This window comes from Stutzerimonas stutzeri (genome assembly GCF_013522825.1).
GTDB classification, from domain to species: Bacteria; Pseudomonadota; Gammaproteobacteria; order Pseudomonadales; family Pseudomonadaceae; genus Stutzerimonas; species Stutzerimonas stutzeri_AK.
Genome location: NZ_JAAMQZ010000031.1, coordinates 1 through 55,805, shown reverse-complemented (window position 1 = coordinate 55,805; position 55,805 = coordinate 1). Strand labels below are relative to the sequence as shown.

The 55,805-nt window shown below is 62.3% G+C and carries 57 protein-coding genes, 1 pseudogene and 1 other annotated feature (1 of these 59 running past the window's edge); of the genes and pseudogenes, 29 read left to right on the top strand and 29 right to left on the bottom strand.

Translation table 11 applies throughout. From position 1 onward, the window contains the following. From bglX to tcdA, 3 genes are all read right to left on the bottom strand, one after another. Window positions 1-686: the start of a beta-glucosidase BglX gene (gene bglX / locus G7020_RS17810; RefSeq protein WP_181086480.1), read on the bottom strand. It extends 1,606 nt beyond the left edge of the window; only the first 686 of its 2,292 coding nucleotides appear in the window; its start codon is at window positions 684-686; the stop codon falls past the left edge of the window. 216 nt (window positions 687-902) lie between these two features. Then, window positions 903-1,442, bottom strand: a complete 540-nt coding sequence (locus G7020_RS17805; RefSeq protein ID WP_181086479.1) for a DUF3087 domain-containing protein — start codon at window positions 1,440-1,442, stop codon at window positions 903-905. 72 nt (window positions 1,443-1,514) lie between these two features. Next, window positions 1,515-2,330 (bottom strand): tRNA cyclic N6-threonylcarbamoyladenosine(37) synthase TcdA, encoded by an 816-nt coding sequence (gene tcdA / locus G7020_RS17800; protein WP_181086478.1) that lies wholly within the window; start codon window positions 2,328-2,330, stop codon window positions 1,515-1,517. 168 nt (window positions 2,331-2,498) lie between these two features. Between tcdA and dapE the strand changes: the two genes are divergently transcribed. Genes dapE through G7020_RS17785 form a run of 3 tightly spaced genes read left to right on the top strand, consistent with a single transcriptional unit; the run spans window position 2,499 to window position 4,841 of the window. Continuing rightward, the gene (gene dapE / locus G7020_RS17795) at window positions 2,499-3,647 is read left to right on the top strand and encodes a succinyl-diaminopimelate desuccinylase (RefSeq protein WP_181086477.1); all 1,149 of its coding nucleotides are present in this window, start codon (window positions 2,499-2,501) and stop codon (window positions 3,645-3,647) included. Then, window positions 3,641-4,447 carry a putative RNA methyltransferase gene (locus G7020_RS17790; RefSeq protein WP_181086476.1) on the top strand — a complete coding sequence of 269 codons (807 nt, stop codon included), beginning with the start codon at window positions 3,641-3,643 and terminating at the stop codon, window positions 4,445-4,447. Before dapE ends, G7020_RS17790 begins: the two co-directional genes overlap by 7 nt. Before the next feature lie 22 nt (window positions 4,448-4,469). Further along, on the top strand, window positions 4,470-4,841 hold the full coding sequence (locus tag G7020_RS17785) for a hypothetical protein (protein WP_181086475.1): 372 nt from the start codon (window positions 4,470-4,472) through the stop codon (window positions 4,839-4,841). 67 nt (window positions 4,842-4,908) lie between these two features. Here the strand turns inward: G7020_RS17785 and G7020_RS17780 are convergent, their stop codons facing one another. Genes G7020_RS17780 through G7020_RS17770 form a run of 3 tightly spaced genes read right to left on the bottom strand, consistent with a single transcriptional unit; the run spans window position 4,909 to window position 8,406 of the window. Then, a complete protein-coding gene (locus tag G7020_RS17780) occupies window positions 4,909-6,744 on the bottom strand; it encodes a GldG family protein (protein ID WP_181086474.1) in 1,836 nt (611 codons plus the stop codon). Window positions 6,745-6,754: 10 nt separating this feature from the next. Continuing rightward, window positions 6,755-7,486: an ABC transporter permease subunit gene (locus G7020_RS17775; RefSeq protein WP_181086473.1), complete on the bottom strand. Its 732-nt coding sequence runs from the start codon at window positions 7,484-7,486 to the stop codon at window positions 6,755-6,757. Beyond that, on the bottom strand, window positions 7,483-8,406 hold the full coding sequence (locus G7020_RS17770) for an ABC transporter ATP-binding protein (protein ID WP_181086472.1): 924 nt from the start codon (window positions 8,404-8,406) through the stop codon (window positions 7,483-7,485). Before G7020_RS17770 ends, G7020_RS17775 begins: the two co-directional genes overlap by 4 nt. Window positions 8,407-8,926: 520 nt before the next feature. Between G7020_RS17770 and G7020_RS17765 the strand changes: the two genes are divergently transcribed. Beyond that, window positions 8,927-9,541 (top strand): LysE family translocator, encoded by a 615-nt coding sequence (locus G7020_RS17765; protein ID WP_181086485.1) that lies wholly within the window; start codon window positions 8,927-8,929, stop codon window positions 9,539-9,541. A 146-nt stretch (window positions 9,542-9,687) separates the two neighbouring features. After that, entirely contained in the window at window positions 9,688-10,719 is a 1,032-nt protein-coding gene (locus G7020_RS17760) for a DUF2157 domain-containing protein (protein WP_181086471.1), read from the top strand. A 145-nt stretch (window positions 10,720-10,864) separates the two neighbouring features. On the opposite strand, the gene G7020_RS17755 is transcribed toward G7020_RS17760, so the two are convergent. Both G7020_RS17755 and G7020_RS17750 read right to left on the bottom strand, forming a co-directional pair. Next, entirely contained in the window at window positions 10,865-12,160 is a 1,296-nt protein-coding gene (locus tag G7020_RS17755; protein ID WP_181086470.1) for a PQQ-dependent sugar dehydrogenase, read from the bottom strand. Further along, window positions 12,157-12,597 carry a DUF2231 domain-containing protein gene (locus G7020_RS17750; RefSeq protein WP_181086469.1) on the bottom strand — a complete coding sequence of 147 codons (441 nt, stop codon included), beginning with the start codon at window positions 12,595-12,597 and terminating at the stop codon, window positions 12,157-12,159. Before G7020_RS17750 ends, G7020_RS17755 begins: the two co-directional genes overlap by 4 nt. A gap of 277 nt (window positions 12,598-12,874) precedes the next feature. Between G7020_RS17750 and G7020_RS17745 the strand changes: the two genes are divergently transcribed. Next, entirely contained in the window at window positions 12,875-13,111 is a 237-nt protein-coding gene (locus tag G7020_RS17745) for a hypothetical protein (RefSeq protein ID WP_181086468.1), read from the top strand. After that, window positions 13,077-13,205, top strand: a complete 129-nt coding sequence (locus G7020_RS24115; RefSeq protein WP_258189383.1) for a hypothetical protein — start codon at window positions 13,077-13,079, stop codon at window positions 13,203-13,205. The genes G7020_RS17745 and G7020_RS24115 overlap by 35 nt, the downstream gene beginning before the upstream one ends. A gap of 119 nt (window positions 13,206-13,324) precedes the next feature. Here G7020_RS24115 and G7020_RS17740 read toward each other — a convergent pair whose 3' ends face one another. Genes G7020_RS17740 through G7020_RS17730 form a run of 3 tightly spaced genes read right to left on the bottom strand, consistent with a single transcriptional unit; the run spans window position 13,325 to window position 17,852 of the window. Beyond that, window positions 13,325-14,479, bottom strand: coding sequence for an L-lactate dehydrogenase (locus G7020_RS17740; RefSeq protein ID WP_181086467.1), 1,155 nt, complete (start codon window positions 14,477-14,479; stop codon window positions 13,325-13,327). A 13-nt stretch (window positions 14,480-14,492) separates the two neighbouring features. Next, the gene (locus G7020_RS17735) at window positions 14,493-16,223 is read right to left on the bottom strand and encodes a thiamine pyrophosphate-binding protein (protein ID WP_181086466.1); all 1,731 of its coding nucleotides are present in this window, start codon (window positions 16,221-16,223) and stop codon (window positions 14,493-14,495) included. Between the two features lie 18 nt (window positions 16,224-16,241). Beyond that, the gene (locus G7020_RS17730) at window positions 16,242-17,852 is read right to left on the bottom strand and encodes an FAD-dependent oxidoreductase (RefSeq protein WP_181086465.1); all 1,611 of its coding nucleotides are present in this window, start codon (window positions 17,850-17,852) and stop codon (window positions 16,242-16,244) included. A 312-nt stretch (window positions 17,853-18,164) separates the two neighbouring features. On the opposite strand from G7020_RS17730, the gene G7020_RS17725 reads away from it, so the two are divergent. The 4 genes from G7020_RS17725 to G7020_RS17710 all read left to right on the top strand — a co-directional run bounded on the left by G7020_RS17725 (window position 18,165) and on the right by G7020_RS17710 (window position 22,848). Then, window positions 18,165-19,169, top strand: coding sequence for an AraC family transcriptional regulator (locus tag G7020_RS17725; protein ID WP_181086464.1), 1,005 nt, complete (start codon window positions 18,165-18,167; stop codon window positions 19,167-19,169). Window positions 19,170-19,222: 53 nt separating this feature from the next. Next, a complete protein-coding gene (locus G7020_RS17720) occupies window positions 19,223-19,909 on the top strand; it encodes a DUF4197 domain-containing protein (protein WP_181086463.1) in 687 nt (228 codons plus the stop codon). 160 nt (window positions 19,910-20,069) lie between these two features. Continuing rightward, window positions 20,070-20,687, top strand: a complete 618-nt coding sequence (gene trhA / locus G7020_RS17715) for a PAQR family membrane homeostasis protein TrhA (RefSeq protein WP_181086462.1) — start codon at window positions 20,070-20,072, stop codon at window positions 20,685-20,687. A 238-nt stretch (window positions 20,688-20,925) separates the two neighbouring features. Further along, window positions 20,926-22,848, top strand: coding sequence for a DNA topoisomerase III (locus G7020_RS17710; protein ID WP_181086461.1), 1,923 nt, complete (start codon window positions 20,926-20,928; stop codon window positions 22,846-22,848). Window positions 22,849-23,123: 275 nt separating this feature from the next. Here the strand turns inward: G7020_RS17710 and metE are convergent, their stop codons facing one another. Then, window positions 23,124-25,424, bottom strand: a complete 2,301-nt coding sequence (metE, locus tag G7020_RS17705; protein WP_181086460.1) for a 5-methyltetrahydropteroyltriglutamate--homocysteine S-methyltransferase — start codon at window positions 25,422-25,424, stop codon at window positions 23,124-23,126. A 165-nt stretch (window positions 25,425-25,589) separates the two neighbouring features. Between metE and G7020_RS17700 the strand changes: the two genes are divergently transcribed. Together G7020_RS17700 and metR are read left to right on the top strand one after the other, a co-directional pair. Next, window positions 25,590-26,180: an exopolysaccharide biosynthesis protein gene (locus G7020_RS17700; protein WP_181086459.1), complete on the top strand. Its 591-nt coding sequence runs from the start codon at window positions 25,590-25,592 to the stop codon at window positions 26,178-26,180. 326 nt (window positions 26,181-26,506) lie between these two features. Further along, a complete protein-coding gene (gene metR / locus G7020_RS17695; protein ID WP_181086458.1) occupies window positions 26,507-27,433 on the top strand; it encodes a transcriptional regulator MetR in 927 nt (308 codons plus the stop codon). A gap of 62 nt (window positions 27,434-27,495) precedes the next feature. On the opposite strand, the gene G7020_RS17690 is transcribed toward metR, so the two are convergent. The 4 genes from G7020_RS17690 to G7020_RS17675 all read right to left on the bottom strand — a co-directional run bounded on the left by G7020_RS17690 (window position 27,496) and on the right by G7020_RS17675 (window position 32,233). Next, entirely contained in the window at window positions 27,496-28,632 is a 1,137-nt protein-coding gene (locus tag G7020_RS17690) for a GNAT family N-acetyltransferase (RefSeq protein WP_181086457.1), read from the bottom strand. A 211-nt stretch (window positions 28,633-28,843) separates the two neighbouring features. Beyond that, window positions 28,844-29,539, bottom strand: a complete 696-nt coding sequence (locus G7020_RS17685) for a DUF2057 family protein (protein WP_181086456.1) — start codon at window positions 29,537-29,539, stop codon at window positions 28,844-28,846. Window positions 29,540-29,697: 158 nt separating this feature from the next. Further along, the gene (locus tag G7020_RS17680; RefSeq protein ID WP_181086455.1) at window positions 29,698-30,756 is read right to left on the bottom strand and encodes a porin; all 1,059 of its coding nucleotides are present in this window, start codon (window positions 30,754-30,756) and stop codon (window positions 29,698-29,700) included. Between the two features lie 355 nt (window positions 30,757-31,111). Next, window positions 31,112-32,233 carry a beta-ketoacyl-ACP synthase III gene (locus tag G7020_RS17675; protein WP_181086454.1) on the bottom strand — a complete coding sequence of 374 codons (1,122 nt, stop codon included), beginning with the start codon at window positions 32,231-32,233 and terminating at the stop codon, window positions 31,112-31,114. Between the two features lie 310 nt (window positions 32,234-32,543). On the opposite strand from G7020_RS17675, the gene G7020_RS17670 reads away from it, so the two are divergent. Further along, entirely contained in the window at window positions 32,544-33,053 is a 510-nt protein-coding gene (locus G7020_RS17670; RefSeq protein WP_181086453.1) for a hypothetical protein, read from the top strand. Window positions 33,054-33,111: 58 nt separating this feature from the next. Here the strand turns inward: G7020_RS17670 and G7020_RS17665 are convergent, their stop codons facing one another. Next, entirely contained in the window at window positions 33,112-33,333 is a 222-nt protein-coding gene (locus tag G7020_RS17665) for a DUF3820 family protein (protein WP_181086452.1), read from the bottom strand. A gap of 154 nt (window positions 33,334-33,487) precedes the next feature. Between G7020_RS17665 and G7020_RS17660 the strand changes: the two genes are divergently transcribed. Next, complete coding sequence (locus G7020_RS17660) at window positions 33,488-34,024, top strand: ankyrin repeat domain-containing protein (protein ID WP_181086451.1); 537 nt, start codon at window positions 33,488-33,490, stop codon at window positions 34,022-34,024. A gap of 125 nt (window positions 34,025-34,149) precedes the next feature. On the opposite strand, the gene G7020_RS17655 is transcribed toward G7020_RS17660, so the two are convergent. Beyond that, entirely contained in the window at window positions 34,150-36,168 is a 2,019-nt protein-coding gene (locus G7020_RS17655) for a methyl-accepting chemotaxis protein (protein ID WP_181086450.1), read from the bottom strand. A gap of 364 nt (window positions 36,169-36,532) precedes the next feature. On the opposite strand from G7020_RS17655, the gene G7020_RS17650 reads away from it, so the two are divergent. Then, a complete protein-coding gene (locus G7020_RS17650) occupies window positions 36,533-36,928 on the top strand; it encodes a hypothetical protein (RefSeq protein WP_181086449.1) in 396 nt (131 codons plus the stop codon). 117 nt (window positions 36,929-37,045) lie between these two features. Beyond that, window positions 37,046-38,314: a DUF445 domain-containing protein gene (locus G7020_RS17645; protein WP_181086448.1), complete on the top strand. Its 1,269-nt coding sequence runs from the start codon at window positions 37,046-37,048 to the stop codon at window positions 38,312-38,314. A 101-nt stretch (window positions 38,315-38,415) separates the two neighbouring features. Here G7020_RS17645 and G7020_RS17640 read toward each other — a convergent pair whose 3' ends face one another. Genes G7020_RS17640 through G7020_RS17630 form a run of 3 tightly spaced genes read right to left on the bottom strand, consistent with a single transcriptional unit; the run spans window position 38,416 to window position 40,806 of the window. Beyond that, entirely contained in the window at window positions 38,416-39,120 is a 705-nt protein-coding gene (locus tag G7020_RS17640; protein ID WP_181086447.1) for an ATP-binding cassette domain-containing protein, read from the bottom strand. Further along, window positions 39,113-39,874 carry an ABC transporter permease subunit gene (locus G7020_RS17635; RefSeq protein ID WP_181086446.1) on the bottom strand — a complete coding sequence of 254 codons (762 nt, stop codon included), beginning with the start codon at window positions 39,872-39,874 and terminating at the stop codon, window positions 39,113-39,115. The genes G7020_RS17640 and G7020_RS17635 overlap by 8 nt, the downstream gene beginning before the upstream one ends. Beyond that, window positions 39,871-40,806 (bottom strand): ABC transporter substrate-binding protein, encoded by a 936-nt coding sequence (locus tag G7020_RS17630; protein WP_181086445.1) that lies wholly within the window; start codon window positions 40,804-40,806, stop codon window positions 39,871-39,873. The genes G7020_RS17635 and G7020_RS17630 overlap by 4 nt, the downstream gene beginning before the upstream one ends. A 220-nt stretch (window positions 40,807-41,026) precedes the next feature. Between G7020_RS17630 and G7020_RS17625 the strand changes: the two genes are divergently transcribed. After that, window positions 41,027-41,722, top strand: coding sequence for an MOSC domain-containing protein (locus tag G7020_RS17625; protein ID WP_181086444.1), 696 nt, complete (start codon window positions 41,027-41,029; stop codon window positions 41,720-41,722). Window positions 41,723-41,950: 228 nt separating this feature from the next. Here the strand turns inward: G7020_RS17625 and G7020_RS17620 are convergent, their stop codons facing one another. Continuing rightward, window positions 41,951-42,376, bottom strand: a complete 426-nt coding sequence (locus G7020_RS17620; RefSeq protein ID WP_181086443.1) for a 3-isopropylmalate dehydratase — start codon at window positions 42,374-42,376, stop codon at window positions 41,951-41,953. Between the two features lie 104 nt (window positions 42,377-42,480). Between G7020_RS17620 and G7020_RS17615 the strand changes: the two genes are divergently transcribed. Further along, window positions 42,481-43,335, top strand: a complete 855-nt coding sequence (locus tag G7020_RS17615; RefSeq protein WP_181086442.1) for an AraC family transcriptional regulator — start codon at window positions 42,481-42,483, stop codon at window positions 43,333-43,335. Here the strand turns inward: G7020_RS17615 and G7020_RS17610 are convergent. From G7020_RS17610 to G7020_RS17595, 4 genes are all read right to left on the bottom strand, one after another. Then, window positions 43,321-43,908 carry a LysE family translocator gene (locus tag G7020_RS17610; RefSeq protein ID WP_181086441.1) on the bottom strand — a complete coding sequence of 196 codons (588 nt, stop codon included), beginning with the start codon at window positions 43,906-43,908 and terminating at the stop codon, window positions 43,321-43,323. The genes G7020_RS17615 and G7020_RS17610 overlap by 15 nt on opposite strands. A gap of 129 nt (window positions 43,909-44,037) precedes the next feature. Continuing rightward, the gene (locus G7020_RS17605; protein ID WP_181086440.1) at window positions 44,038-44,235 is read right to left on the bottom strand and encodes a hypothetical protein; all 198 of its coding nucleotides are present in this window, start codon (window positions 44,233-44,235) and stop codon (window positions 44,038-44,040) included. 143 nt (window positions 44,236-44,378) lie between these two features. Continuing rightward, window positions 44,379-44,822: an HIT family protein gene (locus G7020_RS17600; RefSeq protein ID WP_181086439.1), complete on the bottom strand. Its 444-nt coding sequence runs from the start codon at window positions 44,820-44,822 to the stop codon at window positions 44,379-44,381. A gap of 124 nt (window positions 44,823-44,946) precedes the next feature. Beyond that, window positions 44,947-46,314 carry a GntP family permease gene (locus tag G7020_RS17595; protein ID WP_181086438.1) on the bottom strand — a complete coding sequence of 456 codons (1,368 nt, stop codon included), beginning with the start codon at window positions 46,312-46,314 and terminating at the stop codon, window positions 44,947-44,949. A 298-nt stretch (window positions 46,315-46,612) separates the two neighbouring features. Here G7020_RS17595 and G7020_RS17590 point away from each other — a divergent pair, with 298 nt between their 5' ends. Both G7020_RS17590 and G7020_RS17585 read left to right on the top strand, forming a co-directional pair. Continuing rightward, entirely contained in the window at window positions 46,613-47,035 is a 423-nt protein-coding gene (locus G7020_RS17590) for a VOC family protein (RefSeq protein WP_181086437.1), read from the top strand. Between the two features lie 131 nt (window positions 47,036-47,166). After that, a complete protein-coding gene (locus G7020_RS17585) occupies window positions 47,167-48,132 on the top strand; it encodes a ribonuclease Z (protein WP_181086436.1) in 966 nt (321 codons plus the stop codon). Window positions 48,133-48,136: 4 nt separating this feature from the next. Here the strand turns inward: G7020_RS17585 and G7020_RS17580 are convergent, their stop codons facing one another. Both G7020_RS17580 and G7020_RS17575 read right to left on the bottom strand, forming a co-directional pair. After that, window positions 48,137-48,724 (bottom strand): glutathione S-transferase family protein, encoded by a 588-nt coding sequence (locus G7020_RS17580; RefSeq protein WP_181086435.1) that lies wholly within the window; start codon window positions 48,722-48,724, stop codon window positions 48,137-48,139. Next, a complete protein-coding gene (locus G7020_RS17575; protein ID WP_181086434.1) occupies window positions 48,721-49,149 on the bottom strand; it encodes a VOC family protein in 429 nt (142 codons plus the stop codon). Before G7020_RS17575 ends, G7020_RS17580 begins: the two co-directional genes overlap by 4 nt. Before the next feature lie 111 nt (window positions 49,150-49,260). Between G7020_RS17575 and G7020_RS17570 the strand changes: the two genes are divergently transcribed. The 8 genes and pseudogenes from G7020_RS17570 to G7020_RS17535 form a co-directional block, all read left to right on the top strand. Continuing rightward, window positions 49,261-50,169, top strand: a complete 909-nt coding sequence (locus tag G7020_RS17570; protein WP_181086433.1) for a LysR family transcriptional regulator — start codon at window positions 49,261-49,263, stop codon at window positions 50,167-50,169. 313 nt (window positions 50,170-50,482) lie between these two features. Continuing rightward, window positions 50,483-50,941 carry a hypothetical protein gene (locus G7020_RS17565; protein WP_181086432.1) on the top strand — a complete coding sequence of 153 codons (459 nt, stop codon included), beginning with the start codon at window positions 50,483-50,485 and terminating at the stop codon, window positions 50,939-50,941. 105 nt (window positions 50,942-51,046) lie between these two features. Next, window positions 51,047-51,793: an SAM-dependent methyltransferase gene (locus tag G7020_RS17560; RefSeq protein WP_181086431.1), complete on the top strand. Its 747-nt coding sequence runs from the start codon at window positions 51,047-51,049 to the stop codon at window positions 51,791-51,793. 199 nt (window positions 51,794-51,992) lie between these two features. Beyond that, complete coding sequence (locus G7020_RS17555; protein WP_219852740.1) at window positions 51,993-52,268, top strand: hypothetical protein; 276 nt, start codon at window positions 51,993-51,995, stop codon at window positions 52,266-52,268. Between the two features lie 93 nt (window positions 52,269-52,361). Further along, the gene (locus G7020_RS17550; RefSeq protein WP_181086429.1) at window positions 52,362-53,132 is read left to right on the top strand and encodes a hypothetical protein; all 771 of its coding nucleotides are present in this window, start codon (window positions 52,362-52,364) and stop codon (window positions 53,130-53,132) included. Between the two features lie 110 nt (window positions 53,133-53,242). Next, on the top strand, window positions 53,243-53,797 hold the full coding sequence (locus G7020_RS17545) for a hypothetical protein (protein ID WP_181086428.1): 555 nt from the start codon (window positions 53,243-53,245) through the stop codon (window positions 53,795-53,797). 85 nt (window positions 53,798-53,882) lie between these two features. After that, window positions 53,883-54,368, top strand: a complete 486-nt coding sequence (locus tag G7020_RS17540) for a DUF2321 domain-containing protein (RefSeq protein ID WP_076342760.1) — start codon at window positions 53,883-53,885, stop codon at window positions 54,366-54,368. A 201-nt stretch (window positions 54,369-54,569) separates the two neighbouring features. Continuing rightward, window positions 54,570-55,042 (top strand): annotated as a pseudogene (locus tag G7020_RS17535) (transposase); the annotation flags it as partial. After that, window positions 54,848-54,964, top strand: a sequence feature (AL1L pseudoknot). (Overlaps the previous pseudogene by 117 nt.) 44 nt (window positions 55,043-55,086) lie before the next feature. On the opposite strand, the gene tnpC reads toward G7020_RS17535, so the two are convergent. Further along, window positions 55,087-55,805 (bottom strand): IS66 family transposase (gene tnpC / locus G7020_RS17530; RefSeq protein WP_181086427.1); only part of this gene is annotated, 719 nt, incomplete at its 5' end.

Below are 55,805 nucleotides of genomic sequence, written 5' to 3'. Positions count from 1 at the left end.
TGATGCATGCGCAGCGGGCTCATGTCCACCACGTTGTAATCACGCCCGCCCTCGACTGCACCATACAGAGCGAAATGCTTGACGCTGGCCATCAGGCTGTCGGGATTGCGCAGCGACTCACCCTGATAGGCCCTGACCATGGTGCGGGCGATTTCGGATACGAGATAGGGATCTTCGCCGAAACCCTCTGAAGTCCGCCCCCAGCGTGGGTCGTGGGCGATGTCGACCATGGGTGCGAAGGTCATGTCCAGCCCGTCAGCGCTCGCCTCGATGGCTGAAGCACGCCCGGCTTTGGTCACCGCCTGCATGTCCCAGGTCGAAGCCAGACCAAGACCGATGGGGAAGGTCGTGCGATGCCCATGCACCACGTCGTAGGCAAAGAAGATCGGAATCTTCAATCGACTGCGCAACGCGGCGTCCTGCAAAGGACGATTGTCCTGCCGGGTAACCGAATTGAAGGTGCCGCCGATGTTTCCCGCAGCCAGTTCCTCGGCAAGGCGCTCCCTGGGCATGTCCGCACCGATGCTGATCAAACGCAGCTGGCCGACTTTTTCCTGCAGCGTCATCCGCTGCAAAAGCTGATCGATGAACGCCGGTTTGTCGTCCAGTCCAGCGGGATCGCTGACGGCCAATGTCGGGAACATGATCGAAACGGCGATCAGGCCAAGCAGACACAGCTTTTTCATTATTGATTTCCTGCTGACACGTCTTGTCGAGCACACCGCAGTTGGACCGCCGGATCGCTGGGTAGTGGCATTGCTGAATCATTCGCACCGAAATGCGCCCCGGAAGCAGAAGGAGGCCTCCGGGTGAATGGAATCTGAACGGGTTAACCGGCTACGCTTCGATACGCGCAGCGCCAAAAGATCATCGAGATTTCGAAGCGGCGATTATCACCGTGTTCATTTCGCGGCGTCGATCTTTTTCACAGCCTCGATCCAGGCAGGTTCGAGACGCGGCTGATCGGGGTCCAGGCCCTGCGCCTGCATGCTTTCCCGGTGACGTTCGATCTCGGCCTTCACGTCGAGCAGCGAACTGCTGTTGGCATCCAGCTGATGCATCTGGGTCAGGCCCAGATGGTAGAAGCGCAACAGCTTGATCGCCGACTCATCGCCGATGACCACACCCGCTTTCACGTGATGCATCACGTTAGTCACATTCATCAGGCTGCGCTTGAGGCGCCAGCCGTACACCGCCGAAGCCATCCACGGCTGTGGCCAGTAGACCAACCGCACCAGCGCAATGGTCAGCAGCAAACCCGCCACGACACCGGCGATATTCAGCCGCAGATTATCCCCGCCCGGCTGCCCGAATACGGTCACGGCCACTGTGGAAAGGCCCATCGCAAGCACCACGAAGGTCACCGCGACCACCAGGGTGCTGCGTCTTGTCTGCTGCCGGTAGGCGTCGGGACTCAGTGGCTTGATTTCGAATGCGGACATCGGGGTTCCTTCGAGGGCGGAAATTGCGTTGGCGCATTATCCATGCGCAACGCTCAAGAGACAGGGTCAAGCTCAGGACTTTTCGCGAGCTGCACGCTCCACTGGCCGCCGTGCGCCCGCCACCAGCTTGTCCACCGCACGCGCCGCCGCGACCATACCGAAGCTGGCGGTGACCATCATCGCCGCACCGAAACCGCCGGCGCAGTCGAGCTTCACCCCTTCGCCGACGAAGCTCTTGCTCTGGCAGACGCCGCCATCAGGCTTGGGATAACGCAGCTGCTCGGTGGAAAACACGCAGGGCACGCTGTAGGTGCGGCCCGGCGTGCGCGAGAAGTTGTACTCGCGGCGCAGCAGGGAGCGCACCTTGGCCGCCAGCGGGTCGTTGAAGGTCTTGTTCAGGTCGGTGACCTGGATCTGCGTCGGGTCCACCTGCCCGCCGGCGCCGCCGGTGGCGATGATCTGGATCTTGCGCCGCTTGCACCAGGCGATCAGCGCGGCCTTGGCCGGCACGCTGTCGATGCAGTCGATGACGCAATCCATCTGCTCGGTGATGTATTCGGCCATGGTTTCCCGGGTGACGAAATCGGCTACCGCATGCACCACGCAGGCCGGGTTGATGGCGCGGATGCGCGCCGCCATCTCGTCCACCTTGGGCTTGCCCACCGCGCCCTCCAGCGCATGGAGCTGGCGGTTGGTGTTGGTGATGCAGACATCGTCCAGATCGAACAGGCTGATCTCGCCGACACCGCTGCGCGCCAGCGCCTCGGCCGCCCAGGAACCGACCCCACCGATGCCGACCACGGCGACATGCGCCGCCGCCAGCCGTTCGAGCCCGGCCCGGCCATACAGACGGGCAATGCCGCCGAAACGCTGATCTTCGCTAGACATACCGCCCCCTGAAAAACGTCCGCCGATTATAGAACCTGCTCCTGGCAAGGTTCACCTGCCCGACCACACAGCAAACGACCTCAACGAAGAAAACCAGGCGCTTTTCGGCGCTCCTGGCGGCCTTTTTTAATTTACTATGGCGCCCTTTACCGCCCTACCGGAGCCCCGATGACCGCCCCTGCCCTGTCGCCGACCCTGGAACTCGCCTGCGAGTTGATCAATCGCCCATCGGTGACCCCGCTGGACGAGGGCTGCCAGCAGTTGATGAGCGAACGTCTCGCCGCCTGCGGCTTCGCCATCGAGCCGATGCACATCGAGGACGTAGAGAATTTCTGGGCGATTCGGGGCGAGGAAGGCCCGGTGCTGTGCTTCGCCGGCCACACCGACGTGGTGCCCACCGGCCCTGTGCAGGCCTGGCAGAATCCCCCCTTCGCGGCACGCATCGACGAGCACGGCATGCTCCACGGGCGCGGCGCGGCGGACATGAAGGGCAGTCTGGCATCGATGATCATCGCGGTGGAGCGCTTTACCGCCGACCATCCACAGCACAAGGGACAGATCGCCTTTCTCATCACCAGCGACGAAGAAGGCCCAGCGCACCACGGCACCAAGGCGGTGGTCGAGCGCCTGCGCGAGCGCGGGCAGCGGCTGGACTGGTGCATCGTCGGCGAGCCTTCGAGCACGGCGCTGGTGGGCGACGTGGTGAAGAACGGCCGGCGCGGCTCGCTCGGTGGCACCCTCACAGTACGCGGCCAGCAGGGCCACGTGGCCTATCCGCACCTGGCGAAGAACCCGATTCACCTGGCGGCGCCGGCGCTGGCCGAACTGGCCGCCGAGCACTGGGACGACGGCAACGTCTTCTTCCCGCCGACCAGCTTCCAGATTTCCAACCTCAACTCCGGCACCGGCGCCACCAACGTCATCCCCGGTACGCTGGAGGCGGTGTTCAACTTCCGTTTCTCCACCGAGTCCACGGTGGAAGGCTTGCAGCAGCGCACCGCGACCATCCTCGACAAGCATGGCCTCGACTGGCACGTCGACTGGGCCTTGTCCGGTCTGCCGTTCCTGACCGAGCCGGGCGAACTGCTCGACGGCGTCGCCGCGGCCATCCGCAGCGTGACCGGGCGCGAAACCACGCCCTCCACCAGCGGTGGAACATCCGACGGGCGCTTCATCGCCACCCTCGGCACCCAGGTGGTGGAACTCGGCCCGGTCAACGCCACGATTCATCAGGTCGACGAACACATCCTCGCCAGCGACCTCGATCTGCTGACCGAAATCTACTACCAGACCCTGGTCAATCTGCTCGCATGCTGACCTGCCCCATCTGCCAGGCACCGCTGCAAACGGTGGACAATGGCGTCGCCTGCCCGGCCAACCACCGCTTCGACCGTGCGCGCCAGGGCTACCTCAATCTGCTGCCGGTGCAGCACAAGAACAGCCGCGACCCCGGTGATAACCAGGCGATGGTCGAGGCACGCCGGCGTTTTCTCGACGGCGGGCACTATGCGCCACTGGCCGAGCGCCTGGCACAGCTGGCCGCTGAACGTGAGCCCGCGCGCTGGCTGGATATCGGCTGCGGCGAGGGCTACTACACCGCGCAGCTCGCCCAGGCACTGCCGGATGCCGAGGGCTATGCGCTGGATATCTCCCGCGAGGCGGTCAAACGCGCCTGCAAGCGCGCGCCGCAGCTCGAATGGCTGGTGGCAAGCATGGCCCGCGTGCCGCTGGCCGACGCCAGCTGCGACCTGCTGGCCAGCGTCTTCAGCCCGCTGGACTGGAACGAAGCCCGGCGCCTGCTCGCACCCGGCGGCGGCCTTCTGCGCATGGGGCCGACCCGCGAACATCTGTGGGAGCTGCGCGCCCGGCTGTATGACGAAGTACGGGATTACGACGACGAAAAGCACCTGTCGCTGATTCCCGAAGGCATGCACCTGGCCCACAGCGAAACCCTCGGCTACGAGCTGCAACTCGACGATCCCCAGGCCCGCGCCGACCTGCTCGCCATGACGCCCCACGGCTGGCGCGCCAGTGCCGAACGCCGCGCCGCGGTCATCGACGCGCCACTGCGCGTGCGCGTTGCGATACGCTATGACTGGATTCAGCGCGATCAGTAACTCCTTCACACAAGGCACCGCCATGCGCCAACCGGATATCGAGATCTACCTCAGGGACGCCAGCCAGCAGGCCGTCACCGATTGGCTCACCCAGGCCATCGGCCCCTGCTCGCCCTGGCAGCAGAAGGGCAAGACCTTCAAGTGCCAGGCCGGCAAGATTCCAGTGATCTGGCTGCCGAAAGCCGTCGGCAAATGGCACAGCCTGCTGCTGGAAAGCGACGCCACGCCATGGGAAGACGACATCGCCTGCGCCCGCGCCGCCTTCGCCGCGCTTGGCGTGGAAATCCGCTGCGCGCCCGGCGGCTGGCAGGAAGAGGAAGCCGAGGAAGACGCCGACCGCTGGATCAGCATCAGCGAACGTGGCGAAGAGCAAATCCTCTGGCGCACGGACTGACACCCGTAGGGCCGAATACATTCGGCCCTACGCGTTTTTCAGGACTTTCAGGTTCGTTCAGAAACGCTCACGTCGCCCTGCGCCTGCGCCAGAACCACAACCCCAGCGCACCCAGCGTCAGCAACAGCGGCACCAGCGCGATATTGAGGAATTTCAGGGTGCGCCCCAACGCTTCGATATCGGCATTGAGCTGGTAACGCACCTCACGCAACTCCTTGCGAATCCGCAGCTTCTCCTGCATGTAACCCTGCAGCGCGGCCTGCTGTTCGAGCGTCAACTCCAGGGCCTGCTCGGGATCGAGGCTCTGCAGTTCGGCCAGTTGCGCCTCGGTCTCGGCCAGGCGGTTCTGCAGCACTTCTTCCGTCTCGCGGAAACGGTTCTCGGCCTGGCGCTGCAGATCCTCCACCACCACGAACGGACGGGCCGAACGGCCACGCGAACGGACGCTGATCAGCGCATCGCTACCGGACAGGTTGTCCAGCGCATTGACCACGAAGCTGCCGTTGTCCGCCCAGGGCTGCGGGAAGCGCTGGCCGAAGAAGTCCTGCACCTGCACCCACATGCGGTCGCTCAGCAGGTCGGTGTCGGCCACGACGATGACGTTGATGCTGTCGCTTTCCTGCAAACCATCCTTGCGGCCTTCGATGCCGTTCGGATAGGCCGATTGCGCCGGCCCCTGAATGCGCGCCGCCAGCGTGTAGCGCTCGCCGGTGGGCTCCAGGCCACGCAGCAACTCCTCGGGATTCTGCAACGTATCCAGGCGTGCGGCCTCGACCGGCATGGCATAAGCCGAACTCTGCATCAGTGGCGTGAAGCGCGTGCTGGCGCCCTCCAGGGGTTCGAGGTAACCGGCGGTGGCCACGGTCAGGTTTTCCAGCGAAGCCGTGGTGACATCGTCGGCATCCAGCGCCTGCTGCGGCAGGCTCAACCAGCCGGGATGACGCACCGCCCTGCGCTCTGGGCCTACACCCACGGACATCGCGTAGGAAGCATCCGCCACCACCTGGCCGGCGGGCATGCGCAGCCCCCAGGCCTCGAACAGCGGTTCCAGCTCTGAAGCCTTTTCCTCGGCGAAACCGCCCGACCCCATCACCGAGCCCGGATCGGCTTCGCTGTACGGATCGACGAACGCCAGCAGCTTGCCGCCGCGCATCACGAACTGGTCGACCGCATACAGCGTCTGCTCCGGCAACTGCTTGGGATGCACCAGCATCAGCACCGACACGTTGGCCGGGATCAGGTCGATATCGTGCTTGAGGCTCTCGATATGGAACAGCTGGCGAATGTTTTCCAGCACCATCCACGGCGGCATCGCCTGCTGGGTGCGCATGTCGAAGCCGCCGTTGATCTGCAGCCCGGACAGCACCCCGACCACCGGCAGCTGCGCCGACGCCAAGCTCTGCACCAGGCGGCTGATTTCGTATTCGAGGAATTCCTCCTGATCCAGCGGGAAGAACGGAATGGTCTGGGTATGACCCTCGGCATTGGTGCCGGCGAGGCCGAAATAGACCTTGTCGCCGCCGCGATCCAGCGGCACCGCCTGCAGGCCGAGTTCGGCGGCGCGGTCCTCTTCCTCGGAGAATGGCTGCGGGTCGATCACCTGCAGCTTGAGCTTGCCGCCCGCCGCCCGCGCGTAGGCCCGCAACAGTTCCTCGACCCGCCGCGCGTAGTTGCGCAGCGCCACCAGGTCCCGGACAGCCGCATCGGAATAGAAGAACTGCAACTCGATGGGTGTCTCCAGCTCGTCGAGAATGGTCTCGGTGCCCTCGGAAATGGTGTAGAGCTTCTGCTCGGTCAGGTCCAGCCGGGCATTGGTGAACGCAAGGCCGGAGAAGATGTTGAAGGCCAGGAACGCCAGGGCGATCAGCAGCAGCCCGGCCCCCGAATAAATCACTCGTTTCATGTGGGCTCCCTTATGCCGCTTTCTTCAGATCGACGACCACGGCGGTGGCCGCCAGCCAGGCGACGATCAGCGTGACGAAATACAGCAGGTCGCGCAGGTCGATCACGCCCTTGCTGAGCGCGTCGAAACGGATCAGGAAACTCAGCGAAGCCACCGCATCCACCAGCCATTGCGGCGCCCAGGCGAAGGCGTCGAGCACCATCGGCAGGCCGCTGACGATGAACAGGAAGCACACGCTGACCGCCAGGATGAAGGCGATTACCTGGTTCCTGGCCAGCGCCGACATGCACGAGCCGATGGCCAGGAAGGCGCCGGCCAGCAGCCAGCTGCCGAAATAACCGGCGAGGATCGCGCCATTGTCCGGCTCGCCCAGGTAGTTGACGGTGATCACCATCGGGAAGGTCAGCAGCAAGGCGATACCGGCGAACACCCAGGCGGCGAGGAACTTGCCCGTCACCGCCTCGAAACGGGTGATCGGCAGCGTCATCAGCAACTCGATGGAGCCGGATTTGCGTTCCTCCGCCCACAAGCGCATGGCGATGGCCGGAATCAGGAACAGGTACAGCCAGGTATGGAAGCTGAAGAACGGCACCAGATCCGCCTGGCCGCGCTCGTAGAAGCCACCCAAGTAGAAGGTGAATACCCCCGAGAGCACCAAGAAGATCAGGATGAACACATAGGCCAGCGGCGTGGCGAAGTAACTGCCCAGCTCGCGTTTGAAAATCACCGGCAACTGGCTCATAGCGCCTCCCCTCGCGTCAGGTTGCGGAACACTTCATCCAGCCGACCGCGCTCCACGTCCAGCTCCTTCACCGCCCAGCCACGCTGGGCGATCAGGGCATTGACCTGCGGAAAGATCACCCGCCCCGGCTGCGCCAGCACGGTCAGGCTGCCCTCGGTTGGATTGACCTCGACCCCCGCCACGCCCGGCAAGGCCGCCAGCGCGACATCGTCCAGCAGCTCGTCGCTGATCAGTGTCACCGCCTGGTGATACTTCGAGCGGCTTTCCAGCTCCAGCGGCGTACCGTCGGCCACCAGCCGGCCATTGGCGATGATCAGCGCACGGCTGCAGACCGCCGTGACCTCTTCGAGAATATGGGTGGAAATGATCACGATCTTGTCCTGTGCCAGACCCTGGATCAGCTCGCGCACCTGATGCTTCTGGTTGGGGTCCAGGCCATCGGTGGGCTCGTCGAGCACCAGCACCTGCGGATCGTGCAGTATCGCCTGGGCCAGCCCGACCCGGCGCTTGAACCCCTTGGACAGCGTCTCGATGGACTGCCCCAGCACCTTCTCCAGCTCCACCTGAGCCGCGGCGGTCGCCACCCGCTGCTTCTTCTGCGAGCCGCGATAACCGCGCACCTCGGCAATGAATTCGAGAAAACCGCGCACCGTCATATCGCCATAACAGGGCGCGCCCTCGGGCAGATAACCGATCTGCCGCTGAGCCTGCAGCCGCTGGGTCTGGATATCGCAACCGAAGATGCTCGCCGTACCGGACGTCGGCGCGAGAAAACCGGTGAGCATCTTCATCGTGGTGGACTTGCCGGCGCCGTTGGGGCCGAGAAAACCCAGCACCTCGCCAGGCTGGACGCTGAACGACAAAGCGTCGACCGCCGTGTGCCGGTCAAATCGTTTGGTCAGATTCTTTAACTCGATCATTGGCCTCTCATCCATGGAACAAGACCGGTGCACCACGCATGCACCCGGCTGCAAAAAATGCCGGCGGCACTATATGAAGACGGATGCGGCGAATGCAACGGCCTGGGCGGATGGAAAATTGACTGAAGATTACGTGACGGGCGAGAGACGGCAAGCCGGTTGTCAGCAGCTCCTTGATAAAGGGAACAGCAAATTCGGCAATGCCTGGTTCTGCATAAATGCCGAAACCTTACACGTCACCGCAAGAACGCAAGAAAGGCCCCTCTCGTATGCACCCGGGAATAACTGTAGTAACGAAGGCAGATAAAGGTCTTGCCCATTCGCAATAGACGTGCTCCGTATGGATGAAGTAGTGTTTGGGCGCAATTCGCTCACGCATCCGATCGAGCAGACGAAGGCTTTCCAACCCTGCTGCATACCCCCCAAACAGATCTCCCCTGACCTGGAAAGCACCAGTCCCGACAAGGAGCAGAGCTATGACAAGGAAGGTTATCCACCAATCCGGCCGGAGCTTTGCCAAATGATTAGCCTTGAGTTCCTTGTTACTTCGCTCATTGTGGTGCTCATTCCGGGCACGGGCGTCGTCTACACTGTGTCGACAGGGCTCGTTCAAGGTCGCAAGGCAAGCGTCTTCGCCTCGCTTGGCTGCACGGTCGGAATCATCCCCCACCTCATGGCTACGGTTCTTGGCCTTGCCGCTGTCATGCACACGAGCGCCGTTGCATTTCAAATACTCAAATATGCCGGCGTCGCCTACTTACTCTATATTGCCTACGCGACCTGGCGTGACAAATCCGCTTTTGCAGTCGATGAAAGCCTGTCCAGAAGCTCGGCATCCGGCTTGATCACCAAGGCGTTTCTGCTGAATATTCTTAACCCGAAACTGACCATCTTCTTCCTCGCCTTCCTACCGCAATTCATCCCACCCAATACGAACGAACCGCTCTTGCAGCTTCTTCTATTGAGCGCCATTTTCATGGCAATGACTTTTCTCGTATTCGTCATTTACGGCCTTCTTGCGCACCTCTTTCGCAAGGCCGTTATCGAGTCGAAACGGGTTCAAGCCTGGCTTCGTCGTGGCTTTGCCGCTACCTTTGCGGGCCTTGGGGCAAACCTCGCATTTACGGAAAAATGATGGCCCTCATCTCGCCGGCTCTGTCGCGGCAAGCCGCGCAGGGCCAGTGAATTCAGACGCTAGAAACTCTAGCAGTACTGAATTCTGCTTTCAGAGAGGGACAGTCCACGATTTATTTCGCTCTTAACCAAACGCCCGGAATTTTCATGAAACTGAGCCGCAGCCTCCTCACAGAAGCAACGGAAAAGGGACTGCTCAGCGAGCAGCAGGCGGATAGGCTTTGGGCGTTTCTGGATGAGCGTGGGAAAGACACGCCGAGCTTCCGCTTCACACACATTCTTTACTACCTCGGTGGCTTGATCGCCATCGGCGCAATGAGTTTGTTTCTGACGCTGGGCTGGGAGCACTTCGGTGGGTGGGGAATATTCTTCATCGCACTGGCCTATGCCGGTGCAGGGCTCTGGCTCACGGAGCTCTTGCTTGACCGCAGCCACCTGCCCATTCCCGCAGGCATCACGGCAGCCTTTGTCGTGGCCCTTACGCCACTGGCGATCTATGGCCTGCAGGTCGCATTGGGCTGGTGGGCTGACGGAAAGGTTATGCATGAATACCACAGGCATATCGACTGGCGCTGGATATTCATGGAACTCGCCACGCTTGCCAGCGGCGTGGTCATGCTGTGGCGCTACCGTTTGCCATTCCTGCTCATGCCCATTGCGGCAACGCTCTGGTACATGAGCATGGACCTGACACCCCTTCTATTCGACGAAACGCATGTGACATGGGAACTACGAAAACTCGTATCGCTGTGGTTCGGTCTGCTCATCGCGTTGCTGGCTTTCTGGGTGGACATCCGCACCCGGAATGAAAAGGACTATGCGTTCTGGCTTTATCTATTCGGTGCCCTTGCATTCTGGTGCGGCTTGACCACGCTGCATTCAGACAGCGAACTGAGCAAATTCATCTATCTTTGCATCAATCTTGGAATGATTGTTGTGGGCGCCATGCTTTCACGCAGGGTCTTCACCATATTGGGCGCTCTGGGTGCTGCAGGCTATCTTGGCTATCTGGCCTACGATGTGTTCAAGGACAGTTTGATTTTTTCCTTCGCTCTGACGTTTATTGGCCTCGGGGTAATTTACTCAGGAATACTCTGGCAGCGTCACGAAAAGGCAATCAGCGGAAAGCTGCACAAGCTGCTTCCATTATCAATAAGAGAGTTGACTGAAAGACGTTAACGCCTTCTCTAAGCCTTTCGAAGACATATGCGCAAGAACCAGGAGCAAGTTCCATCAGGCCTGTTCGAGATCAGGCATGACATGCAGCAGATCAATCAGTGGCTATATTGCAGCTGACGACCGTAATGGTCGTCAGCTGTTCCGATCACTGAGTCCGACTTACCCGCCACACAATATTGGCCAGATCATCGGCAACGATCAGCGCACCGCGTGGGTCGACGGTTACGCCGACCGGGCGCCCGCGTGTCTTGCCATCGTCCGTGCGGAAGCCGGTGACGAACTCGACCGGCGGGCCGGAGGGGCTGCCGTTTTCGAAGGGAACGAAGATGACCTTGTAGCCCACCGGATTCTTGCGGTTCCAGCTGCCGTGTTCGCCGATAAATACGCCATCCGCAAATTCCTCACCCATGACTTCGCTGGAGAAGTCCAGGCCGAGGGCCGCGACGTGGGAGCCCAGGGCGTAGTCCGGCGTGATGGCCGCGGCGACCTTGTCCGGGTCCTGCGGCCTCACGCGGTCATCGACGTTCTTGCCCCAGTAGCTGTAAGGCCAGCCGTAGAAGCCGCCTTCCTGCACCGAGGTCAGGTAATCCGGCACCAGATCCTCACCTATCTCGTCCCGTTCGTTCACCACGGCCCAGAGTTGTCCTGAACCAGGCTGGATCGACAGTGCAGTGGGATTGCGCAGACCGGTTGCGTAGGGTTTGTAGGCGCCCGTCTCGGCATCGATCTGCCAGACCAGCGCGCGGTCCACTTCGGCTTCCATTCCGCGTTCGGTAATGTTGCTGTTGGAACCAATGCCTACGTAGAGAAAGCGTCCGTCGGGGCTGATGGTCAGTGCCTTGGTCCAGTGGTGATTGATGGCAGACGGCAGGTCGGTGACCTTGGTTGGCGGGCCGCCGGCTTCGGTCTGGCCGTCCTGGTAGTCGAAGCGCACCAGCGCATCCTGGTTGGCCACGTACAGGTTGCCCTCATGGAAGGCCAACCCGTAGGGGGCATTGAGGTCTTCGGCGAAGACGGTCTGGAGTTCGTAGGTACCGTCGCCATCGGCGTCGCGCAGCAGGGTCAGGCGATTACCGCTTTCGACCGAGGTATTGCCCCGCGCCTTGATATAGCCGGCGATCACATCCTTTGGTTTGAGATTCGCTGCATTGCCGCCACGCCCTTCCGCCACGAGGATATCGCCATTGGGCAGCACCAGGGTCTGGCGCGGGATCTTCAGGTCGGTTGCGATGGCCGTGACGGTGAAGTTCTCCGGCACTGTCGGAGTCTGGTCGCCCCATGGCACCGGTTCGGCAATCTTCATGCTGGGCAGCATGCCCCGTTCGGGTTCGGGAAGTTTGGGCTCTGGACCATACAGCTGGGCGCTGTCCCGTTCTTCGCCACCACATGCACTCAGAAGCAACGCCAGGGTCAGGGCCGTCAGCGGGCTGAGGTAGTTCATTCGGCACCTCCCGAACGCAGGTTGGTAAGACCGATACAGGTCGCCACGCAGGCCAGCAGGGTAACGATCACCGACAGAACCAGGCCGGCGGGCATGGTGGCCCAGGCATCCTTGGCGTGTTCAAGGGCGTTGATGAAGCCCAGCACCCAGGTCGCCAGTAACAGTAGAAAGTAGAGCAGTGGCCGCCCTGCCTTATGCTTGGCACGGATCAGGTTGACCAGTGCGAACAGTAACGCCAGGCCGCAGAAAACCAGACCACCGGCAATCAGCCAGGAGGAAAAGTTGCTCCACTGGATCTGATAACTGCGCAAGTAGGCGATATCGCTCAACAGAGCCCCGAGAAACAGGGGAACAGTCCCAGCAAGCAGGGTCGCATGCAACGGGTTCGGTGTCCTTCGGTAGATTCTTCGGTGAGTGCGGTGGGTGGTGGCGGTCACGGCTGGCTCCTCATCGCGGGGCGACCTGGCCTGCATTGCGGATGCGCTGGCCCGCCAGGCTCGCTCTGAACTGTGCATAGAAAAGGATCGTGCCGCCGGCGTATAAGTTCACTTCGATCTGCCGGTACAGGCAACGACCTGGCGGGTATCAAGTCCTTCATTGCACGCTCCGAAAGCAATTCACCGGCCTTCCGCACGTGGCTTGCCTTAAATAAAAATGTATATACAATGTGAATCTCTTTCGAACCGAGATTCACTTTTTGCGCGAGTATCCGCCATGTCCGAGAAACCGAAGAAAGTGAAGCTCAACAAGAAAGACAGCCAATTGCTGATCCGTATCAGCAGCACTGAACGCGAGCAGTTCGTGCAGTTATGCGAACAACTGGATACCAGTGCCGCTCGCGAAATAAGGCAGTTCATCCGTGGGTTCATCAAGAAGCACAAACCCACCGATCGGCCTACCAGCAAGGAGACATTCAATGTCCAAGAAAGCAGAAGCCAAGAAGTCCACTAAATCCCTCAAGCAGAAGATCAAGGCGCGCGAAGCCAAGGTCGAAAAGCACGAGAAGAAAATCAAGTCGCTGAAAAAAGCACTGAAGAAAGCTTGAATCCAGGCTCAGGCCGCCCGCTCCGGCGGCCTGTCGCTCAACTCAGCCAGCGCCAAATAGCGCTGGCTGAGTCGTTTTAGAAACCCTCAATCTGACACCTTCTTCAACAGGTCCTGGCCTCAGTCCAGCATGCCGCGTTCGATCTGCTCCAGGCTCTTCACGCCACAGAGCGCCATGGCCACCGCCAGTTCGCACTGCAGGCCGGCCAGCAACTGCGCGACAGCCGCCTCGCCACCAGCGGCCAAAGCCCAGGCCCAGGGACGACCGATCATCACGCCCTGGGCGCCGAGGGCGAGCGCCTTGAGGATGTCGGTGCCGCTGCGAATGCCGCCATCGAGCAGGATCGGCAGGCGCCCGTCGAGCGCCTCGGCCACCGCCGGCAACTGCCTGATGCTGGAAGCTACCCCATCGAGCTGGCGCCCGCCGTGGTTGGAGAGGACGACGCCATCGGCACCGCAATCGAGCGCCTGCAGGGCGTCGTCCGGCTCCAGAATGCCCTTGAGCACCAGCCTGCCCGGCCACTGCTGGCGCAGCCAGCGGATATCGTCCCAGGTCACGCAGGGGTCGAATTGCGCATCCAGCCAGGCCTTGAAGGCGCGCAGGTCGTTGGGGTCGGCGACCTGGTCGGTGAGGCTGCCGAAATGGTGTGGCTTGCCGCGAACGCCCACGTCCAGCAGCCAGCCCGGTCGCCGCGCCAGCTGGCTGGCCTTGGCGAGCCTGCCGCGCCAGCCGGGGTCGAGCATGCCGTTGCGGATGTCGCGTCGGCGAATCCCCGCGACCGGCAGATCGACGGTGAACAGCAGGGTGTCGCAGCCGTTGGCCAGCGCCTGTTGCAGCAGGCCCTGCACCGCTTCGCGGTCGCGCAGCATATAGAGCTGGAACCAGGCATTCTTCCCGCTTGCCGCCTGCACCTCGGCCAGCGAGCAGATGCCCACGGTGGACAGGCTGAACGGCACGCCAGCCACAGCCGCCGCCCGCGCGGCCTGGGCCTCGCCACGGCGCGCGTAGAGCCCGGCCATGCCCAGCGGCGCCAGCGCCAGGGGCATGCTCGCCGCCTGACCGATCAGCTCGCAGCGGGTATCGGGATTTTCCACGTCGCAAAGCACCCGCTGACGCAGGTGCACGCGCTGGAAGTCCCGGCAGTTGGCGGCCAGGGTGTGTTCGTCGCCTGCGCCACCGTCGATGTAGTCGAACAGGAAACGCGGCAACCGGCGTTCGGCCAGGCGCCGGTAGTCGTCGCAGCTGGCGGCCAGGCAATGCGTAGCACGGCTCATGACGTCGCCCTCCTCAACCGGTCACCCGGCGCCACAGCGCCCGGCCCACCACCCGTACCTTGTCGCGCGGCGTGAAGCGCTTGAGGGTGGCCTTGACCACGCCTTCGGTGAAGCGCGTGCGCTTGCTGTAGTCGATGCGCACATCCACCAGTACCGGCCTGCCCTCGCCGACCAGCGCCATCGCACGGGCGACGCCGTCCACGCATTGATCGTTGTTCTCGATGGCGACGAAGGCGGCGCCGGTGGCCTCGGCCAGCGCGGCGAGGTTGAGCGGCTGCAGCACGGTGCAGGTCTTGCGGTTGTAGGGAATTTCCTGGGCCTGGGCGATCTGCGACAACTCGCCGTCGTTGAACACGAGCAACGCCACGCCCAGCCCCAGGCTGCTGGCAGTGACCAGTTCCAGCCCGGTCATGCGCAACGCGCCGTCACCCACCACGCCCACCACCTGCCGACCGGGATTGGCCAGCTTGGCGCCGATGATCCCCGGCACGCAGTAGCCCATGGCGTTGAAATCGCTGGGCGAGATGAAACCGCGCGGGCCGTGGATGGGCATCAGCTCGGCCAGCAGGAAGGTGTGGTTGCCATCGTCGGCCACCACGATGGCCTCGTCGTTCAGCTGTGCACGCAGGGCCTGGCAGAACGCAGCCGGGTTCACCCGTCCACGGCTGTCGTGCTGCAGCCATTCCTTCAGATAAGCGGCCTTGTCGACAGCGATGCGCGCCGGCAGCGGGCTGGCCGGCGCCTCGCTGCGCAGCGCCCGGACCTCGGCCAGCAACGCCGGGATCAGTTGCTCCGCAGCCCCGGCCAGGGCGATCCGCGCGGGGTAGTTGGCGCCGAACACCTGCGGGTTGATGTCCAGGTGAATCAGGTTCTCCGGCACCGGCATGCTGTAGCTGCCGGTGGGGATTTCCGCGAAGCGCGTGCCCACCGCCAGCAGGCAGTCGCAATCACCGAAGGCATTGGCGGCAGCCGGCACCGCATAGTCGCCGAAGCCCATGCCCACATGCAGCGGATGCGTGGCGGGAAAGGCGCTGAGGCCTTGCAGCGTGGTGCACACCGGCGCGCCCAGCAGTTCGGCCAACTGGATCAGTTCCGCCTGCGCCCCCACCGCGCCCCAGCCGAGGAACAGGCCGGGCTGGCGTGCCTCGACCAGCAACCGCGCGGCTTCGCGCAGCTGCGCCGGATCATGACTGGCCGCCAGCGGATCGGCGACGAAGGGCGGCATTTCCGCCACTTCGCCGAGGAAGTTGCCGATGTTGTAGGGCAGCTCGACGAACACCGGCCCCGGCTCGCCACCGGTGGCGATGCGGTAGGCCTCGTACAGCGTGGGAATCACCTCGGCGTGGCTGAGGATGCGGAAACTGGCTTTGGTGATCGGCGCCAGCAGGGCGTGCTGATCGATATCGTGCAACTGGTAGCGGCGGCCGCTTTCACTGTGGATGCCGCCGGAAATGATCAGCATCGGAATGCCGTCCAGCCCTGCCTCGCCGATGCCACTGGCCGCGTGGGTGACGCCTGCTGCCGGAACGATCACCAGGGTGCCGATGCTTGATCCGGTGCGGCTGAAGGCATCGGCCATGAAGGCCGCGCCGCATTCGTGGGTCACCAGCACCGGCTGGATGCTGTCCGAGGCGTTCAGTTCGTCGTACAGCTCGGTGTTGTGTACCCCGGGGATACCGAAGGTGTGGCTGACACCCAGTTGTTCCAGGGCGAAACGTGCCAATGCGGCGCCGGTTTTCTTCATGGCTCTATGTCCTTGTTCTCATGTGTTCGTGGCATGGCCTGCGATGGCCTGCGCGGCGCGGCGGCCATTGAGGATGCAGTTGGAGAGAAAGGTGCCTTCCAGCGAGCGAATACCGCTGATGCCACCCCCGCCGAAGCCCGCCGCCTCCCCTGCCGCATACAGGCCGGGAACTGGCTCGCCCTGGGCATCCAGCACCCGCGAATACAGGTCGGTGAGCATGCCGCCCATGCTCTTGCGGCTGATCAGACGGGTGCGGATGGCGATCAGCGGGCCGCCACCGGAATCCATGATCGGTTGCACGCGGCAGGTGCGCAGCCGGTCGCCACGCCATTGCCGCAGCTGCTGCAGGCGGCGCAGCTGCTCGTCGTTGTACAGCGCCGGGCCGTGGCGGATGCCGGCGTCGTAGTGCTGCACCGTGGCCACCAGCAGGTTTGGGTCGAGCCGGCCATCGCCGGCCAGGGCGGTCATCTTTCCGGCCAGCTGCGGCAGGTTCTCGGCGGCCAGCACGTCGGGGCAGCGCTCGATCAGCCAGCGCACCAGCTCGCGGTTACCGGTAACCAGCTGCCACAGCAGCCGCAGCAGCTTGCGGTCGCGAAAATGCGGATTGCTGTCGGTGCCGGAGATGGCCATCTCCTTGATCGCGATGCGCCAGTTCAGCAACTGCCAGCCGTACTGGCCGGGCAACTGACCGATGCGCTTGCACTGGTCGTGGGTATCGAAGCCTCCTACTAGAGGCTGCGGACCGATACGCCGGCCTGTGGCGTCGAGCCAGAGCGCCGAGCGCGAGGGAATCAGGCTCAGGCCATGTTGCGGATACTGCGGCTCGGGATGGGCGATGCCGGCGGCGTAGTTCCACATTCGTCCGAGCTTGACCACCTGCCCACCCGCAGCCCGTACCTGGGCATGCAGCTCGCCGTCGGCGCGCGGGTCGGTGCCGTTGAGGATGTTCTCGGGAAAGGGTCCGTAGAGCGGGTCCCAGTGCTGACGCACCTTGGCCAGGTCGCCGTTGATACCGCCGCTGCACACCACCACGTGCTCGGCCTCGATACGGAAGTCGCCCTCGGGGCCGCGCCCATGGCAGCCCACCACGGCGCCGTCGCGTGTTTCCAGCCCCAGCACCCGATGTTCGAACAGGCAATTCAACCTGTCGTGCTCGAACATCTGCCGAGCCAGTGTCTGGGCGATCCCGCGCCCGCAGCCCCAGGCCACGTGGTAGCGCGGCAGCGAGTTGCCATCGCCGAAATTGCCGCGCTCAACCCATTGCACCGCCGGGAAGAAGCTCACGTCGCGCTGGCGCAGCCAGTCGTAGATATCCGCCTTGTTGCGCTCGGCATAGTGCTCGGCCCAGCGCCGTCCCCAATGATCGTCGGGCTCGAAGGCGGCCACGCGCAGCCAGTCTTCGAGCAGCAGCTGCGGCGAATCCTGCACCTTGTTGCGCCGCTGCTCGGGCGTGCCGCACAGCAGCATGCCGCCGAAGGCATCGTTGGCCTGGCCGCCGCAATGGCTGCGCGGCGCGGCATCGAGCAGCAACACCTCGCGGCCCTGGTCGAGCAGTTCCAGCGCGGTGCTGATCCCTGCCAGCCCGGCACCGATCACCAGGGTTTCACAACGATGAAGCGCAGCACTCATAGGGCCTCCTGGCAAACGCAGCGACAGCCTTGAGACTAGGCCGGCAGACGCCACTTGGCCTGACATTTCACGAAGACCAAGTTGACATATTGCGAATATGCGGCAGATTACGGCGTGCTGATACAGCCAAATTGCCGCCCACGCTCGTGCGGAATGAGGAGAAGGCGTGGCGACTGGTGCAACGCTCCCACGCAGGGAGCATGGGAGCGATCCAGATAACATTTGGCCGATGGTGGCTGAGCGTACCGACACAGCGCTTCCATGCTGGAGCACGGGAGCGCTCGAATAGCAAAGACTCGTCCAGGACTCTGCATGACCCAGATTGCCCGCAGCGCCGTGTTTATCGGCTTCGACAGCCTCTGTCGCCGTCATGGCCTCAACCCCCACGAGCTGCTGCGCCGTTGCGAGCTGGACCCGCTGGTGCTGCGCCGTCCCGATCTCTACGTGCCCTACGCGCGCTTTGCCCAGGCGCTCAACCTGGCCGCCACCGAAGGCCCGGCGCCGAGCTTCGGCCTGCAACTGAGCGAATACCACGACTATCTGGTGTTCGGCCCGTTCGGCCTGCTGTTGGCCCAGGCGGACAGCTTCGCCGAGGTGCTCAAGCTCACCCAGCAATACGTGCACCTGCATGCCCAGGGCATCTCGCTGCATCTGCAAACGCAAGGCGAGCAGCTGCGGGTCGAGTACCGCCTGCAGTTGCAGGAGCCGGTGGATCTGCGTCAGCTGCGCGAGCTGGGCCTTGGTGTTACCCAGCGCACCATGGCCGGGCTGTTCGCGGCTGAATGGCAACCGCGCCGGTTACTGATCAGCCACGCGGCGCTGGGCGAACCGCAGGAATATGCGCGGCTGTTTTCCTGCCCGGTGCTGTTCGAGCAGCCTTGCAGCGGCTTCGTCACCGACGCCGACATCTTCACCCTGCGCCCGGTAGAACAGCGCAGCCAGCTCAAATCGCACCTGATCGAACAGTTTCGCCATAACTCGCAGCTGCCGACGGACCACGTCGAGCGCACGCGCTATATCCTGCAATCGATCCTTTCCACCGGCGAGGCCCGACTGGAGGTGGTCGCCAGCCTGCTCGGCCAGCATCCGCGCAGCCTGCAACTGGCGCTGCAACGCCAGGGTCACAGCTTTCGCAGCCTGCTCGATAACGTTCGCTACGACGAGGCGCGCCAGCAGCTGCGGCTTTCCGCGCAATCCATCACCGATCTGGCGCTGCACCTGGGCTACGCCGACGAGACGGCCTTCTCCCGTGCCTTCAAGCGCTGGAGCGGGATGGCACCGCAACAATGGCGCAAGGCGCATTTCGACGTCACATAGCGCGCCCGAGAGACCTGCTAAGCTCGCCCCTATCACAACCAGAGGAATCACCCATGCGTCGCATCACCACCCTTATCGCCGGCCTGCTGCTGTCCAGCGGGGCATTCGCGCTTTCGCTGTCCGACCTGAGCCAGGGCGATGCCAGCGCGGGGCTCAAGGATGCCTTGAGTCAGGGCGCCAAGGTCGCCGTGCAGCAACTGGGCAAGCCCGGTGGTTTCAGCAATGACCCCGATGTGCGCATCGAACTGCCGGGCAACCTCGGCAAGGCCTCGCGGATGCTGAAGATGCTGGGCATGGGCTCGCAGGTCGAGGCCCTGGAAGACAGCATGAACCAGGCCGCCGAAGCCGCCGTGCCCCAGGCCCAGGCGCTGCTGCTCGATGCCGTGAAGAAGATGACCGTGGCCGACGCCAAGGCGATCCTGGCCGGCGGCGACGACTCGGCCACCCAGTACTTGGACAAGACCAGCCGCGATCAGATCCGCGACAAGTTCATGCCCATCATCAAGCAGGCCACCGACCAGGTCGGCGTCGCCCAGCAGTACAACGCACTCGCCGCCAAGGCATCCGGCCTCGGCGCGGTCGATGCCAAGTACGGCACCATCGAAGGCTACGTCGCCGAGCAGGCGCTCGACGGGCTGTTCACCGTCATCGCCGAGCAGGAAGCGAGCATCCGCCAGAACCCGACCCAGGCGGCCACCAGCCTGGCCAAGAAGGTGTTTGGCGTACTGAGCGGCAACTAGCAGGCCGTTGAAAAACTACCTGCGTTGGTAATACTGCGTTAAAAACAGGCTCGGAATGCTCATTTAGAACACCTAAACTCCGCTTCCTCACCTGTTTTTGCCTTGTCTTACCTGCCTCGCCTACGTTTCTCAACGGCCTGCTAATCGACACGGAACACCGATGTATCACGGGGAAAAGCTCAACGCCTGGACGCACCTGGCCGGCGGCGTGCTGGCGGTGATCGGCAGCGTCTGGCTGCTGATCCTGGCGGCCATGAGCGGCGACGTGGCGAGGATCGTCAGCGTGGCGATCTACGGTTTCACCCTGGTGCTGCTGTACAGCGCCTCGACGCTCTATCACAGCCTGCGCGGCCGGGCGAAGGTGATCATGCGCAAGCTCGATCACCTGTCGATCTACCTGCTGATCGCTGGCAGCTACACGCCCTTCTGCCTGGTTACCCTGCGTGGCAGCTGGGGCTGGTGGTTGTTCGGCATCGTCTGGGGCCTGGCCGTCATCGGCATGCTGCAGGAGATCAAGCCACGCTCGGAAGCGCGCGTGCTGTCGGTCGTCATCTACGCGGTGATGGGCTGGATCGTGCTGGTGGCGGTCAAGCCGCTGCTCGCAGCGCTCGGCGGCGTCGGCTTCAGCTGGCTGGTCGCGGGCGGCGTGCTCTATACGGTGGGCATTCTCTTCTTTGCCTACGACCAGCGCTTTCGCCACTGGCACGGCATCTGGCACCTGTTCGTGATGGCCGGCAGCCTGCTGCATTTCGTGGCGATTGCGGGATACGTAGTCTAGCTCCCTCCAGCCAAGGGCCGGTCGGCCGAATGAATTCGGCCCTACATTGATGCGGCTTCCGCGGCCCGTAGGGCCGAACTTGTTCGGCCATAAGGCCATGCCAGTCATCTCTCTACCAAAGGCCCAATGAATGAGCCCTAAACATGCCTCAAACTGTACATCCATACAGATAAAGATTGCCCAAAACCGCTACGCTGCGCATGCTATGCCCCATTGCGAAAATGGATAGATGACGGCAATGCGGCTGTTTCTCTGCGAAAAACCCTCCCAGGCCAAGGACATCGCCAAGGTGCTCGGCGCCAACCGGCGTGGCGACGGCTGCTGGCTCGGTGCAGGCATCACGGTGACCTGGTGCATCGGCCACCTGCTGGAAACCGCCCCGCCGGATGCCTATGACGCCCGCTACAAACGCTGGGTGCTGGGCGACCTGCCGATCGTGCCCGAACGCTGGAAGATGCTGGTCAAACCGAAGACCGCCAGCCAGTTCAAGGCGGTCAAGCGTTTGCTTCTCGAAGCCAGCGAGCTGGTGATCGCCACCGACGCCGACCGCGAAGGCGAGATGATCGCCCGCGAGCTGGTGGAGCACTGCCGTTATCGCGGCCCCATCCAGCGCCTCTGGCTCTCGGCGCTGGATGACGCCTCGATCCGCAAGGCCCTGGCCGCACTCAAGCCCGGCGCAGAAACCTTCAGCCTCTACCACTCGGCGCTGGGCCGCTCGCGCGCCGACTGGCTGATCGGCATGAACATGAGCCGGCTATTCACCCTGCTCGGACGGCAGTCCGGCTACCAGGGCGTGCTGCCGGTGGGCCGCGTGCAGACGCCGACGCTGCGCCTGGTGGTGGATCGCGACCGCAGCATCGCCGACTTCGTGCCGGTGCCCTACTGGGCCATCGAGGTCGCGCTGCAGGCCGGCGATGTATCCTTCACCGCGCAATGGCGCGCAGCCGAGGATCGCTGCGACGACCAGGGGCGCTGCCTCGACCCGGAACATGCGCGCCAGGCAGCCGCCGCCATCGGCAATGCCGCCCAGGCACAGGTGGTGAAGCTGCGCACCGAACGCATGCGCGAGGCGCCGCCGCTGCCCTTCGACCTCGGCACCCTGCAGGAAATCTGCTCGAAGAAACTCGGCCTCGGCGCCCAGGAAACCCTGGATATCGCCCAGGCGCTCTACGAAACCCACAAGTTGATCACCTACCCGCGCAGCGACTGCGGCTACCTGCCGCTGAGCCAGCACGGCGAGGCGCCGGCGATCATCGCCGCCCTGGGTCGCAGCGATCCGGCGCTGTCCGAACTGCTCACACATGTGCAGCCGCAACGCCGCTCGCGTGCCTGGAACGATGCCAAGGTCAGCGCTCACCACGGCATCATCCCCACCGCCGCCGCGACCGATCTGTCACGCCTGGTAGGCAAGCAGCGCGCGGTCTATACGCTGATTCGCGCCCGCTACCTGGCGCAGTTCCTGCCCAACCACGAATACGACCGCACCCAGGCGGACTTCGACTGCGCCGGGCAGGCGCTGCGGGCGATGGGCAAGGTGATCGTCGAACCCGGCTGGCGCCGCGCGCTGCCCGAAGCCCTGACACCCGCAAAGGGCCGTGAGCCGACCCCGGCCCAGGCACTGCCGGCGGTGAGCGAGGGCCAGCACTGCAACGTCATGGGCGTAAACCTCAAGGATCTCTGGACCCAGCCGCCCAAGCCCTTCACCGAAGGCGATCTGATCAAGGCGATGAAGAACGTCGCCAAACTGGTGGACGACCCGCGCCTGAAGCAGAAACTCAAGGACACCACTGGCATCGGCACCGAAGCGACACGGGCCGGCATCATCCAGGGGCTGCTGGATCGCGGCTACCTGAGCAAACAGGGCAAGGCGCTGTCGGCCAGCCCGGCGGCCTTCAGCCTGATCGACGCCGTGCCACGGGCGATTGCCGACCCCGGCACCACGGCGATCTGGGAACAGGCGCTGGACATGGTGCAGAGTGGCGAGATGAGCCTGGAGGAATTCGTCGCCAAGCAGTCCGCCTGGATGAGCAAGCAGATCGAGCGCTGCCGCGACCAGCGCCTGACCATCAGCGGCCCGCCGAACCCTCCCGGTAAAGGCGCGCCCTGGAAAAAGAAGAAGAAGCCCAAGGCCATGCCCAGGAAGGCGATCAGGCGCACTTGAGATGTATCCCCTTCAGCTCCACACAGCCTGTCTGCATCAGCATGGAGCGTTGGCGAAACCAGCGCCCCTCTGTGGGAGCGACCGGACGGCGTTCCGCTTCAGCCGCGCATTCGCGGACAAGTCCCCTCCCACAGGATCGGCATGCACATGGCCTTCGTGGGAGGGGCCTTGGCCGCGAATGGAGCCATGCCGATGTTCGGAAAGTGCTTCGCGGACACGTCCGCCGCCACAACAGCAGAGTGCTCCACCCGCACGCAACGGAACAGAACCCGCCCTCAGGCCACCCTGGCCTGCTGCCTGGCACGCAATTGCCGAGCTGCCGCCACCATGTTCACCAGCGCCGCCTCGGTTTCCACCCAACCTCGTGTCTTCAGGCCGCAGTCCGGGTTGACCCAGAGGCGTTCTGCCGGAATCCGCGCGCAGGCTTGCTCCAGCAGCCGCACCATCTCGGCGGTATCCGGCACCCGTGGCGAGTGGATGTCATAGACGCCCGGCCCGATATCGTTGGGGTATTCGAAGGCGCGGAAGGCCTCCAGCAGCTCCATCTGCGAGCGCGAGGTCTCGATGGTGATGACATCGGCATCCATCGCCGCGATCGACTCGATCACGTCGTTGAACTCGCTGTAGCACATATGCGTATGGATCTGCGTTTCGTCACGCACGCCGCTTGCGCACAGGCGGAAGGCCTCCACCGCCCAGTCCAGATAGCCTTGCCACTGGGCACGACGCAACGGCAGGCCCTCGCGGAAGGCCGCCTCGTCGATCTGGATGATCCGGATACCCGCCGCCTCCAGATCGCAGACCTCGTCGCGAATCGCCAGTGCAAGCTGCCGTGCCTGCTGCTCGCGGCTGATATCTTCGCGGCCAAAGGACCACATCAGCATGGTCACGGGGCCGGTCAGCATGCCCTTCATGATCTTTTCGGTCTGCTGTTGCGCGTAGCGAATCCACTCCACCGTCATCGGCGCCGGTCGACTCAGATCACCGTAGATCACCGCCGGTTTGACGCAGCGTGAGCCATAACTCTGCACCCAGCCGAAGCGGGTGAAGGCGTAGCCGTCCAGTTGCTCGGTAAAATATTCGACCATGTCGTTACGCTCGGCCTCGCCATGCACCAGCACATCCAGGCCCAGCTGTTCCTGCACCGCTACCGCGTGACGAATCTCGGTCTGCATCGCCTCGGTGTAGTCGGCCAGCCCCAGCCTGCCCTGCCTGAATGCCTGACGAGCCAAGCGAATGGCCGGGGTTTGCGGGAAGGAGCCGATGGTGGTGGTGGGAAATGCCGGCAGATCCAACTGCGCACGCTGTTTCTCGATGCGCTCGGCAAACCCGGACGGACGCTGGGCATGCCGTGGCTTGATCGCCGCCAGGCGCGCCTGCACCTCGGGCTTGTGGATGCGCGGCGACTGCGCCCGGCTGGCCTGCACCGCTCGGCTGTCCCGCAGGGCCGCCTGCACCTGGGCATCCTCGGGGGCATTCACCGCACGCGCGAGAACCGCCACCTCGGTGCATTTCTGTACGGCGAAGGCCAGCCAGCTCTTGAGTTCGGCATCCAGCTGGTCCTCCCGCGCCAGGTCCACCGGGGCATGCAGCAGCGAACAGGATGGCGCGATCCACAGCCGGTCGCCCAGGCGCTGAGCCGCATGGCGTACCACGTCCAGCGCCTTGTCCAGGTCACAGCGCCAGACGTTGCGCCCGTTGACCAGGCCCAGAGAGAGGATCTTGTAGGCCGGCAACCAGTCCAGGATCAGCGGGTACTGTTCCGGCGCGCGCACCAGATCGATATGCAAACCATCCACCGGCAACGAGGCGGCCAGTGCCAGGTTGTCTTCTAGGCCGCCGAAATAGGTGGCGACCAGTTTTTTCAGCGGTGCGCGCTGCAGCTGGTTGTAGGCCCGCTCGAAGGCATTCTTCCAGTCCTGCGGCAGGTCGAGCACCAGAATGGGCTCGTCGATCTGTACCCACTCGACGCCCAACGCGGCCAGCCTGTCCAGCACTTCGCCGTAGACCGGCAGCAACCTGTCGAGTAATTCCAGCCTGTCGAACGCCGCGCCCCTGGCCTTGCCCTGCCAGAGATAGGTCAGCGGGCCGATCAGCACCGGCTTGACCGAATGCCCCAGCGCCAGGGCTTCCTCGACCTCCTCGAACAGCTGCGTCCAGGACAGGCTGAACGCCTGATCGGAGGTGAATTCCGGGACCAGATAGTGATAGTTGGTATCGAACCACTTGGTCATCTCCTGCGCCTGCCCGGCTGCGCAGCAACTCCTGGCCACACCGCGCGCCATGGCGAACAGCGTATCCAGCGTCGGCTGGCCGTCGGCAGGTAGGAAACGATCCGGCACCACGCCGAACATCAGCGAATGCGTCAGCACCTGGTCATACCAGGCAAAATCCCCCACCGGCAGCAACTCGATACCGGCGTCGGCCTGCAGTTGCCAATGAGCGGCACGCAGTTCGCGGCCCACAGTGCGCAGTCCGGTTTCGCTCAAGTCGCCTTTCCAGTACGCCTCAAGGGCTTTTTTCAGTTCGCGGTCCGCGCCGATACGCGGGAAGCCCAGGGAATGAGCAACAGCCATGACGATTCTCCAATCCATCTCGATTTCGATGGCGGGAGTGTGAGCGCCCCACAACAATGAAACAAACTCAACTTATTTGTTTTGTTGAGTAGAAATATTCATGTTGTGACATTTGCGTTCCCGCGCTTTCAAAAAAGGGGCATTCCTCCTTGCCACGAAGCCAACATGAATCGGCCAGAAGAACCGAAAGATCTCGGAACACTGCTTGAGTTACTGGAGCAGGCCGGCGAAGCCGACCAGCCCGTCAGCATCGACTGCATGCTGCAGGCCACCGGCCAGCGCAGTTTCGGCGCGCTGCTGCTGGTGCCGGGCCTGCTGGTGTTTTCACCGCTGTCCGGCATTCCCGGCCTGCCGAGCATCTTTGCCGTGATGGTCACGCTGATCGCCGTACAGTTGCTTGTCGGTCGGCGGCACATCTGGCTGCCCCAATGGCTGCTGCGGCGCACGGCTTCGCGCAGCAAATACGATCGCGCCCTGGCCTTTCTCAAGCGGCCCGCCGGTTTCATCGACCGCCTGCTGCGGCGGCGCCTGACCTTCCTCACCGAAGGGATTGCCGTGCGCTTCAATGCCCTGTTGTGCCTGCTGATCGCCGCAACCATGCCGCCGCTGGAGCTGATCCCCTTCGGCAATACCACCGCCGGCGCGGCCCTGAGCATCCTCGGCCTGGGGATGATGGCGCGCGACGGGGTGCTGGTGCTGGTTGCCATCGGCTTCTTCGCCTGCCTGGCCTATTTCGTCAGCCGCCTGTGGCTGTAGGGCACCTTTAAAAACTACCTGCGTTGCCATCGCTGCGTTGAAAACAGGCTCGTGCGCGAGTCCGATCAAAATGCTCATTTACAAACGTAAACTGCGCTTGATTCGCTTCGCTCACCCTGCGGGCCAGCCTGCGGCTGTTACTTCGCTGCGCTACATTTCTCGCCTCTTTTCGCCTTGCGCTGGCTGCCTCGCCTACGTTTTTAAAGGCACCCTACAACGTCTCGACACTATTAGCGATCTGAGACAGACTCCCTTATCGTAATGAGCGGCGCTCAAGTCACTCTCATTCATCCGTCATCATTCGCACAGTGCAGGAAGCCCCCGGCATGCTGGAAATTCGTCATCTGAAGACCCTTCACGCCTTGCGCGAAACGGACAGCCTGGTGGAAGCCGCCGAGCGCCTGCACCTGACCCAGTCGGCACTCTCGCACCAGTTCAAGGAACTGGAAGAACGCCTGGGCCTGCAACTCTTCGTGCGCAAGACCCGCCCCGTGCGCTTCACCAGTGCCGGCTTGCGCCTGTTGCAGCTGTCCGACAGCCTGCTGCCGCAACTGCGCAGCGCCGAACGCGATCTGGCGCGGCTGGCCGGCGGAACCGCTGGCAGGCTGCACATGGCCATCGAATGCCACAGCTGTTTCCAGTGGCTGATGCCGACCATCGACCAGTTCCGCGATGCCTGGCCGGAAGTGGAACTGGACCTGGCCTCGGGCTTCTCCTTCGCCCCGCTGCCGGCGCTGGCGCGGGGCGATCTGGATCTGGTGGTGACCTCCGACCCGCTGGAGCTGCCGGGCATCACCTATGTCCCGCTGTTCACCTACGAGGCGCTGCTGGCGGTGGCCAACCAGCACCCGCTGGCCAGCCGCCCCTATGTGCGCGCCGAGGACCTGGCCAGCGAAACCCTGATCACCTACCCGGTGGAGCGGGATCGGCTGGACATCTTCACGCGCTTTCTCGAACCGGCGGATGTCGAGCCGGCACAGGTGCGCACTTCGGAACTGACGGTGATGATGATGCAGTTGGTGGCGTCCGGGCGTGGCGTCTGCTGCGTGCCCAACTGGGCGCTGCACGAGTACAGCGCGCGCGGTTACGTCAGCGCCCGGCGCCTGGGTGAAAAAGGCCTGTTCGCCACACTGTTCGCCGGCATCCGCGCCGACATGCTGGACTCGCCCTTCATGCGCGACTTCCTGCTGACCGCCAAGGACACCTCCTTCGCCACCCTGGAGGGTGTCAGCGCGGCACCGAAGGGGAAATAGCGACCCCTGAGGGGTCGGATTACGCCTTCGGATCGTCGGATTACGCCTTCGGCTAATTCGACCTACGACTGTGCAGCTTCCTGTCGATATGGCAGCGCGTCGCGTGCCGCTTCGGCATAACGCAGAACGCCCTGACGCTCCTGCTGGAGAAAGTCGCTCACCGCCGCGCGCAGCCCCGGATGCGCCAGGTAATGCCAGGAACGGGTGATCACCGGCTCGAAACCACGGATAAGCTTGTGTTCACCCTGCGCCCCGGCATCGAAACGAGACAGGCTGCCGGCAATGGCCTGATCGATGCCCTGATAGAAGCAGGTCTCGAAATGCAATCGGTCGAATTCGGCGAGGCAACCCCAGTAGCGGCCATAGAGCCCTTGCGCGTCGACCAGGCTGAAGGCCATGGCCACCGGACGCCCGCCCTGCCTGGCCAGCACCACGCGAATGGCCTCGGGCATGCGCTCGGCGAGCAGGCTGAAGAAGCTGCGCGTGAGATAAGGCGCCCGCCCGCGCACATGGTAGGTATTGGCGTAGCAGGTGTAGACGAAATCCCACTCTGCCTCGCTGAGCTGATGCCCTTCGCGCCACTCGAACTCGATGCCCTGCCCCGCCACCTGCTCACGCTCCTTGCGCAACTGCTTGCGCTTGCGCGAAGTGAGCCTGTCGAGAAAATCCTGAAAATCGCGATAGCCACGGTTGTGCCAGTGGAACTGGCAGCCGATACGCTCCAGCCAGCCGTCCCTGCCGCGCAATGACGCATCGGCATCCGGCTCGGTGAAGTTGATGTGCAAGCTCGACTGCCCTTGCTCAGCCAATCCAGCGGTGAGCAGATCCAACAACCGTGCGGCGGATTCGCGATTGCCCAGCAGCCGCGCGCCCGTCACCGGCGAGAACGGCACGGCGCAGAGCAGCTTGGGGTAATACGCGATACCCGCGCGATGGCAGGCATCGGCCCAGGCCCAGTCGAAGACGTACTCGCCATAGGAATGGCTTTTGCGATACAGCGGCAGCGCCGCCTGCGGTGTGCCGGAGGCATCGAGCAGCAAGCGATGCTGCGGCTGCCAGCCACTGCCGTCACCCACGCTACCGCTGTCTTCAAGGCTGGAGAGAAATGCGTGGCGCAGAAATGGCTGGGGATTGGGCAGCAAAGAGTCCCACTTCTGCGGCTCGATCTCGGCAAGACGGGAAAGTATCTGGATAGGCATGGCGAGCAGTCTGGCCCGTCGCGCGCAGGAAAAAAAGCGCTTCAGGGCGCCGCAAATATCGTAGGGCCGAATTCATTCGGCCAGCGTGGCTCCAATGGCCGAACAAGTTCGGCCCTACAATCGGAAGCAGTCTGGCTCCTGCATGACGAGATTCAGCTTTCCCGCCAAAACAGCAGAAGCCCCACAACGCTGACAAATGACGAGAATGCGCTTACTGCTGCGCCCACTTCAGAAAGGCCGCACGGCTTTCCGGGGTCAGCAGGTTCCACATCTGCTGCAAGGTGATAAGGGTGGCGTCGCTGTGCGGCAGGGTAGCCGTCGCAGCGGATGTCTGGCGCAGTGTCACCGCCTGAGCAGCGGGCTCGGTTGCGGCACCCAGCGGCGCGACGCTGGTGGCCTCCGGAGCGACTTCACTGGACCCCAGCATCGCGCTGAGCATCGAGGTATTGCGGTTACCGGCCTGCGCCTCATGACGCTCGCCGGTGCGGGTGTTCAACGCCCAGGCAGGAAAGTCAGTTTCAAACGCCTTGGCCTCGGCCAGGTTCTGCGGACGATCGAACTCCAGGCGCCATGCTTCACCGGCCTGCCCCTCGAAGTTGAAGATGGCCGTGCGACCGCGCACCACTTCATGACTGATGCCGCCATCGATATCGAAACCGTTCTTGTAGAAGGCGTGCACCTGATAAGCGCCCGGCTGCAGGTGCAGTCGCTTGTCCGAGGCACCAAACAGGGAGTTGGCAGCCGAATAGGGCTGACCGTTGATGCTGCGGATTTCCAGCTCGCTGGGGACCACCAGCGTCAATACCTGGCTCTCGGGCAATGGCGCACCGGAATACAGCTGAACGTGGGGTTGCTGGGCACAGGCGGCCAACAGACACGCCATGGCGATAACGAACAAACTGCGCATGAAAACTCCTAGTGCAAAGTTTCGCCAACTATTGGCGAGAGGGTCAGATGACAATCTGGAAACGATAATAAGACTGAATAGTTTCACTTAAATGACAAACCGGGCTGTCCTTCAAGGAGCAGCCCGGTTTGTTTTAACTGTTTCCGCGCGAAGTGGAATCAGAAGTCGTAGCGCAGACCTACGGAGAAACCGGAGGCTTCTTCGCCCAGTGCATTGGCAGAGCTGTTTGCCGAACGGGCTTCTTTCCAGGGCACCACATTGGCCTGGGAGTCGTTATCGGCAACTGCATAGTTGGCATAGACACGAACGGCCTTGTCCAGTTTATGCTCGACACCAACTACCCACATATCGGCATCGTAGTTATCGGCGTCGGAGTCACGAGTCATCCACATGGCCTTGAGTGCCGTGTTGGAAGCGATTTTGAACTCGCCACCCAGACCGTAAGTATCGGACGTCAGCTGATCGCGCTTGAGGCTGGTGGTGGTGTCAGTGCCGTCGTAATCGAGCGTCTGATAGAAGCCCACAAGTTTGAAGGCATCGGTGATTTTGTAGGCTGCGGCAGCGCGAATGCCATCACGCTCGCCACGAGCAGCATCTTCGTCCACCTTCTCGTATGCCAGGGAAGCTTCCAGCGGGCCGCCTGCATAGTTCAGCGACAGGCTGACGGAATCACTGTCGTGATCTTCTTCAGCCCAGGTGCCTTCGTGCATCGAGTAGGCCAGCTTGGCATTGAAGCCGCCCATGTCCGGCGTGGTGTACTGGATGGTGTTGTCGTAACGCTCGTCAAAGCGACCATCGCCGACGCGCGTCAGGTTGCGCATGTCACCGAGCTGGTCACCGAACAGGTTGGCCGGACCACGTGCGACCTTGAAGGGGCTGTCGAAACGACCCACCTGCACCGCACCGAAGTTGCCGCCCAAGCCGACAAAAGTGTCGCGAGTGGCGAAGTCCACGCTACTGCTATCGGTGCTGCCGGAAGTGAAGTTGATCTGCTGCTCAATCTGAAAGAAGGCTTTCAGATTAGGGTTGATCTGATGATCACCCTTGAAACCCAGGCGCGAAGAGTTGCTCGACAGGTTGGTTTCGGAATAGTCGGCGCCATCATCCAGGTAATCCACCGAAACGTGTGCACGGCCATAGAAAGACACATCGGCCATTGCTACAGCCGGCACCGCCATCGCAGCACCAACAGCAATCGCAATCAACTTCTTCTTCATCGGAAAAGCTCCTTCGTTTTATGAAACGTCGTCCTGCGAATGACATGACGTCGTCTGTTTCGACGGAGGCGATTATGGGAAGCCGATATGACAGAAGGTTGTCTGCAATATGACAGTTCAAAGTTGAGGGAACTTTTCTGAAAAAGGCCATTGCTGGCCCGTAATTAACGAAGAATCGTCGGATTACGCCTTCGGCTAATCCGACCTACAACGTCTGTAGGTCGGTCACGCTTCACCGACCCTACAAACGGAAGCCAGGCAGCCGATGAGCGAAAGCCGTGCCTGTTCGTGGCTGTGCGGGTGCCTCGCAACGTCGGATTACGCCTTCGGCTAATCCGACCTACGCATGCACAGATCAGCGCTTGCGCAGGATCACGCTGCCGATGGAATAGCCCGCGCCGAAGGAGCTGAGCACGCCGAGGCTGCCAGCCGGCAGGTCGTCCTGGTGCTTGTGGAAGGCAATCACCGAGCCGGCGGAGCTGGTGTTGGCGTAGGTATCGAGGATCACCGGCGCCTCTTCGGGCGTGGCGTCGCGACCCAGCAGCTTGCGCACGATCAGGTGGTTCATGTTGAGGTTGGCCTGGTGCAGCCAGAAGCGCTTGACCGCCTCGACCTCGATGCCGTTCTGCTGCAGGTGTTCGCCGATCAGTTCGGCCACCATGGGGCAGACTTCCTTGAAGACCTTGCGACCTTCCTGGACGAACAGCTTGTCCGGGTCGCCCATGTGCTCTTCGGCGGTGCGGTTGAGGAAGCCGAAGTTGTTGCGGATGTTGTTGGAGAACTCGGTCACCAGCCTGGTGCTGACGATGTCCCACTGATGCGCCGAGGTCGCCAGGTCGGCACGCTCGATGATCACGGCGGTACAGGCATCGCCGAAGATGAAGTGGCTGTCGCGGTCGCGGAAGTTCATGTGCCCGGTGCAGATTTCCGGGTTGACCATCAGCACCGCCCGCGCCTGCCCCAGCTGCACCGCGTTGGCGGCATTCTGGATGCCGAAGGTGGCCGAGGAACAGGCCACGTTCATGTCGAAACCGAAGCCCTTGATACCCAGCGCGGCCTGCACTTCGATGGCAACCGCCGGATAGGCGCGCTGCAGGTTGGAACAGGCGACGATCACCCCGTCGATATCGGCTGCGGTCTTGCCTGCGCGGGCCAGCGCTTCTTCGGCGGCCTTCACCGACATCTCGCAAAGGATCGACCACTGATCGTTGCTGCGCTCGGGAATGCGCGGAACCATGCGCTCGGGATCGAGAATACCGGCCTTGTCGGTGACATAACGGCTCTTGATGCCCGACGCCTTCTCGATGAAGGCCGAACTGGATTCGGGCATCGGCTGCACCTCGCCGGCCTCGATGGCGGCGGCGTGCTCGGCGTTGAAGCGGTGCGCGCAGGTATTGAATGACTCCACCAGCTCGTCGTTGGAAATGCTGTGGGCAGGGGTATAAAGGCCAGTACCGCTGATGACGACGTTATGCACTGCCGTTCCTCTCGAATGGGGGGCTTGATCTGAATGTGCGCACCCGCAGGCGTTGCGAAAACCTCGCGAAAACCCCTGGAATCGGCGCATGCGTTGTCGGCTATTGTGCATGAAAAGCTGAAAGAATTCGTAACGTTGCGCCTATTTCCGGGGCAGGAATCGAGTCTTTCGCCCTCTTTTATGCGTGACCGACCGGTCTGAACGTGAAGCGTACAAAGCACTGCGTCCATCATCTGAAAGATAGCGCCCTTTGACGGTCCCGCCACCCGCCCTGAGGTATTCTTGCCCGCCCACCACGCAGGAACCCTTCATGAAAGACTCGCTCGCCGAATTGATCACGCTCATCAGCTCGGGCTGCATGGGCGAAGCGGACATCGCCCGCATCGCCGACGAGGCCGCCCAGGCCTATGCCGACCCCGCCGGCTTTCTCCAGGCCAACCCGGACGTCAACTACGACGAGGATTTCCCCATCCCGCTGGGCGAGTGGGTGGTGGTCGGCAGCCTGCCGGATACCGTGCTGTTCCAGGCCGACGATTACCAGGCGCTGTTCGCGCAAATCGTCGCCTCGTTCGGTGCGAGCGTCAGTTTCGTGCTGCAACCCAAGCAACTGGCGAAAGTCGAGCCGTCGAAGGCGATCAACCGCATCCAGACCCAGCTCGGCGCCCTCTACCCCGAGAAAGGCGGCTATGTGCTGGTGGATTTCAGCGAGCCGCTGGACGACGAACTGCAGGCAGTGCTGGTCTACCGCTGCGATGTCGAACGAGTGATGGCGCTGGCGGTGGAAGTCGGCATCTACGCCGCTCCGACCAAAGCCTCGTAGGGCCGAATTCATTCGGCCTTGGGGAATCGACCCCATCACTGGTCGAATGAATTCGACCCTACGGGTTGTCGCGCCGCCTGAGCGGGTCGAGCAGCGGCGACAGGCCGTTGTGGTCGATCTCCTGCATCAGCGCCAGCAACTGGCCGATTTCCCCCGGCGGAAACCCCACCCGGGCGAACCAGTTGAGGTAGTGGCCCGGCAGATCGGCGATCAGCCGCCCCTTGTACTTGCCGTAGGGCATCGTCCGGGTTACCAGCAGCTCCAGATCTTCGGGTTTCATGACGGCGGTCGGTTGCGAGACAGGTGGCGAATACTGCCACACTATTCAGCGCACCTATCGCCCGGATAGAAACAGCCATGCGGGCAGACGAGCGTCACTTTGGCACAATGCCCGCATCGTCCGACGCCGGACCACCGACAGTTGCGAGGAAAGCATGACGGACCAACCCAAGCCCACCCCTGAACTGGACGATGCCGCCCTGGCCTTCGCCGAACAGGTGTTCGACAGCGCCCGCAGCGGTGATGCCGAACGTCTCGGCGACCTCCTCGGTCGGGGTCTGCCCGCCAATATTCGCAACCACAACGGTGACAGCCTGCTGATGCTGGCCAGTTACCACGGCCACTTCGACGCCACCCGCGTCCTGCTGGAGCGAGGCGCCGATCCGCAACTGCGCAACAACAAGGGCCAGACACCACTGGCCGGCGCGGCGTTCAAGGGTGATCTGGAGATGGTGAAACTGCTGATCGAATGCGGCGCCGATGTCGAAGGCGCCTCGCCCGATGGCAAGACAGCGCTGATGATGGCCGCCATGTTCAACCGCACCGAGATCGTCGAATACCTGATCGAACAGGGCGCCGACCCGCACGCCGCCGACGTCAATGGCGCCACGCCCCTGGCCGCTGCCGCCATGATGGGCGCGACCGACACCCAGGCCCTGCTGAGCAAGCTCGGCAACTCCGGTTCTTTGTAGGCCGAGTTGACCGGCGTAATCCTGCGGTTACAAAAGCTTCGCGGCTGAAGCCACTCCCACAGGTTCGGCACGCCACCGGCCTACTGTGGGAGCGGCTTCAGCCGCGAACGGCCCCGGTTCGCGACCTATGCCTTGAAACGGCTGACGTTATGCAGCAGCGTGTCGGCCAGTTCCCCCAGGCGATTGGCCGTCTGATGGTTGCCGCCCACCGCACTGCCGTTCTCCTCGGCCATGCGCGCGATCATGCCGACCTGCTTGGCAATCTCGGCGGAAGCCACGCTCTGTTCGCTCAGCGCATGGGAAATTTCCGCCACCGTCGACAGCACCTGATTAGCTGCCTCGCGAATGCCGCCCATGGCCTCACCGGCATGCCGGGCACGCTGGACGCCTTCATGCACGCGCGCCACGCCCTGCTCCATGCCCGCCACCGCCCCCTGGGTACCGTGCTGGATCGATTCGACCATCTCGGCGATTTCCTTGGTCGAATTGGCCGTGCGTTCGGCCAGCTTGCGCACCTCGTCGGCCACCACGGCGAAGCCGCGTCCCTGCTCGCCGGCACGGGCTGCTTCGATGGCCGCATTGAGCGCCAGCAGGTTGGTCTGGGCGGCAATGTCGCCAATCACGCCGACAATCGCCGAAACCTGCCCAGAGCGCTCGCCCAGCTCCTCGACGGTACGCGCCGAACGCTCGACCGAGCGCGCGATCTCGCTGATCTCGGCGACCACCGAGGCCACGATTTCACCGCCCTGACGCGACAGCTCACCGGAGTGTTTGGCCAGGCTGTCCGCCTCGCCGGCACTGTGGGCGATATGTTCGATACCGACCGTCATCTGTTCGACCGCGGCAGCCATGCTTGCCGCCGCATCGCTCTGGCATTGCGAAGCCACATGGATCTGCCCCGAGGACGCGACCAGATTGCGCGCCGAGTCGGCGACATGGTCGGAGTTGTCCTTGATGCTGCCGATCAGCCCGCGCATCGCCTCGGCCATTTCATTGAAACTGCCGGCGACGAAACGCAACTCGTCGCGGGCAGCAAGATCGATATGCGCGGTCAGATCACCCGAGGCGAGCCGCTGGCTGCCCTGGCGCAGGCTGCGAATGCTGTTCATCACGGAAAGATAGGCGCCCACCGACAGATAGCCAATCACCGCCAGCACGGCGACCAGCGCGGCGATATTCAAATACAGCACCTGCCGCGCATGGTCGATGCGCTGGTTCAGCAAGGCGTCCAGCGTAGGCAACAGCACCTCGTACATCTGGGTATAGCCAATGCTGATGGCCTCAGTCGTCATCTCGAAGAACTGGGCGGACGAAGTGCTGTGCAGATCATCGTGCTGGGTGATCCGATCCACCACATCGCTGACCTCGCGGTACTTGACGCCCAAGGCCTCGAACGCCCGCTGCAGATCGCCCGAGAGTTCGGGCCGTAGCGCGATCACCTTGTCGAGATTTTCGCGCATGTTAGCCATGGCGGCCTTGATCTCCTCGGCGAGAACGATGATCGCGATGCGCCGCTCGTCATCCATCTCGCCCTGCGCCAACACGCCCGCGCCCCGCGCACGCAGACGACCGAAGCGCTCCAGCGCGAACGGCAGGTCGCTGACCGCCGAAGTCATCAGATAGAAGGTCTCGGCCTCCGGATCGAAGGTCAGCGTATAGGCATCCGACAGCGAGCGCTGAAAGCGCAGCAACTCTGCGACCAGCGCCGTGTGGGCATTGAAGTTCTCGGCCTGGGAGCCGTTCAGGCCATCGCGCTTGATGGCGTTCCAGGCGCTGGTGATTGCCCGCCACTGCGGCAGCTCGCGCTTGTCCGCCGCCAGCGCGCGGTCCAGTTCGTTCATCGCCGCGTCGACACTGCGTTCGCGCTCGCTGCGCCGCACGGCAATATCCTGATTGCCACCGAGCAGCATCGAGGACAGCCCGCGATGCTGCTGTGCATATTCCACCGTTTTCGACAGGTGACGCGCCAGCGACGAAGCGACCAGCTCGTTTTGCGAACGCTCGATGGTCGTATTCAACTGCCCGGCCAGCGTCATAATCAGGCTGGTGAAGGCCACCAGGGCCAACAGGCCGAGCAGACCGAACTTGACCGGATAGGACAGACGGTTCATCAGTCCTTCGGCTGGTGAAAAGATAATTTTCATGAGGTGTATTCCAGGCGATTCGTGACGTTCACACGAAGCCGTTTCGGTATTGCGCACAGGAGTGCCGGAACACCACGTACTTCAGTGTGGACCCGCATCAGGGGTTTCCGCGTGCATGCAGAATCGACCAGGGTCAGAGGCACGTCCCTGACCATAATCAAGCAATGCGCCATTACTGAGCCATCACGATGGAAAGGGCCATAGGCGCCTGCGACCTGACAGCGCAGGCCTTCGGGTCTTGTCCAGGGACTGGTTTGTGCTGCGGCGGGCTCGGCAATGTCGAAACCAATGCATCTTGTCGATTGCAGGTGCTCGCCGACTCCACCACACTGCCGCCATTCCCATCTTTGACCGGAGTTTCTCCATGCCTGTACAGCCATCCCTTTCACGCGACGACATCCTGGCCCACCCGGACGCGCTGAGCTGCACCATCTACCGCGCCCACGAAACCGACCCGGACGGCGAAGAACAGGACATGGGCGATGCACGCATCGTCATCACCGGTGCTTTCGAGCCGCCAGTCGAGTGGGACGCCAGGGAGCGTGACGACTACTTCGACGGCATGCCGCCGGAAGCCTTCTTCACCGCCCTGTTCACCAGCGAAGCCGGTGCCGGCTCCAGCGATCACTTCACTGTCGAAGCGGACGACTACGCCGCCGTAACCGGCAAGGACGGCAGCGTGGCCATGTATTACGTCTGCGAGCGAACGGAAGATGGCAGCTACGTGCTGCTGCGCGAGGAAGACGAGGACGACGAGTAAGCGGCGACAAGCAAGAACTTCGCGGCTGAAGCCGCTCCCACAATGTACGCAGCGGCTTTCGTGGGAGCGGCTTCAGTCGCGAATGGCTGCAAGCCACCTGTCATCTAGAGGAATCGCATGAGCCCTCTGCAAACCCCCAAAGCGGCATCACCGGTTGCGCGCATGAAGCGGGTCGCTGGGTGCCTGCTGCTGCTCGCCGCGCTGCTCTATGTACTGGCCACCGCCATGGAGCCGCGACACCCGGCCTGGGGCTATCTGGCCTCCTTCGCCGAAGCGGCCATGGTCGGCGCCATTGCCGACTGGTTCGCCGTCACCGCGCTGTTCCGCCGCCCGCTGGGCCTGCCGATTCCACATACGGCGATCATTCCGCGCAGCAAGGTGCGCATCGGTCAGAGCCTGTCGACCTTCATCACCACGCATTTTCTCGCCACGCCGCTGGTGCTGAGCAAACTGCAGGCACTGGACCTCGGCGGACGCCTGGCCAACTGGCTGCGTCACCCGGACAATGCCGAAGCGGTCGGGCGGCAGCTCACCGGCATGGCGCGCTTCGGTGTCGATTCGCTGCAGGACGAGCGCGTGCGCAGTTTCGTCCAGGCCAGGCTGACCGCCCGCGTGCGCAAGGTCGACCTGGCGCCGGTGTGCGGCCAGATACTGGAAATGCTGACCCGCCAGGGCAGGCACCAGGCCATGCTCGACGAGGGTCTGATCAAGCTCGATGCCCTGCTGCAGGACGAGGACACTCGAGCGCTGGTCGCCGACGCCATCACCGCCGAAGTCCGCACCCTGCGCTATCTGGGCCTGGGCAAGGCCGTAGGCGGCTGGTCGGCGAACAAGTTCGTCGATGGCATTTCGGCGGTTATCGCCGAGGTCGCAGGCGATCCGCAGCATCCCTTGCGCGAGCGCTTCGACGAGCACGTGGGCGAATACATCGAGCGCCTCAGGCATGACCCGGCCTATCGCCTGGAAATCGAACGCATCGTTGCCCAACTACTCGAACATCCGGCCACCAGCGCGTACATCCAGACACTCTGGGAAGAATTGACCGACTGGCTGCAAGCAGACCTGGACAGCCCCGATTCACGTATCGGTCGGCGCATCGTCAGGCTGACCCAGGGCCTCGGCGAGGCCTTGGCGACCGACACGGCGATGCGCGGCTGGATCAACGAACGCCTGCTGACCGCGGCACCGGCCATGCTCGAACGCTACCGGGGGCAGATCGGCGCCTACATCGCGCAGCGGGTGGAAAACTGGGAAAGCCGGGAACTGGTCGAGCAGATGGAACAGAGCGTCGGCAAGGACCTGCAATACATCCGCATCAACGGCACCCTGGTCGGCGGCCTGGTCGGGCTGGCGCTGCACGCGCTGACCCAGCTGGCCACCGGCTGACAACTTCACGATCCGGCCCTCCGGACGAATCAGCCCGCCGGTTCGACCGTAGGGCCGAATTCATTCGGCCACCTCAACACCAGGGTCGAACAAGTTCGATCCTACGGCGCAGAAGGCGAATCCGGCTGCTTTTTCGTGTGAGCGGACTCGTGAATGGCCAGACGCAACCGCTCGCTGATCACACTGGCGCTGGCATCGCCGCCCAATGGCTGATCGCATTGCAACTGCGCCGGTGCGCCGGCCAGATACCACAGGCGATTGGCCAGATCGTCGGCATCGCGGGCGTCGTGGGTCACGCAGATCATCGCCATGCGCGGCTGGGCATCGAGCAGCCGCGCGATCAGGCTGCGCAATTCGCTGGCGCGATCCGGGTCCAGCGATGCGAAGGGTTCGTCCAGCAACAGCAGTTGCGGCTTTATCGCCAGGCAGCGCGCCAGTGCCGCCCGCCGGGCCATGCCCAGCGAAAGCTGGTCCGGGAGGCGATCAGCGGCTCCGGCGAGGCCCACTTCGCCGAGCAATCGCTCGATCTCGTCAGGCGCCGCGCCGACCAGGGCCAGGTTCTGCCGCAGCGTGCGCCAGGGCAGCAGACGATGTTCCTGAAACAGGTAGCCGATACGCAGCCCGACTTGTGCATGAATCATCGGACTCAGCCGTGGATCGAGCCCGGCGATGGCGTTGAGCAGTGTGGTCTTGCCTGCGCCCGAAGGTCCCAGCAGGCAGATGCGGTCGCCTTCGGCCACCGTTGCCGCGACTCTGCCAATCACCGAATGACCGGCTGTCGAGCCATCCAGAGACAGTTCAAGCATGCGGCGTACCCACCTCTCGCCAATACGAAGCGCGCCGTTCCAGCGGTTGCAGCAGCACCAGCTCGATCAGTTGCACCACCGCGATAAAGGCCAGGCTGTAGGCCAGAATGCTCGCCACATCGAACACCTGAAAGGCCATGTGCAGCTGGAAGCCGATACCGTCCGAACGTCCCAGCAGTTCAACCACCAGGACGATCTTCCAGATCAGCGCCAGCCCGCCACGGGTGGCGGCCATCAGGTAGGGAAACAGCTGCGGCAGCCAGACATCCGCCAGCCGCTGTCGGCGGCTGAAGCCGTACACCCGCGCCATCTGCTCCAGCTTCGGGTCGAGGCTGCGCGCACCTTCACGCAGGGTCACCGCGACGTTCGGCACCTTATTGATCACCACCGCCAGCACCGCCGCCGCTTCCACCAGGCCGAACCAGACGTAGAGCAGGATGATGGTCACCAGCGCCGGCAGGTTAAGGAACAGCACCAGCAGCGGGTCGAGCAGCGCATTGGTCAGTCGCGAGCGGCCCATCCAGACGCCGATCAGCGCACCCAGCAGCATCGCCAGCACAAAGCTGAAAATCACCCGGCGCAGGGTCACGCCCAGATGATGGGGCAGCTCGCCGCTTTGCAGCGCCAGCCAGAAGGTATTCAGCACCGCCACCGGCGTCGGCAGCAGCGGGGTCTGTGCGACGAAGGCAACGACAGCCCACAGCGTCACGGCCAGCGGCAACGCTATCCAGCAGGCCCAGCGGGTGGGGATCACTGCCCTACCCGGAACAGTTCAGGCGGCATCAGCTTCTGCGGATCGGCACCGGTGAGCCTGAGCAACTGGTGCAGCTGGGCGATGCGCGCCTCATCCAGCGGCAGCGGAATGCCGTCGATGAAACTGTCACGCAACGCCTCGAACACACCGTCATCCTCGGCGCGCATCAGCGGGCGGATGGCCTGCCAGTGCGCGGGGGCCTCGGCCAGTTGCGCCTTGGTCTGGCGCAATGCGCGGTCGAAGCGCGCCAGCAAATTTTCGTGCTGCGCGGCCCAGCTTTCGGCAAACAGATAGCCAAGCACCGGCAGTTGCTGTTCCAGCTCCAGCGACGCCAACAGGTCTTCCAGAGCGAAAGCCGTGCGCACACCGCCTTCGCCGCGCATGCGCGCCGAGAACTGCCAGAAGGTCAGCAGCGCATCCGCCTGCCCCCGGCGCAGCGCCTGGCTCAGCAGCGGCGGCGCGGCGTACTGTACGCGCGCCTCGCCCGCCAGGTCGACTCCCTGACGGGTAGCAACCCGCTGCAACAGCAGCCAGCCAAGACCGTCAGGCCCGCCGGCAACACCGATGCGTTTGCCACGCAGGTCCGCCAGCGTGTGGATATTGCTGTTCTCGGTGACCAGAACTTCACCGATCTGCGAAGAGAACGGCACATAACGATAAGCCGTCCCCGCCTCATAGCGCGCCTGCGCCCAGAGCAGGTCGCTCACCGCGCCATCGACGCTGCCGCTGGAAACCGCCAGGCGCGAGGCCGGCAGATCCGCCACCAGCCGCACCTTCAGCTCGAAGCCGTTGGCCCGGTCGATGGCGTGGCGCTTGAGATGGTCCAGCTCCCAGTGCGCAGTGCCGAACTGCAGCACGCTCAGCGTCAGGACCGGCAAGGCCGTTTGCTCTTCAGCAGCGGCAGACGCCGCAATGAAAAACGGCGAACACATCAGTAGCGATAGCGCGACACCGCGCCGAAAAGTGTCCGGAAGACGTGCGCAGAAACGGGCGAGGAGTGGCAATAAAGGCATCATGCCGGCAGATTACGAAGCACCCGAGCCAGCACGAATAATACTTTGGTGCCTCTTCACTGCTGCGATGGTCGCGCCAGGGCAGCTACCGATAGATAAGGCATAATTCGCCCCTGACCCCATCACACGGCGAATCGCTATGCAACTGGCACGCATCGACCTGCTGCTCACCGGCAAGGCCGTCCCCTTCACCCGCCCCGGCAGTCACAGCGCCATTGCCAAGCAGCCGCTCGCAGGCCCCGTGCAGGCCGGCCCCGAAGGCTTGGCAGGCGACGAACAGGGCGACCGCAAGGTGCATGGCGGCATCCACAAAGCCGTGCATCATTATCCCTACGAGCATTACCGTCGCTGGCAGGAACAGCTCGGCACCCTGCCGCTGCTGGCGCAACCCGGCGCCTTCGGCGAGAACATCAGCACCCGGGACCTGAGCGAGGCGGACCTGTGTCTGGGCGATGTGCTGCGCTGCGGCGATGTGCTGCTGGAAGTCGCCCAGACACGGCAGCCCTGCTGGAAGCTCAACGACCGCTTCGGCATCCTCGACATGGCCCTGCGCGTGCAGCGAAGCGGCATGACCGGCTGGTATTACCGGGTACTGGAACCCGGCGTGCTCGAAGCCGGACAGATCCTCAACCTCGAACACCGCCCTTTCCCGCGCTGGCCGCTGAGCCGAATACTGGAAGTGCTTTACCAGCGCACCCTGGATCGGACCGCCCTGCTCGAACTCAGCGAACTGCCGCTGGTGCCCTCCTGGCAAAAACTGGTCGAGCGGCGGCTGAGCCAGCACAGTGTGGAAGACTGGAACAAACGCCTGTATGGAGCTGATACCGAAGGCTGACCGGACATGGCTGTTCGCAGGCGTGGCCTGCTCCTACAGGCACGCCCATGGCATCGGTAAACCGTAAGCGGGCCATGCCCGCGAAAAAAACACACAATCCATGACGCTTCGGCGCGACCCAGGTTCGCAGGCGCGGCCTGCTCCTACAGGCACGCCCTTGGCATCGGTAAACCGTAAGCGGGCCATGCCCGCGAACACCAAACCCGCGCCCTGACGTTCCGTCGCGGCTCAGTGCTCCGACGGAACGATATCGAAACCGATCTGGTTATCGACGATCACACGGTACTCCAGCGTCTGCCCCGCCTGCACCTGCGCCAGTTTCTCGCGGCGCAGGCTGAGCTTGCCGCAGAAGGTATCGTCCAGTGGATCGACGCCGATGCTGACGATCCGCGCCCCGCTCGGCACCAGGAAGCGCACCACCTCGCCCACATGAATCCGCGCCGCCAGCTCGCGATCGATCATCACCGCGATATAGCAACCGCCGCCACGCAGGCCGAAATCCCGTGTCACCACCACCTCGCCACCATTTTCCAGCGGCTGCTGATAGGCCAGTACCCGATCCTCCGGGACAGGCTTGATATCTTCCGGATCGGGCTGCCAGGAAGAACAGGCAGTCAGCGACAGCATGGCGGTCAGAGCAACGATCAGACGCATGGTGATTCCTTGTCAGTGGGGCGCAACCGGGTAATAGGACAGCGATTGCCGTCGAGAATGCCAGATAGCCGAACGATTGCTAGAGTGCAGACACACTTTCCAAAATGGAAACCGGCGTGAGTCACCCAAACCACAACGACACCCAGCCGCGCTTCTGGCGCGATACCGCCCTGCCCTTCATCGAGGCGCGGGCGGTCGCCGACGGGCGCAAGGTCTGCTATGCGCCGCATTGCCACGAAACCTTCTCGATCGGCGCGATCACCGCCGGCTGCAGCACCTATTTCAACGGGAACGCTCGCGAGCGGCTCGACAGCGGTGCAGTGGTCATCGTCAATCCGCAGACCGTTCACGCCTGCAACCCCATCGACGGCCAGCCCTGGTCCTACCTGATGTTCTACGTCGATGCCCGCTGGCTCGGGGGATTGCAGCATGAACTGGGTGCCAGCGATGGCGGCAGGTTCAATCCCTATTCATCCATCCTCAGTCGTGACCCGACACTGTTCACCGGGCTGACGCAGCTCTATGCCACGCTGCTAGATCCAGACAACGAAACCCTGCACAAGCAGAGCGTCGCCGTCGAATATTTCAGCCAGTTGCAGCAGACGCTGGCACCCACCGCGACCCTGGCGCGCATCGAACCGCTGCAACTGCAACGCGCCGCCGACTACATTGCCGAGCACTGCACCGAGGCGCTGCGCCTGGAAGACATCTGTCGGGCCGCCGAACTCTCGTCGTCCTACCTGATCCGCGCGTTCAAGCAGCACTACGGCATGACGCCCCACGCCTATCTGCTCAATCGACGCATCCAGCGCAGCCAGCACTGGCTCAGGCAGGGGCGGGACCTGGCCGAAGTGGCGCTGGCCGCGGGCTTCGCCGATCAGGCGCATTTCCAGCGCACCTTCAAGCGCCAGCTGGCAGCGACGCCCGGGCAATACCGTGACCGCTCAACCCGTCAGTAAGTAGAAGGCGCTGCCTGCCAGCAACAGCGCCATCGTCCGGTTCAGCCAGCGCACCCGCGCGGCCTGCTGCAAATGACGGCCCAGACATGTCCCGACCCAGGCCCAGCAGGCGATCGAGGCATAGCAGACAAGGAAGTACAGACCGGCAAACAACCATACCCGCAGCGCGTTGCCGTCGGTCGCGAACAGTCCCATCCCGGCCACCGATGCCAGCCATGCCTTGGGGTTGAGCCACTGCAGCAGCGCCCCTGCAAGCAGCGACGGCCCGCCGCGCGCATGACCCGGCTCGATCCGGCCATCATCCGCCGCCAGACGCCAGGCCATGTACAGCAAAAAGGCGATACCACCCCACTGGATGCTCCGCATCAGCACCGGCGCGTGCTCCAGTAGTTCGTACAGGCCCAGACCGATCAACAGCAGCAACAGAGTGAAACCCACCGTCGCCCCAGAGATGTGCCGCAGGCTGGCACGAAAGCCGAAACGCGCCCCGCAGTTCAGCGCCACGAGATTGACCGGGCCGGGTGTAATGGATGACGCCAGGGCGAAGGCGGCCATGGAAAGGTAGGGCTCCATAGATATCTGCTTCCAGTGGTTGAGCTGGAAACAGGCTAACGGGCCTGGCGGGTGGGGTTATTGAAGGAAATTGCCCTCCAAGGGCGGTTAGCAAAGCGCCTGTACGCCTGAGGGCGCTCGCCTCACCTGCTAACTCGGCTTGCCGGAACCATCGACACCCTGAATATCCGGGTCATCGGGCGATACTTCCGGCTCGCGATCATCCTCCGGTTGTACCTGCTCGTCGAAATCCGGATCCTCGCCGGCATTCTTCTCGCCCGCATCGGTCATCGTCGTGTCGGTTTCATCAGCAGGCGACTGTTCGGTATCTGGCTGGTTCTGCTTCATGGCGGCCTCGCAACGTTCGACTATGGCGTGTTGAACTTGGAGGCCGCGCCAGCGGGTGGCGTTCGCGGCAGGGGCTGCCGGCGGTCCGAAAGCCGGCTATGCCCGGTTACCCCCGTCCGGTGATCGAGCCGCCAGCCGCGCGCTCAGGACAAGGCGGTGATTCGCTGCACCAGCCGCTTCTGCAGCTTCTCCAGCTCGGCATGCTCGGCCTCCTGCGCGGCATGCACGCCCAGACCCTGACCGGCATAACGCGGGACGATATGCATGTGGATGTGAAACACCGTCTGCCCTGCTGGCGCGCCGTTGAACTGTGCGATCTGCACACCGCTCGGTTGCAGCTCATCGACGATGATCCGAGTGAGCCGCTGCACCACTTCCATCATCTTGCACAGCGCCTCGGTGTCCACGTCGAGCAGGTTGCAGGCTGCCGAACGCTTGGGAATCACCAGCGTATGGCCGAAGGATTGCGGGAACAGATCGAGGAAGGCGAGCACGTCGTCATCCTCGTAAAGCGTGTAGCACGGGGCATCGCCACGGATGATCCTGGCGAAGATGTTCTGCGGATCGTACGGGATGGTGAGGCTCATCGAAGGCTCCTTTCGGTTCGGTCAGCCGAACCATATAGGGTCCGGGGAAAATTCGACAGAGCCCCTTCCGGACGATGCAGCATGCCCGCAGAGTCGGACCGCGCCATGGCTGGCATGCCCAGCCTCAGAGCAGCACCAGGCTCAGCAGCCAGACCATCAGCATCCCCACCACACCCTGGATCAGCGTCGCCACGGTCTGCGCGCGGTAGGCCGTGGAGACCTTCATGCGGCTGAACTGCGAAACCACCCAGAAGAAGCTGTCGTTGGCATGGGAAACGGTCATGCCGCCCGCACCGATGGCCATCACCGTCAGCACCCGGCCCATTTCACTGTCCAGCCCCAGGCTGCCGAGCAGCGGCGCGACCATGGCCGAGGTCGTTACCAGGGCAACGGTGGTGGACCCTTGCGCCGTCTTCAGCGCGGCGGAAACGATGAAGGGCATGAACAGGCCGATACCCAGTGCCGACAGACTCTGGCCCAGGTAATCGCCCAGCGGGGTGATCTTCAGCATGGCGCCGAAGGCACCGCCGGCGCCGGTGATGAGCAGGATCGGCGCCGCCGAGACGATGCCTGCGGCCACTTGATCATGGAACTGCTGACGCTTGTTTTCACCCTTGAGCAGCAAACAGGCGAAACCCAGGCCGATCAGCAGGGCGGCCACCGGCTGGCCGAGAAAGCTCAGCACCGAAAACACCACCCCCTCGCCCAACGGCCTGCCAGGCAGGGCGACAACCGAGCCGATGCAGATCAGCGCGATAGGAATGAAGATCGGCGCAAAGGCCTGCCAGGCGCTGGGCAGCACGCCGTAGCGGGCGCGCAGGCTGTCGAAATCCACATCTTCGGCAAGCAGCTCACTGGGTGCTTCGTCCAGCAACTCGCGGTCATCCTGCCTGAGGAAACGGTTGGCCCAGAACAACCCGGCCAACGCCGCTACCGCCGACACCAGCAGGCCGACGGCGATCACCAGTCCCAACGAGCCTTCCAGCCCCAGGTTGCCCGCCGCGGCAATCGGTCCCGGCGTCGGCGGCACGAAGGTATGGGTGGCGTACAGGCCGGTGGCCAGCGCCACGCTCATGGCCACCACCGAGACCTTCATTCGCGCCGCCAGGGCATTCTTCAGCGAGTTGAGGATGACGTAGCCGGAATCACAGAACACCGGGATCGACACCAGGTAACCGATGATCGACAGCGTCAACGTGGGAAAGCGCTCGCCCAGCAGGCGGATCACGCTTTCGGCCATGGTGATGGCCGCACCGGAGCGTTCGAGGATCACCCCGATGATGGTGCCCAGGGCGATGACGATGCCGATGTAACCGAGGATGCCGCCGAAGCCGGAAGCTACCGTCTTGAGGATTTCCCCCGCCGGCACCTGATAGGCGAAGCCAGCGAGAATCGCGGCGGCCAGGAGTGCGAGAAAGGGATGCAGCTTCCAACTCACGGTGGAATAAACGATGAACGCAATCAGCACCAGCAGTATGAGCACCAACACCATATCGAACACCTCGCTTCATGGTTCGCAAGCCAGGACGCGCCACGCTCGCTCGGGTGGTCCTGTACAGCGTTGAGCATAGTGCAGCGCGGGTGAATGACTCGGCGCGGCCCGTAGAGTCTTATCGGATCAGACAGAAGGACGCTGTTCTCGATTCACCACCCGCCCGTTCGACCAACGAACAGAGCCTGCGAAAATTTTTCGTCTAGGCTCTTTTCCATCCCGAAAAAGAGCCGGCCTATGCGCAGGCCAGCACCACCCCCGAACTGCGCGAATCGCTCACCAGCACGAGGACAACCCCATGAAGATTTCCACTTATCTCACTTTCGACGGCCAGGCCCGCGAGGCCTTCACCTTCTATCAGCAGGTGCTGGGCGGTACGCTGGAACTGTTCAGTTTCGGCGAGGCGCCGGACGCCGAGCAGTTTCCTGCCGAGTACCACGACCGCGTCATGCATGTCTGCCTGAGCCTGAGCGATTACCGCCTGATGGCTTCCGACACGCTGCCCGGCGAGTTCTGCGGCGGCGCGCCCTATGAAGGCATCAAGGGCTGCTCCATCAGCCTGCATCCCGAGAGCGTCGCTGAAGGCGAGCGCCTGTTCGCCGCGCTGTCCGAGGGTGGGCAGGTGCTGATGCCGATGGAGAAAACCTTCTGGGCCGAGCGCTTCGGCATGTTCACCGACCGTTTCGGAGTGTCCTGGATGGTCAACTGCGAACAGCCGTGAACTTAGCATTCAACGCAGCAGGTATCACGTCGGGCTGGCCATCAGGCGGACGCTGCCAGGCACCACCGCTCCATGTCCAGAGTCGAATGCCGTGCGCCATACTGGCGCCAGAATGATTTCTGGAGCAAAACGTGGATCTGCTATTTCTCGGCACCTCCTCCGGCACCCCCACCAAGGCCCGCAATGTCAGCGGGCTGGCCCTCCTGGAAGACACCGGCAAAGGCTGGTACCTGATCGATTGCGGCGAGGGCACCCAGCACCGCCTGCTGCGTACGCCGCTGTCGCTGCACGACCTGCGTGCGATTTTCATCACCCATGTGCATGGCGACCACTGCTATGGTCTGCCCGGCCTGCTCGCCAGCGCCGGTATGATGGGCCGCAAGGCGCCGCTGGCCATCATCGCCCCGGACGGTATCGAGACCTGGATACGCGCGACCCAGCAGATGAGCCAGAGCTGGCTGGGGTACGAGCTGAGCTTCCATGCCGTCGAAACCCTGGACGAATGGCGCAGCCAGAACATCCGCGTCGAAGCCACCGCCCTCTCCCATCGCGTGCCCTGCTACGGCTACCGCTTCACCGAGGCCCGCCCCGACCCGAAACTCGCCATCGACCTGCTGGAGCGCGACGGCATTCCCCGTGGCCCGCTGTGGGGCCAGCTGGCCCGCGGTTTCGATGTACAGCATGAAGGCCGCCCCCTGCGCAGCGACGACTACCTGACCTTCACCCGCTCAGCCCGGCGCATCGTGGTCGGCGGCGACAACGACCGCCCCGAACTGCTCGCCGAGGCCTGCCAGGACGCCCAGGTGCTGGTCCATGAAGCCACCTATACCCAGGCCATCATCAACGACGCGCGCAACACCTTCGGCCACAGCACCGCCGCCCAGGTCGCCACCTTCGCCCGGCAAGCCGGCCTGCCCAATCTGGTGCTGACGCATTTCAGCGCGCGCTATCAGTCAGGTCGGCAACGGGGGCACTCCATCGAGGACGTGCGCAAGGAGGCGGTCGAGCACTACCAGGGACAGCTGTTCCTCGCCCATGACTTCCTGCGGCTGCGCCTGGGCAAGGACGGCATGCTGGCACAAGTGGAGTCGTTCTGATCGATCAGGGTTTGGGCAGGTAACCGGGCAGGCCCTCTATCCGCTTCATCCAGCGTGCGACATGGCTGTACGGCGTGAGATCCACATCGCCTTCCGGTGCCAGCACGACATAGGGGTAGACCGCGCAATCGGCAATCGTGGGGCGGCCCATCGCCAGCCAGTCATTGCCTTGCAGATGCGTGTCGAGCAGTGAGAGAACTCCCGGCGATTTCGCCAGCGCCGCCGGCTTGTCCAGCTCATAGCCGAACTTCTGCACCAGCCGCGCGGTGCAGAGGCTGTGCTGAATCTCATTGGCGGCGAAAGACAGCCACTGAACGATTTCAGCCTGCCCCTGGGGATGCGCCGGCCACCAGGCCAGGCCGCCATAGGCGCCCGCGAGGTAGACCAGGATCGCCTGCGAGTCGCGCAAGACGTGCGTGCCATCCTCCAGAATCGGCAACTGCTTCAAGGGATTCAGCTCGGACAACGGCGGCTTCCTGTGCTCACCGTTCAGAAAATCCACCGGCACGATGTCCAGCTCGATGTCGGCCAGAGCAGCGAACAGCCGCACCTTGTAGCAGTTGCCGGACGCTTCCAGATCGTACAGTTTCATCGTTCATCTCCATCCACGAGTTGATTGAATTCAAGAACATTGCCGTCGGGGTCGCGGATAAAAAGCGCGACCCTTCTCGGGCCGATGTGATGCGGCCCCTCCGTGATAACGATTCCCTGCTCGTTCAGCCAGGCTTCGAGTGCCTGGAGGTCATCGACGACGAAGGCCGGATGCGTCATGCCCGGCAGCTTCACCGGGGCATCCAGCAGGGCGTTGTAAGAACCGGGGGTACGCGCACCATTGAAGATCAGGTTGATCCGAACGCCATCCGGGCTGAGCATCTCGTTGGCCTCGAACAGCGGAAAACTTGCGCTCTCCACGAAGCCGAGCGCCTGGTAGAAAGACATCGCCCAGTGCTTGTCGCTGACCCGAATTCCGATATGGTCGTAGGCCAGAATTCGGGCGGGACTTGGTTGTTGACTCATGTGAAACTCCGGGTGACTTCAGCCCCTGCAGTTTCAGCCGCAATGCGCTTTCGACCTATGCCGCGCACCTGACAAGACCTATGCAGTAATCGCACATATAAAAGGATGGCAATGGACAGGCTCAAGGCAATGGCCAACTTCGTTCGGATCGTCGACAGCGGCAGCCTGAGCTCGGCGGCGGATGCGACCGGGCAATCCGTTGCATCGCTGGTGCGCTCGCTGGCGGCGCTGGAGCGCCACCTGGGGGTTCGATTGCTGAACCGCAGCACCCGGCGCATGGCGCTGACCGACGAAGGCACGGAGTACCTGGCCTGGAGCCGCCGCGTGCTCGCCGACTTCGATGACATGGAGCAGCGGCTCGAAGCGCGGGACGGCATCGCCCGCGGCCTGCTCCGCCTGACCGCGCCAGTGGAGTTCGGCCAACGCTACATCGCGCCGATCGTGAATGCCTTTCTCAAGGAACACGCAGAGATGCGCGTCGAGCTGAGCCTGAACGACCAGGTGCTGCCCCTGCTCGATGAACGCCTCGATCTGGCCCTGCGCATCGGCCACCTCCCCGACTCGGCCATGGTGGCAAGGCAGGTCGGCACCACCCGGCTCATCACCTGCGCAAGCCCGGACTATCTCCGCACCGCCCCGGCCATCGAAACCCCCGAATCGCTGCGCGAACACGCCTGCATCACCTTCGCTCCACACGGGCGCCGCTGGTACTACCGACACAAGGGCAAAGAGCTGGCGCAAGACATCACCCCGCGCCTGGTCTGCAACCAGATCCGCGCCGCCAGCCTCGCCTGCGTGCAAGGCGTGGGCATTACCCGACTGATGCACTACCAGGTCGCAGACGAGCTTGCCGACGGTCGCCTGGTGCGGATTCTTAAGGATTACGAACCTGCGGACCTGCCGGTTCAACTGGTCTATCCCCACGCCTTGCAGCTCTCACCGCGCGTAAGGGCTTTTGTGGAATGGGCGTGGCCGAGATTGGAGAGGGACACGCCGAGGCTGGGGGATGGTCAGGGTTGATCTTGGTCAGGAGTGGATGTGCTTGGAAGGGTAATATCGGCCAGGGATGGCTACTGGCCAATTTCGGGGGACTGCCAGTAAACTCGTTGGAGCAGATATTAAACTTTGGCTTTTCGCTCCCTCCACTTTTTTGAGGGATAGATAGACGTCAAGCGAATACGGGTGAGGCTGTGGGTGGTGCTGTAGCCCTTTGATTTTTAAAAGATTGCGGCTCCAGGAATCATTAGGAAACCGGAGTTATATCGAACGCTCTTGTTATTCATTAGCATAGAATGCTACCTAATCACTGTTATAACCCCTAAGGTCAGTCTAAATGGATATAGCTATAGAACTAATAAAAATTGGTGGTGTGGGGGTTCTTTCTGGTGTCTTTGGTGCGTTTATTGCGTTGCGCCGATATAAGCACGAAAAATGGTGGGAGATGCGTGTACATGCTTATAAGACAGTTATTGAAAGCTTGTCTGATATAGTCGCAATATATGAAGAAAGGAATAAAGATTGGGAGCACTCTCCTCGTGAACCGGAAAATATTATACAAGAATTAAGAGTCGCCCGAGAAAAAGTAAGGAAGCACAGAGATACAGGAGCATTTCTTTTTTCAAATGACGCAGAGGCAGCTTTAACAAATTTCGTAGACTACCAAATTGATTACGCCGGCGTAGTTGATCCGAGTGATATCTATGGTCCTTTTAGTCAGAGTTCCCGTAAGTGCTTAGAAAAAATAGTAGCCCTTTCTAAAAACGATTTAGCGGTAAACGGACGGTGGTTATAACAAGCACATGTTGTCGGACTTGTTTTCCGCTGCGCTTCAAACAAGCCGCAAATGTGGGCGTTAGGCCTTGACCGAATCTATTCACCCCGTAAGGAAATTTTCACAATGGACATCCCACGGATATTCAACATCACCGAAAGTGCTCACCGCATCCACAACCCGATCACACCCGAAAAGCTTGCCATTCTCGGCGCGGCGCTGCGTCTGGAAAGGGGGGCCCGAGTGCTCGACCTCGGCAGCGGTTCGGGGGAGATGCTGTGCACCTGGGCACGCGATCACGGCGTCATCGGCACCGGCATCGACATGAGCCAGTTGTTCACCGAGCAAGCGAAACTCCGTGCCGTAGAACTCGGCGTCGCCGATCAAGTCAAGTTCATCCATGGCGATGCTGCTGGCTACGTCTCCAACGAGAAGGTCGGTGTGGCAGCCTGTGTCGGTGCCACTTGGATCGCCGGGGGAGTCGTCGGCACTATCGAGCTTCTGGCGCGGAGCTTGCGCACCGGAGGGATCATCCTCATCGGCGAACCCTACTGGCGGCAGTTACCGCCGACGGAAGATGTTGCCATGGGGTGTCTTGCCAACTCAATCTCCGACTTTCTCATGCTTCCTGAACTTCTCGCGTCTTTCGGCCATCTTGGCTACGACGTCGTTGAAATGGTTCTGGCTGACCAAGACGGCTGGGATAGATACGAGGCGGCCAAATGGCTCACCATGCGCCGATGGCTTGAAGCCAACCCCGACGACGAGTTAACGAAAGATGTTCGAGCCAAACTGACATCGGAACCCGAGCGCTACGCCGCTTACACGCGTGAATACCTGGGCTGGGGTGTGTTCGCGCTGATGCCGCGGTGATGCGTTGGCGTCTTGGTCGCCGTATCCAACTTTCGCGCAGCACAGAAAGGCAAAACAAATGCTTGATCGCCGTCTCGCCAGCGCCGGCTTTTGCGCTTTGGGCTATCGGCCTAACCCATCATTCCACCGGACCTGCGCAAAGAGCCGCGCAGGCCGGTGAATTCAGACGTTAGAAGGCTACAGATACATGGAGGTTGGCTTGAAAGAGTATTTCTCTGAAATTTTGTACGTGATAGCAATTTCCAAGAAAACTCAGTGGGCAGTTATTCTGGGTGTCGTATTTTTCATCGGTATCAGCCTTATCGGTAGTCACCTTACGAGCAGCCTTCAGTTCAGCGGTCCGCTCAAAGGGCTTGAGGATGCAGTTGCAGGAAAACTCCTGAAGCGCTATGACAAAGTAGCCCTGTTCGCATTAATTTCATTCTGGGTGCTGGCTTTCAAGTGCTATCGCCGCGATAAAAAGCGTTTGTGGTAGCCGTCTAACAATGCGCTCAAACCGTTCGCTTCGCTCACTGGGACCGGCTAAAGCCGGCCCCTTAGCTTAATCGTTAGCTATTGGAGGGCATTGGTGGAAACGGTTGAAGAAAAAATTGATAGGTTTCGAACCTATAACAGGGCAATGATTGCTGCTGCTCTCTCTAAACCAAACCGTCGTCACCAAGGGCTTCCGGCAAAACTTATTCTTTGCTCAGTTTTTGATTCCCTTTCGATTGCCGCTTTTCCTAATGAGACTCGTGTGGGAGAGCGCTATCGACAAACCGTATCGGAGCACTCGGGCTGGACATATCACGACAGGGTTAGTTTGTTGCAGCTTTGCGGCGTCCTCGACGGTCTCTCTCAAGTACCTAGTTCCTTCTCAGCTCTTAACGGTTGGGCTCAATCTGAGAAGCAAAAGAGATTCACTGTTTCGAACAGGCTGCTGTCAAGCCATAAAGAGCTAGACGCTGACCCGACACTTCAGGAGGTTCTTGCTGAGTGGCCGTGCCAGAGTAATGATCAACCAGAAAAACTCGATGGGAAATTTCTACCATCCAAATTCACGCATAAAAATCTGCTTTGGATGTATAGGAACAAACTGGCTCACGAGTTCAGGTTACCTGGCGCAGGGGCAGAGTCCCCTTTCAGAATGGAGTTTGCTCCTTACTATCAAGAGGTTTCAACGCTATCCGATATAGACCCTGTGAGTGGTTTAATTTTCAGCAACCGATGGGAGTTAGTTTACCCAACCGGTTTTTTTGTTCAGATTGCAAAGAGTAGCCTCGAAAGCATCTGCTCAGACTACCGTATTAGCGGTACAAGCCCATTTCTAAGTTACCAAGAGGGCAGCTCGTGGCTATAACACCAATGGTCCGGCGCAAATCAGCTAACAATGCTATGCACCGGAAGTCAAAAACTATGCTTCGCGCCGTTTTTGCCTCCGGTGATGGCGAGCGTTAGGATTTCTGCCTCATGGAAAGCATTTTTAATTTTTTTGAAAGTTTATTTAAGAATTTTACATGGGGGCGTTTTACATTTTTAATATTTGCAGTAGTAGTCCTCGGAGGAAGCGTTGCGTTATACGAGCTATACACTGGACACTTTAAGTTGAATAGAATAAGTACCGAGTTGGAAATTGTTGCATCTATAGTTGAGCTGGAAGAGAAGATAGAGTCACTTTCAGAAACTTCGGCTAGTAAGAAATATTTTTTACGCCTTATGGCCGAGGCGGAGGAAAGCCAATTAGAGTTCAATTTTAATCCTGGTTTTCCATCAAAGAAAATTGAGCGCGTAGCCTTCCAAAGCGCTCCTTGGGTGTTGCTTCTAGTATTAATATTACTAACCACCAAAGATGGTCGAGGATCAGCTTTAGCTGGAGTGACTGTACTGGCAGCACCATTCATTATCCTTGGTTACAAACTTCCGGAGTTTGAGGCATCTTGGGTGATAAAGTATTTATACCCTTGGGGGTCTCTGACTATTATTTTAATAGTTATACTCTTGTTGCAAAGTCGAAAGAAATCCTAACAACTGGTTCAAATCGCTCGCTTCGCTCACTGGGACGGGCCAAAGCCCGCCCCTTAACCAAACGTTATGACTCAGGGGGAGTTCCATGGGGGTGTATAGAACAGCTGAGGTCTGTCCGAACGGTCATGTTTCCACCGATTCCGCAGATGCTTATCCAGAGCACCGCGAGAAATTTTGCTCGAAGTGTGGCGAAGCCACGATGACGCAGTGTCCAAACTGCGGGGCTAATGTTCGTGGTGACTACTACGTCGAAGGAGTTTTTGGTTTTGGAGGCGAGTACACGCCACCGTCCTACTGCCACAACTGCGGCCATGCATTCCCATGGACGGAGCGTAAAGTTGATGCGGCCACTGATCTAGTAGAGACAAGCGGGAAGCTGTCGAGTGACGAGCTAGCGCAGTTTCGCGCAGACCTCTCAGAAATGACAAAGGAGTCTCCTCGCCTCCAGGTTGCATCTGTTCGTTTCAAACAAACTATGGCAAAAGTTGGCGGCGCGGTCGCGGATGGCGTCAGAGACATTGTCGTTGATGTGCTGAGTGAGGCGGCCAAGAAGGCAATATGGGGCGGCTGAGTCATAACACGGGCATTGCTGACGTCCGCTGGTACAGCCACTGCGCAGCCACCCACGGTTTCGATTTGCTTCACGAGGTCATCGAGGGCTGCCTCACGACGCGCAGCGAGGACAACGTTCGCCCCGAGCTCGCCCAGCCTGAGTGCCGAACTGAACCGCCCCGGCTTTCCCGGAGGCTCCAACTCTTGAGAGGATGGAGCCATGAAGACGACGACGAAGTACTCCCCGGAAGTCCGCGAGCGAGCGGTTCGACTGGTATTGGAACATCAAGGCAACCACGAGTCGGAATGGGCAGCGATTTGCTCGATTTCTGCCAAGATCGGTTGTACCGCCGAAACACTGCGCCGTTGGGTACGCCAGGCCGAGCGCGATACTGGCAAACGTGAAGGCCAGACCAGCAGCGAACGCGAGCGGATCAAGGCGCTGGAACGTGAGGTGCGTGAGTTGCGCCAGGCCAACGAGATCCTGCGCAAGGCGTCCGCGTATTTTGCCCAGGCGGAGCTCGACCGCCGCTTCAAGCCATGAAGGCGTTCGTCGACGAGCATCGTGCGGTTTATGGAGTCGAGCCGATCTGCCGGGTACTGCCGATCGCTCCATCGACCTACTACGCCCATGCACATTGCCAGGCCGCTCCCGAGCGGCGTTCTCCGCGAACACGGCGTGACGAGGTACTGAGGTAAGCGCTCCATAAACCCCGTCCGCCAGACAGAGTTTGTTTTCAGGAAGTCGAGGCAGAGGCCGGCGAGCAGTTCCACGGCAGCAGCGCTTCGTAGTCTTCGACGCTCTGTGCTGCGGGCAGGCGCTCAAGGATATGACGCAGCCAAGCGTAGGGCTCCTGCCCGTTGGCCTTGGCAGTTTCGATCAGGCTGTAGATCTGCGCACTGGCCGTGGCCCCCTTGGGCGTGTCGCTGAACAGCCAGTTCTTGCGCCCGATGACGAAGGGGCGGATGGCGTTCTCGGCACGGTTGTTGTCGATCGGTAGATGTCCACCTTCGACGTAGCGCACCAGCTTTCTCCAGTTGCTGGCTAGGTAATTCACCGCCCTGCCCAGCGCCGTCTGCCCGGCGACCTGCGGCTGGGTTTTGTCGAGCCAGGCCTTGAGCTGGTCGAGCAGTGGCTGACTGCGTTGCTGCCGGGCGGCCTGGCGCTCGCTGTCGTCGGTGTCTTTCAGGTCGCGCTCGATGCCGTAGAGCTTGTTGATCAGGTTCAGCGCCATGTCGGCCCGGCCGGTCTTGCCCTTGGGCTGCACCTTCTGCGCCTCGAGGAACTTGCGTCGCGCATGCGCCCAGCAGGCCAGACGTTCGATGCCCTCTTGCGCGGCCACGGCGTTGTAGCCGGCATAGTCGTCGGTCATCAGGTAGCCGCGATAGCCGTCGAGCAGGCGCAACGGCACTTCCTGCGCGCGGCTGGTGGTGTAGTCGAAAAGGATCACCGGTT

Coding starts and splice junctions, on each gene's coding strand:
- G7020_RS17720 (WP_181086463.1), top strand. CDS start 19,223: ATGCGTCGCATCACCACCCTTATCGCCGGCCTGCTGCTGTCCAGCGGG.
- G7020_RS17645 (WP_181086448.1), top strand. CDS start 37,046: ATGAGCCCTCTGCAAACCCCCAAAGCGGCATCACCGGTTGCGCGCATG.
- G7020_RS17775 (WP_181086473.1), bottom strand. CDS start 7,486: ATGAGCCAGTTGCCGGTGATTTTCAAACGCGAGCTGGGCAGTTACTTC.
- trhA (WP_181086462.1), top strand. CDS start 20,070: ATGTATCACGGGGAAAAGCTCAACGCCTGGACGCACCTGGCCGGCGGC.
- G7020_RS17690 (WP_181086457.1), bottom strand. CDS start 28,632: ATGCCTATCCAGATACTTTCCCGTCTTGCCGAGATCGAGCCGCAGAAG.
- G7020_RS17660 (WP_181086451.1), top strand. CDS start 33,488: ATGACGGACCAACCCAAGCCCACCCCTGAACTGGACGATGCCGCCCTG.
- G7020_RS17700 (WP_181086459.1), top strand. CDS start 25,590: ATGAATCGGCCAGAAGAACCGAAAGATCTCGGAACACTGCTTGAGTTA.
- G7020_RS17640 (WP_181086447.1), bottom strand. CDS start 39,120: ATGCTTGAACTGTCTCTGGATGGCTCGACAGCCGGTCATTCGGTGATT.
- G7020_RS17770 (WP_181086472.1), bottom strand. CDS start 8,406: ATGATCGAGTTAAAGAATCTGACCAAACGATTTGACCGGCACACGGCG.
- G7020_RS17805 (WP_181086479.1), bottom strand. CDS start 1,442: ATGTCCGCATTCGAAATCAAGCCACTGAGTCCCGACGCCTACCGGCAG.
- dapE (WP_181086477.1), top strand. CDS start 2,499: ATGACCGCCCCTGCCCTGTCGCCGACCCTGGAACTCGCCTGCGAGTTG.
- G7020_RS17610 (WP_181086441.1), bottom strand. CDS start 43,908: ATGGAGCCCTACCTTTCCATGGCCGCCTTCGCCCTGGCGTCATCCATT.
- G7020_RS17620 (WP_181086443.1), bottom strand. CDS start 42,376: ATGCGTCTGATCGTTGCTCTGACCGCCATGCTGTCGCTGACTGCCTGT.
- metR (WP_181086458.1), top strand. CDS start 26,507: ATGCTGGAAATTCGTCATCTGAAGACCCTTCACGCCTTGCGCGAAACG.
- G7020_RS17580 (WP_181086435.1), bottom strand. CDS start 48,724: ATGAAACTGTACGATCTGGAAGCGTCCGGCAACTGCTACAAGGTGCGG.
- G7020_RS17565 (WP_181086432.1), top strand. CDS start 50,483: ATGGATATAGCTATAGAACTAATAAAAATTGGTGGTGTGGGGGTTCTT.
- G7020_RS17760 (WP_181086471.1), top strand. CDS start 9,688: ATGAAACTGAGCCGCAGCCTCCTCACAGAAGCAACGGAAAAGGGACTG.
- G7020_RS17765 (WP_181086485.1), top strand. CDS start 8,927: ATGATTAGCCTTGAGTTCCTTGTTACTTCGCTCATTGTGGTGCTCATT.
- G7020_RS17670 (WP_181086453.1), top strand. CDS start 32,544: ATGAAAGACTCGCTCGCCGAATTGATCACGCTCATCAGCTCGGGCTGC.
- G7020_RS17740 (WP_181086467.1), bottom strand. CDS start 14,479: ATGAGCCGTGCTACGCATTGCCTGGCCGCCAGCTGCGACGACTACCGG.
- tcdA (WP_181086478.1), bottom strand. CDS start 2,330: ATGTCTAGCGAAGATCAGCGTTTCGGCGGCATTGCCCGTCTGTATGGC.
- G7020_RS17600 (WP_181086439.1), bottom strand. CDS start 44,822: ATGAGCCTCACCATCCCGTACGATCCGCAGAACATCTTCGCCAGGATC.
- G7020_RS17780 (WP_181086474.1), bottom strand. CDS start 6,744: ATGAAACGAGTGATTTATTCGGGGGCCGGGCTGCTGCTGATCGCCCTG.
- G7020_RS17595 (WP_181086438.1), bottom strand. CDS start 46,314: ATGGTGTTGGTGCTCATACTGCTGGTGCTGATTGCGTTCATCGTTTAT.
- G7020_RS17665 (WP_181086452.1), bottom strand. CDS start 33,333: ATGAAACCCGAAGATCTGGAGCTGCTGGTAACCCGGACGATGCCCTAC.
- G7020_RS17590 (WP_181086437.1), top strand. CDS start 46,613: ATGAAGATTTCCACTTATCTCACTTTCGACGGCCAGGCCCGCGAGGCC.
- G7020_RS17785 (WP_181086475.1), top strand. CDS start 4,470: ATGCGCCAACCGGATATCGAGATCTACCTCAGGGACGCCAGCCAGCAG.
- G7020_RS17570 (WP_181086433.1), top strand. CDS start 49,261: ATGGACAGGCTCAAGGCAATGGCCAACTTCGTTCGGATCGTCGACAGC.
- metE (WP_181086460.1), bottom strand. CDS start 25,424: ATGGCTGTTGCTCATTCCCTGGGCTTCCCGCGTATCGGCGCGGACCGC.
- G7020_RS17630 (WP_181086445.1), bottom strand. CDS start 40,806: ATGTGTTCGCCGTTTTTCATTGCGGCGTCTGCCGCTGCTGAAGAGCAA.
- G7020_RS17655 (WP_181086450.1), bottom strand. CDS start 36,168: ATGAAAATTATCTTTTCACCAGCCGAAGGACTGATGAACCGTCTGTCC.
- G7020_RS17650 (WP_181086449.1), top strand. CDS start 36,533: ATGCCTGTACAGCCATCCCTTTCACGCGACGACATCCTGGCCCACCCG.
- G7020_RS17615 (WP_181086442.1), top strand. CDS start 42,481: ATGGAAACCGGCGTGAGTCACCCAAACCACAACGACACCCAGCCGCGC.
- G7020_RS17745 (WP_181086468.1), top strand. CDS start 12,875: ATGTCCGAGAAACCGAAGAAAGTGAAGCTCAACAAGAAAGACAGCCAA.
- G7020_RS17625 (WP_181086444.1), top strand. CDS start 41,027: ATGCAACTGGCACGCATCGACCTGCTGCTCACCGGCAAGGCCGTCCCC.
- G7020_RS17685 (WP_181086456.1), bottom strand. CDS start 29,539: ATGCGCAGTTTGTTCGTTATCGCCATGGCGTGTCTGTTGGCCGCCTGT.
- G7020_RS17755 (WP_181086470.1), bottom strand. CDS start 12,160: ATGAACTACCTCAGCCCGCTGACGGCCCTGACCCTGGCGTTGCTTCTG.
- G7020_RS17725 (WP_181086464.1), top strand. CDS start 18,165: ATGACCCAGATTGCCCGCAGCGCCGTGTTTATCGGCTTCGACAGCCTC.
- G7020_RS17710 (WP_181086461.1), top strand. CDS start 20,926: ATGCGGCTGTTTCTCTGCGAAAAACCCTCCCAGGCCAAGGACATCGCC.
- G7020_RS17735 (WP_181086466.1), bottom strand. CDS start 16,223: ATGAAGAAAACCGGCGCCGCATTGGCACGTTTCGCCCTGGAACAACTG.
- G7020_RS17560 (WP_181086431.1), top strand. CDS start 51,047: ATGGACATCCCACGGATATTCAACATCACCGAAAGTGCTCACCGCATC.
- G7020_RS17790 (WP_181086476.1), top strand. CDS start 3,641: ATGCTGACCTGCCCCATCTGCCAGGCACCGCTGCAAACGGTGGACAAT.
- G7020_RS17605 (WP_181086440.1), bottom strand. CDS start 44,235: ATGAAGCAGAACCAGCCAGATACCGAACAGTCGCCTGCTGATGAAACC.
- G7020_RS17575 (WP_181086434.1), bottom strand. CDS start 49,149: ATGAGTCAACAACCAAGTCCCGCCCGAATTCTGGCCTACGACCATATC.
- G7020_RS17680 (WP_181086455.1), bottom strand. CDS start 30,756: ATGAAGAAGAAGTTGATTGCGATTGCTGTTGGTGCTGCGATGGCGGTG.
- G7020_RS17730 (WP_181086465.1), bottom strand. CDS start 17,852: ATGAGTGCTGCGCTTCATCGTTGTGAAACCCTGGTGATCGGTGCCGGG.
- G7020_RS17545 (WP_181086428.1), top strand. CDS start 53,243: ATGGAAAGCATTTTTAATTTTTTTGAAAGTTTATTTAAGAATTTTACA.
- G7020_RS24115 (WP_258189383.1), top strand. CDS start 13,077: ATGTCCAAGAAAGCAGAAGCCAAGAAGTCCACTAAATCCCTCAAGCAG.
- G7020_RS17540 (WP_076342760.1), top strand. CDS start 53,883: ATGGGGGTGTATAGAACAGCTGAGGTCTGTCCGAACGGTCATGTTTCC.